Below are 57,671 nucleotides of genomic sequence, written 5' to 3'. Positions count from 1 at the left end.
TGGCGTGGGTCACCGGATCGAAGGCGATGAAGACTCCCTTCGGCAGGGTGAGCGACATCGACGCCCGTTCTCCGGGCCCGAGCTCCATCTGGTCGAGCGTCACCCGGCCGACGGCGCTCTCGATGTCCTCGGGGAGGTCGGCCCCGGAGCCCCAGAAGACCTGGCGCATGTATTCGGCCAGCGAGAGCGAGTCGGGCTCGTGAGCCGCGACCCGCCGGATGCGCGGATTGACCGTGAAGGTGACCTCGACCAGCTGGTCGAGCGTCGGCTCGTTCGCCGAGACGCAGAACGAGCAGAAGTACTCGTGACGGTTGATGCTCTTCAGCGCGCCGGCGGTCTCCAGCACGCCGCCGCAGCCGGGACAAAGCACGTTCCAGGCCATGTCGAACAGCCCGATCCGGGCGGCGCGGACGAACGCCCCGATCACGGCCTCCTCGTCGAGGCCGGCGGCGGCGGCGAAAACGAGCGGATTGACGCGGTTCAGCGCCCGGTCGGGCGCCGAAGCGACGGCTGATTTCAAGGCTTCGGCGGCGGAGGGTTCCGCCGTCTGTTGGAGCAGGTCCCAGAGCGCGGATGCGTCGGCCATGAGCGGTCTCCCTCGAGCGGATCGACTTGATGTAGGGCGCGGGCCCGGCGCGCGCCAGTGCGGACGACTCCCGAGCCCGGCGCGCAATGCGGGGTCGCCGCACTTCGGAGCCGCGAGGCTCGGACGCGAGCGTCTGGACGTCCACCCGAATCGTGCGCGGGTTTGATCGACCGCAAACCCCCGGCGCAGGCAACGGCGTAAGGTTTCCATTCGTTCGAGGGCGCCTCGGCTTCCGTCGAGCGCCGCTCCAGCCGGAGGGTCGTCATGCAAACTCCCGTCGAGATCGCCTATCGGCATTTCGAGCCGTCCGAGCGCGTGCGCGCGGAGATCGATGCGCAGACGCAGCGTCTGGAGAAATTCGGCCCGGACGTCGTCGGATGCCATGTGGTCGTCTCCGGTCCCGAGCACGGACGCCGCGACGGCGACGGGGTCGCGGTGCAGCTGCGCATCGCCCTCCCGAACCGCAAGGACGTGATCGTCGACCGGCGGCGCGGCCCGGCCGGGCCGGAGCATGCCCTTGTCGCGATCCGGCAGGCCTTCGACGCGGCCAGACGCCAGATCGAGGACGCGGAGCAGACGTTGCGCGGGGACGTCAAGGTCCACGCGCCGGCGCGATGGCCGCGGGGTTCCGTCCAAACGTGAACAATTCCAGCGCGCCAACGCGCCAACGCGCCAACGCGGCGCTTCGCAAGCGAGCAGCCAAATCATTTCAAACCCTTGGCGACAGCGGCGCGGGGGCGCTGGAGACGAAACGCCGAACCGCCCGACGGTCCGCGCGGGCCGGCGTCGCGTGGGCCGGCCGCCGGCGTGAGGAGACGACAATGCGCAAACCGATCCTTCCCCATGACGCGTTCATCCTCGTCGGCGACGGTCGCAAGGCGCTGTTCCTGCGCAACGACGGCGACGAGCAATACGCCCGCTTCGTCACCGAGCGGGCCTTCGTCGACGACAATCCGCCGACGCGCGATCAGGGCTCGGACAGGCCCGGGCGCGCCTTCGCTTGCGCCGGCTTCCCGCGCCGCAGCGCGGTCGAGACGACGGACTGGCGCGCCCTCGAGGAGCATCGCTTCGCCGAGCGGGTGGCGAGGGCGCTGGAGCGCGTGGCGCGGGAGCGCAAGGCGCCCGCGCTGGCGATCGCAGCGCCCCCGCGCACGCTCGCGGATCTGCGCGCGGCGCTGGCGCCCGACGTGAGGGCGAAGGTCGTGCTCGAGATCAACAAGGACCTGACCCGGGTTCCGGTCTGGGCGATCGAGAAACACGTCGCGGAGGCGCTGGCCGGCGCCCGGTAGGCGGCGCCCCGGGCGCAGGCGCCGGGGCGTCGGTTGCCGGCGCGGTCGTTGACCGCGCAGCCGCTCTCCCTGTATGCCCGTGCGGATCGCCGTCTCGCGCCGCTTTATGGAGCGCGGCCGCAAGAGCGCTCCGGACATCCGCCCCGGGCGGCGTCAACGCGTTGCGGGGCCGCGTTGATCTGGGTCAACCGGCCGACGCACTGGCGGCGTAACCTCGTGGCGCGGATGTGGCGGCCGCCCCTGCGCCGGTGAGGTGGAACGTGACGCGCGACAGGCATGCGCAGGATGAAGACCCGGCGGGTTCGGAGCGCGAGCTCAAATTCCTCGCCGACGCCGAAACGCTGAGGCGGGTCCTGGCGGCCCCGACGTTCGGCGGCGGCGAGCCGTCGCCCGCGTGGCGCAAGCTGAGGACGGTGTATTTCGACACCGACGCGGGCGACCTGTCGCGGGCCCGGGTGGCGTTGCGCGTGCGGCATTCGGACGACGGCCGGGTCATGGGCCTCAAGCGCGCGTCGGCCGACGGCGGCGCCTTCGAGCGCGAAGAGACCGAGGTCGCCGTCGCCTCGGCCGAGCCCGATCTGTCCCTGTTCCCCAAGGCGCTGGCGCGCGACATCGCGCGTCTGACGGGCGGCGCGCCGCTCGCGCCCCGCTTCGGCTCCGACATTGCGCGCGCGACCCGGACGGTGGCGAAAGACGGGGCCGAGGTCGAGATCGCCTTCGACGACGGTTTCCTGTTCGCAGGCGAGCGTCGCGCGCCGACCCAGGAGATCGAGCTCGAGCTCAAGTCCGGGCCGCCCTCCGTCCTGTTCGATCTCGGGCTCGATCTCGTCGAGGCCTTCCCGGTGCGCCTCGGCGTTCAGAGCAAGGCCGAGCGCGCGCACGCGCTTCTGGATCCGCGGCCCCCTCAGCCGGTCCACGCGAACGAACCCGCGCTGCGCGCAGGGATGAGCCTGGACCGGGCGGTCGCCGTCGTCCTGCACAACTGCCTCGGCCATATCCTCGGCAATCTGCCGGCGCTCGAAGGCGGCGACAGGGTCGAGGCGGTGCATCAGATGCGGGTCGGCGTGCGCCGCCTCCGATCCGCGATGGACCTGTTCGGCGAGGCTTTTCCCAGCGCCGGCCTCGACGCCTTGCGCGCCGAGGCGAGGCGGATCGGGACCGCGCTCGGCGGGGCGCGCGACTGGGACGTGTTCGTCGGGCGCCTGCGCACGGGCGCGCTCGCGCGATTCTCGTCCGAACCGGGCTTCGACTCCTTGATCGCCGCCGCCGAGGCGAAGGCCGCCGCCGGTCATTCGGCCGTCGTTCGCCTCGTCGACGACAAGACGATCGCCCGCTTCGCGCTCGCGGTCGAGCGCCTCGCCGCCGCCCGCGCCTGGCGGGACGGATGCGGCGCGGACGCGCTCGCCGCGCTCGACGGCCCGGTCGAGGCCTTCGCCGCCGGATCGCTGGACAGGCTCGACCGCAAGCTGCGCAAGCGCGGCCGTCGTTTCCAGTCGCTCGCGCCCGAGGCGCGCCACCGGCTGCGCATCGCCGTCAAGCACATGCGCTACGCGACCGAGTTTTTCGGCGCCCTGTTCGACGCCGACGAGGCCGAGCGCTTCGCCGGGAAGGCCTGCGCGCTTCAGGACGCGCTCGGCGACCTCAACGACGCGGCGATCGCGCTCCGCCTTGTCGAGGAGCTCGCGCCGCGCCGCGCCGCCGGCTTCGCGCGTGCGTCCGGCCTCGTCGCCGGATGGTGCGCGCGGGAGAGCGAAGGCGACGCGGACGCCCTCGGCAGGGACTGGCGGCGGCTGGTCAAAACGTCATCCTCGTGGCGCAAGGTCTACGAGAGACAGGCCGAATCCGTCTAACGGCTTGGGGGTGCGGATGGTGACGAAGGTTGGCATCGTCGAGCGGCTCGGCGAGAGCGGCGTGCTCCTGCCGGCCCTGATCGACGCCGGGCTCATGGCGAACGATCGCCTGAAGATCCGGCTGACCCTGCTGCAGGAAGCCTCGGCCCAGGCCGCCGCCCCGGGCCGGCCCGCTGCCGCGATGGAGCGCGAGATGCGCAGCGTCGGCCTCGCCGATCCCGCGCTCGCCGCCATCGTGTCGGGCGCGCGGCGCATCGACGAGGAGACGATTTTCGCCCCCGGCGCCGCGACGCTCGTCGCCGGCGTCGCCGAGGACCTCCAGGCGATGCTGCGACCGATCGAGGTCGCCGAAGCCTCCGACGCGGCGGCGCTGAAGGCGCGTGTCACGGCGACGCTCGCCGCCTTGCCGGCCTTCGCAGGCGATCGAATCGGGCGGCGCGAGGTCGCCGATCTCGCCTCGGCGCGGCGCGGCGACCGGGACACGCTGCATCTCCTGGTGATGGACCTGCACAAGGCCCTCAATGCGGTCGCCGCCGCGACGGCGGTCGAGACGATCGACGGGGCGCGCGTGCACGGCCTCGACGAGTCCGATCGGGCCCGCGTCCGCGCCTTCATGGCCGGCCTCAACCGGACTGCGGGGCTCGCCTTCGGCCACCCGGGCCTCGCCGCCACGGCCGGCCGCGTCGGCGCCCGGCTCACCATCCAGAACGACATCGGGACCACGGACGCGCACGTCATCGTCATCCACGTCGACGGCCTCGACGTCACGACGACCTACACCGACGTCCACCGCGTCCGGGCGAAGTTCTTCATGACGCTGTTCGCCGGGCAGGGAGTCGCCTTCAGTCCGCTGGCCGAGAACCAGGACAATGGCCTCGCCGGGGGCGACGTCTTCTATCTGCTTCAAGGCGTCTATCGCGCGCGCGACGAGGAGGACCTCGACCGGCATCTCGGCTTTCTCGGCTCGCGGCTCGTGTTCCTGATCGACTGGAACAAGGCGCGCAAGGCCTTGCAGGCGTTCGTGGCGAAGGACGACGCAATCGACCTGCTGGTCAATGCGGCCGAGCGCGAAGACGGGCATCGCGGCTTCCTCGAACTCGGCGGGGCCGACCTCGTGTTCGAGGCGGTGCGGCGCGCCGCCGCCGGACGCATTCCCTACGGCGTGCCGCTCGGGACGGCGCTCGGCGACGGCGAATGCATCGCCTTTCTTCGCACCGTCCTGCATCTCGCCAGCGAGGGCCTGCGGGACGGGCGCTCCACCCGCTTCATCCGCGACGAAATCCAGGCCGACCTCTCCCAGCGGCTCGACACGGCGGAGAGCGAGCTGCTCGTCGTCGTGCTCCGCCATCTCGGCCTGATCCGCACGCTCGCCGGCGCGATCGAGACCACATTCGAGCCGGGCGGGCTCGCGAGCCTCGGGGAGCGCCAGTCGCTCGCCCGGCGCGCCAAGCAGATCGAGGGCAAGGGAGACCGCCTCACCGTCGCGGCGCGGGAAATCTTCGCCCGCGTCCGCGACGCCGACGATCTTCTGTCGGTGATCGACCAGGTCGAAAACGCGACCGACTGTTTCGACGAGGCGGCGTTTCTGATCAGCCTCGCGCCGGAAGAGTCCGGCGCCGACGCCTTCGGCGCGCCGCTCGGCGAGCTTGCCGCGGTCGCGCGCCATTGCGCGGCGGAGCTGGCGCGCGCGGTCGAGGCGGCGCTGCAAATCCCCAAGGGCGCGCGCGCCGACGCCGCCTTCACGCTCCAGTGCGTCGACGCGGTGCTCGACGCCGAGCGCGACGCCGACGCCTCCGAGCGCGCCGCGATCGGCGCCCTGATGAGCCGGCCTTCGCCCGCCGGCGATGCGCGTACGCTCGTCCTCGGGATCGAGATCGCCCGGCGGCTCGAAGACGCGACCGACCGGCTCGCCCACGCGGCGATGTCGCTTCGCAATCGGGTGCTGCAGGGTCTGTCGACATGAGCGCCAGGGAATTCGAGCCGGTCTTCATCGGTCCCGGCGGAACGCCCGGCCCGATCCTGGCGGCGGACGTCGGCTCGAAGGCGGCGGAACTCGCCCGGCTCGCCGCGCTGCGCCTGCCGGTCCCGCCTGCCTTCGTCCTGCCGACCTCGCTGTGCGCGGGCGTCGTGGCCGGCGACGCGGCGGCGATCAAGGCCCTGCGCAAGGGGCTGGTGACCGGCGTCGGCTGGCTCGAACAGACGATGAAGCGACGGCTCGGCGACGCTCGCGCGCCGCTGTTCGTCTCGGTGCGCTCCGGCGCCGAACGGTCGATGCCGGGAATGCTCGACACGATCCTCGACGTCGGCATGAATGGGGTGAGCGTGCACGGCCTCATCCGCCTGACCGGCAACCCGCGCATGGCCTTCGACAGCTGGAGACGGTTCATCCAGGGCCACGCGGAGGTCGTCGGCCTCGCCGCGCCGGGGGGATTCGCCGCGCTCGTCGACGACATGGTCCGCGCGGAAGGCGTCGCGAACGACGCCGAGCTCGATTCCGAGGCGCTCGAGCGTCTGGTCGACCAGTTTCTCGCGCACGCCGCGCGCCTCGGCGTTGCGCCGCCCGAGGAGCCGATCGAGCAGATCGCCGAGGCCGCCGAGGCGGTCTACCGCTCCTGGGAAGGCGCCCGGGCGCGGGAATACCGGCGGCTGAACGGCCTCGAGTTCCTGAAGGGCACCGCCGTCACCGTGCAGGCCATGGCGTTCGGCAACTCGGGCGGGGATTCCGGCGCGGGCGTGGCGTTCTCGCGCGATCCGGCGACCGGAGCAAAGCGGCTCTACGTCGATTTCCTCGCCGACGCGCAGGGCGAGGACGTCGTGTCCGGCCGGCGCTCGCCCGCCGACTCGGCGCTGTTCGCCCGCCGCATGCCGGAGGTCGCACGGGCGCTCGAGGCCGGCGCGCGGACGCTCGAAGCCGCCTGCCGCGACGTGCAGGACATCGAGTTCACCGTCGAGCGCGGCAAGCTGTGGTTCCTTCAGACGCGGTCGGCCAAGCGGACGCCGCTGGCGGCGCTGAAGATCGCCGTCGATCTCGTGGAGGAAGGCGTGATCGAGCGCAGCGAGGCCGTCGCCCGGGTGTCCGGCATCGACCTCGCCGCGGCCAGGGTGTCGCGTTTTGCGGACGCCGCCGCCGCGCCTGCGGCGCGGGCGACGGTCGCCTCGCCCGGCGTCGCCTGCGGGCGGGCGGCCTTCACGAGCGACCGTGCGAAAGCGTTTTCCGCGCGCGGCGAGGCCGTGATCCTGGTGCGACGCGACACCTCGACCGAGGACGTGGCCGGATTCGCCGCCGCCGACGGCGTCCTCACCGCCGTCGGCGGCCGCACCGCCCACGCCGCCGTGGTCGCGCGCCAGATGGGCAAGGTGTGCCTGGTCGGCTGCCGGTCGCTCGCCATCGACGAAGGTCTCGGCTCCGCGCGCCTCGGCGCCGAGATCCTGCGCGAAGGCGACTTCATCGCGCTCGACGGCGCCACCGGCGACGTCTCGCTCGGCCTGCGGACGGTGATTTCGGAAGACGCGCCGGAGGCTGCGATTTTGAGACGCTGGCGCGAAGCGGCGAGCTGAGGGCGGCGGGACTACCCGGCCGGGGCGCGGGCCTCTTCGAGCTCCACGGCGTGCTGGGGCCGGGGGCGACGCGGCAGCGTGATGCGGTCGAGCACCTCGCCCACGAGAATGTGCGCCTGAACGGCGGTGAGGCCGCCCGCGACGACGTTGTCGTCGATGCAAAGCCGAAACATCGTTCGGGAGTCGCCCGGCGTCTCGAGCTCGACAAAGATGCGGCCGATCATTGGCAATCCAGCGCTTTTAATCCTCGACGACGATTGGGGGCGGCCCCCGCTCGCTTTCCCGGGGAGAGTGTCGCCCATGCTTTCAGCCGTCACAACTAGGGGTTACTACGTAGGCTGCGCCGGGACGGGAAACGCGCCGATTTTTTTCGCCACGATCTCGGTCAATTCCAGCCGGGGGCAGGTCGCCGGCGGCGCCGTCCCCGGAGCCGCGATCGCCGACCACCGCGCCGGAAACGGCGAGATTCCGCCCCGGGTCCAGGCGTTTCCTCACCGCCCTGGAGAAACGTGAAAAGGAAAGCAGGCGTTGCGTCGCGCCGTCGCATTGCGGGAACAGGCGTCTGCGAGCATCAAGAGTTGACGTCGATCAATGCGGGCGCCCGTCGACCGCATAGATTTCGATCGAGAAAGCAAAGCGGCCCATGCCTGTCACGTCCCCGTCACTAGCGCCCGCGTCGCCGATTTTTACGGTCGAGATCATCGATCCGGACGGATTCGCGTGGCTGTACGGGCCATTGTTCCTTCACGAAGCGCTCAAGATCAGCCGGTATTTCGAATGCGAGGCGCGGTCGGGGAAAGAGCCGCGCGTCAACATTCTGCCGGCGCCCGACGGCGCTGGCCAGCGACCGCGTCAGCCTTTCATCTGACCGGCGACGCTTTCGCCGCGCCGACATAGGCCAGCGCCGTCTTCTCGACCCCCTCCTCGAACGGCGTCGCATCGGCCCAGAACGCGTTGATGAACTTGCTCGCATCGACCCGGTAGGGACGGTCGAAAGTGAAACGCATCTCGCTCCGCTCGGCGAGGAAGGCGACTCCGATGCCGAGCGTGGCGATCAGGACTTCCGGCACGGCGATCAGCTTGAGCTTGTTCTGGCCGAGCGCGCCCGCCGCGATGCGCAGGATCTCGCGCGTGGTGCGGGTCGGGGCGCAGGGGACGTGCCAGGCCTGGCCGAAGGCCGAATCGGGCGCCGCGAGCAAGGTGGCCGCGGCGCGCCCGATGTCGGGAACATAGGCGTAATCGTGCGGCTGGTCGGGCGAGCCGAGCACGATCGCCCGCTTGCCCGTGGCCAGCCTGCCGATGCTCGGGTCGCCGAGGTAGCTGACGCCGGCGCCCGGTCCGTAAAAGTCCGGCGCGCGGAGCGCAGCGACGCGGGCGCGTCCCTCGGCGCAGGCGTCCATCCAGATCCGGGTCGTCGCCGCCCGCGCCTCCGGCTTGTGGCCGCCGACGCCGAGCGGCGTGGCGCCGCGAGGGGCCGCGAGCGGCATGGTCTCGACCAGCGGCGCGGTCTGCGGGCCGTACATGTAGAGGTTGTCGATGAAGACCATGCGGGCGCCGGTCGCTTCCGAGGCGGCGACGAAATTGCCGATCGCCCGCGGCCAGGCCTGCCGCCAGATCGCGCCGTTGTAGGCGAAGCCGATGGCCACGACGAACTGCCCGCCCAGGCGGGCCGCGGCGACGACCGCATCGCGATCGAGCGCGTCGCAGGCGACGAAGGCCGCCGCCTTCGGCAGCCCCGCCGGTTCGCGCCGCTGCGCCACGACCACCTCCCGGCCCTCCGCCGTGAGCCGCTCGGCGGTCGCCTTGCCCGCGGGGCCATAGCCGAAAATCACGACCCTGCCGTCCATCTCGAACCTCCGCAACCCCACGTCGACGCCGCCAATCTAGCGCGCCCCCTATCATACCAGAAATGCATAGTTTATATTACTGGGATGCGTGAAGTGAATTTGGCGGCGCTCGACCTCAATCTCCTGCCGGCGCTGGAGGCGCTGCTCAGGCGGCGCAACGTCACCCACGCCGCCGCCGAGGTGGGCCTCAGCCAGCCGGCGATGAGCCGGGCGTTGGCGCGCCTGCGGGACGTGTTCGACGATCCGCTGCTGGTTCGCGCCGGCGGCGGACTGGCGCCGACCCCCGCCGCGCTCGCGCTGGCGCCGAAGGTCGCGGCGGCGCTCGAGGGCTTGCGCGGCCTGTTTCGCGTTCCCGTGGTCGACCCGGCGCGGCTCGAACGCACGATCCGCCTCGCGGCGGCCGACGCGCAGACGATCCTGATCGTTCCGCGCGTCGCGTCGCGGCTCGAACGCGAGGCGCCGGGCGTCGATCTCGTCGTGTCGACCATCGGACGGGACATCATGGCGCGCATGGAGCAGGGCGAGGTCGACCTGTGCTTCGCCACCGCCGCCACACCGTTGCCGCCCGGCGCGGCGAGCGAGACGCTGGCCGATGACCGCCTGGCGCTGGTCATGCGGCGCGGCCATCCGGGGGCCGACCGCGACTGGGCGCTCGCCGACTATGCGCGCTATCGCCATGCGACCGTGTCGTTCTTCGGCGACGGCGTCTCCGAAATCGACGCCCGACTCGGGGCGGCCGGAGTCGAGCGGCGGGTGGCGCTCACCACGCCGCACTTCATGGCGACGGTGGCGGCGGTCGCCGGAAGCGACCTCGTCACCACCATTTCCGCCGCCTTCGCCCGCCGCTTCGCAAGCCCCCTCGGCCTCGTCCTGAAACCGCCGCCGTTCGACGACGCGCTCGTTTTGACGGTGGTCTCGACCCGCGCGGGCGCCGCCGATCCCGCCCTGCGCTGGTTCCGGACGCTGCTGCGCGAGGAGGCCGCCGTCGCCTACCGCGCGCCTCAATCGAGAAGTATCGTTTCGTCAAGACGTTGAACGACGTCGCGTCAACCGAGGAGACGGGTCATGCCAATCGAGACTTCGCGGCGCGGGGGAAGAAGCGTTCAAGACTGGATCATGCTGATCTGTGGGGTTCTGCTGTTCGTCGCCCCGTGGGCGATGGGTTTCTCGAGCGACGCGATGGCCGCGCGCGCCGCATGGGTCGGCGGGATCGTGATCGCCGCAATGGCGATGGCCGCGCTCGTCCAGTTCGCCGAGTGGGAGGACTGGGTGGCGCTGATCGCCGGCGTGCTGATGATTGTCGCGCCCTGGGCGCTGGGCTTCGCGGCGTTGCAGGAGGCGGTCTGGCCGTTCGTCGCGCTCGGCCTGATCACGGCGCTGGCGTCGCTGTCGGAGATCTGGATGCTCCATTCCCCGGAGCACGCTGCGCGATGACTTGGGGGCGCGAGGCGGCGGACGCGCCGCGTCGCGCCCGCCAGGCGTTGAACGCGACCCCGGCGATGGGCGCCGTGCGGGGCGGGGACGGCATCGGAAGGCGCGGTCGCCGATGTTCAGTCGATCGCCCGGCCCGGCAGCGCGAACCCGACCCTTGACGGGACGGGCAGGCTGGCGAGGGTAGCCCGGTCGGAAGAATCGAACCCGGGGGCCATTCCATGAATCGCATCGCCGTCGCCGCCGCATTCGCGGCGTTCGCGGTCGCCGGCTGCAACGCGCCCGCGCCGCAGGCCTCGGCCCCGCCGGCGCCGGGCTCCGTCGCCGTCACCCCGCAGGGCTTCCAGATGCCGGAGGGCGGCGATTGCCGGGCGGAGATCGCCCGCTATCGCGCCGTCCAGGACAACGACCTGGCGATGGGGCATGTGGCGCAATCGGTCTACGCCCAGATCAAGCGGGAGATCGCGGCGGCGGAGACCGCCTGCGCCGCCGGCCGCGACGGAGAGGCGAAGGCGATGATCGCCGCCTCCGAACAGCGCCACGGCTATCCGACCGGGATCTGAGGCGTCGAGCGGAGCGAGCGACAGGGGCGTTATGCCGCAGGGCGCGCCGCCCGGCCTCGCGCCTGCGGACACCAACGAGAGAACGATGTAATGTCGGGCTGAGTTTCGGCGGCAGGGAGGCGCCGAGCGGGGAATCGTGTTCACGTTCCACAGCGAACGGGAGAGGATCGCGATGTCGATCTCGATCGCCGGCAGCGCCGACGCCTGGATCAATAGTCTGACCGACCCGGGGGTGTCGTCCGACGTGTCGAGGCTGGCGGCGGACGGGGTGCTCAGTTACGCGGACCTTCTGCAGATCCTGACCGATGTCGCGACCCGAGGCGCGGTCACCCAGGCCGAGTTCGGCGATCTGCAGATCATCGCCGCCCATCTCAACGTCGGGGTCTCCACGCCCGCCCATGCGGCGGCTGCGTTCATCCAACTCGTCGACGGCAATCCAGCCAATGCGTTCTGGAACGGCGGCGCCACGGCGACGGCGCTCGGAAATCTCGCCGCGGGAACCTCCGCGGCCGATCTCGGGAAGCTGATCGGCAAGTGGTTCCTGGGCTCGGACATGCCCGATCCGGCGCTGCCGGCGGACGAGACTCCGGAAGCGACCTCCTACGCCGCTTTCACGGACACGCTTTATGGATCGAGCGGCGCCCCCCAGGTCGCAGACGTCGGCCAGGGCGACCTCGGCGATTGCGAACTCGGAGCGGCCCTGATCGCTTTGGCCGCCCAGAATCCCGGTCGCATCGAGTCGATGTTCGTCGACGACGGAAACGGCGTCTACAGCGTACGCTTCACGATCGGCGGCGACGAGGTGTGGGAGACGGTCAACGACCAGCTTCCGGTCTTCTCCGGTTACGGGCGACTCGCCTTCCAGAACGCCGACAGTGGCGACACGCAGGTGTTTTGGGCGGATCTGGCGGAGAAGGCCTACGCCCAGCTCGCGGAGACGGGAGAGATCGGCCTCCCGGCAGGGAAAACGCAGAACGCCTACGCGAGCATCGACGGGCTTGATACCGACGACGTCTTGAACAACCTGTCCGGTGGGTCGAGCGTGGTCAATTACGCCTATTCCGACACAAACTGGAACGCGGACAAGGAGATCTTCATCGCCGCGCTGGCGAGCGGCGAGGACCTGATCGTAAATAGCTATTCCGGCACGCGCGACAGCCAAGGCCACACCGAATTCGTCGCCCTGCACGCTTTCGCGATTGTCGGCTACGACGCCGCGACCGGCGACTTCATCCTGCGCAATCCATGGGGAACCGACGGGCAGGGACTGGGCTACGACGTTCAGTTCGAAGCGTCGATGAACGACATCGCGGGCGTCGACGGCGATGTCGCGGTCGACAACGCGAATCAGACGGCGCTGCGGGTGCTGACCATTCCACAGGGCTACCAGGACGCGGTCTGGGTCGGCGGGCAGGAGATCGTCGGCGCCGGTTCGAGCGCGCCCGTCGCGTCCTGGTTCACGACCGTCGACGGCTCCGGCGCGAGCGTAACGGAGTACAGGTTCGAGGTCGCGGGTCCGGGCTCGATCGACCTCGACGGAGCGACCGACCTCGCCACCTCCGCGCAGCACGCTGAGGGACAGACCGTCGTCTCGGCGGGCGACCTGTCCAAGGTTCTCTTTGCCGGCGCCGGCGCCGCCGTTCCGTCGACGTCCACGCTGATCGTCTGGGCCTATGACGGCGCGACGTGGAGCGCCGCCGCCGACATCGCCGTGTCGATCGCCGCCACCGCCCTGTCGGTGACGCCGAAGGTCGAAACATTGGTCGCGCCCTCCGGAACGATTGCGCTTTCGAGCCTGTTCCAGGCCGAGGGAATCGGCAGCTCGCCGGGCGTCTTCTACGACATCGAAGTCGCCAGCGGCGGAGGGACCGTCAATCTGAATGGAGCGTACAACTACCAGGGCGGCGGCTACGACGATGTGTCGGCGGCGAGTTTTCCGCTTCTGACGTTTACGGCGCCGGCGGCCGCGGGGATCACCCGCCTTCAGGTTGCAGTCGGCGTGAACTACGGTTGGATCTGGAGCGCATGGCAGTCCATCGACGTGATCACGGGCGCCAGCGCGGCTGACGCGATCCAGGATTTCGACGACGGCCGGCTTGCGGCGACCCAAGCCGTCGCCGACACCGCCGCCGCCATCGGCGCCAACCTCGACGGATTGCAGACGATGCTTGCGGCGGGCGCGCTCGACGGCATCCTGATTACGGACAACGGCGTCATCGCGATCAACGCCGGACAACTGAAGCGCGACGCCGGCGCGCTCGGTGCGATCGCCAATTCCCTGTTCGAGGTCGTCGCGTCCGGCGCCGCGACCTATATCGTCGGCGGGAACGGGCGGACGGGAACTCCGATCGCGGTGTCGGCCTCCGGCGGCGCCGTCGACTTGAAGGCCGATTCGAACATGGCCCTGACGGGGTCGGGCGACGGCGTCTTTTCCGGTGCCGGGTCGACCTTCACCGTGACGGGAGGAGCGGATCAGATCAATTTTCAGGGCTCCGGCGATGTCGCAAACCTGATCGACGCCGGAAGCGCGTGGGACCTCGTCACCGGCCTGAACGGCGCGACCGGGACGATTGATCTCACCAGCGCAGGCGCCAACATCACCGGCGGCGGCGACACGGTCGTCTTCTCTGGCGGCGGCAACAATTCCGCGAGCCTGATCAATACCGTGAGCGCGTGGGACCTCGTCACCGGCCTGAACGGCGCGACCGGGACGGTCTATCTCACCAACGCCGGCGCCAACATCTCCGGCGGCGGCGACGCGGTGGAGTTCTTTCAGGGGGCGAGTAATTCCGCCAGCCTGATCAATACGTTCAGCGCCTGGGACAATCTGAAGAGCGCAAACGGCGCGAGCGGAACGGTCTACCTCACCAGCGCCGGCGCCAACATCGCCGGCGGCGGCGACACGGTGGAGTTCTATGGCGGGGCGGGCAATTCTGCGAGCCTGACCAACACCGTGAGCGCGTGGGACAATGTGAAGAGCGCAAACGGCGCGACCGGGACGGTCTATCTCACCAACGCCGGCGCCAACATCGCCGGCGGCGGCGACACGGTGGAGTTTTATGCCGGGGCGAACAATTCCGCGAGCCTGATCAATACCGTGAGCGCGTGGGACAATGTGAAGAGCGTGAACGGCGCGACCGGGACGGTCTATCTCACCAACGCCGGCGCCAACATCACCGGCGGCGGCGACACGGTCGACTTCTATGCCGGGGCGAGCAATTCCGCCAGCCTGATCAATACCGGAACCGCTCCGGATACGGTCAAGAGCGCCAACGGCGCGACCGGGACGGTTGACCTGAGCAACGCGCAGGCTTCGATTTCCGGCGCCGGTGACATGGTCGACTTCTGGAGCGGCGCGAGCAACTCCGCGAGCCTCTCCGGAACGGACTCGGTCCTGTTCAACCAGAAGGCGTTCGGCCTGGACACGGTGAACGGCTACACCTCGGCGGACCCGCTGTCTTTCAACATCGCCGATCAGGGTCATCTCGCCATTTCCCAGTCCGGCGCCAGCACCCTGATTACGTTCGACGCCGCCGACGTCGTCACGCTGACCAACGTGTCCGTGTCCAGCCTGGGTTCGATCACCTATCACAGTTGAGGCGGGCGCCGGCGGCGCGTGCATCGGCGGCGCGTCATGCAGGCGGTGCGCCGGTTCGCAGAGCGAGGCTCGACCGCGCCGGGAGGCGCTGTCGGTTCGGCGGCAACGCGCGCTTGGCGACGTTGCGCGCCTGGCGTCTGCTCGTGCGCTACAGCCTCCAGATCGCCGCGGCTGTGGCGCCGATCGTCCACATGTGCTCGGTTCCATATCCTTGCAGAAGAAAGTCGACGCCGCTGAACCGGGCGATATTGGGAATGTCGAGGAGCGACGAGGTTCCGCGTGGCGGTCGCCATTCGCCGGTCAGCGAATACGTTTGAATGGTTCTGTGGACGTAGGTCTTCGTGGAGAGCTGGAGAAAGACGGACTGGACGGCCCCATAGGTGTATGTCCAATCCTTCATCCAGCCGTGGCCGGCATAGAGGGCATACGAGCCGCTGCCGGTTTCCCATCCCCAGACGGGAAGGGCAATGTCCGGTCCAAACGCGGTGATTGACGCGCTGGCGTAGCCTCGGGTCGGATCGGTCAGGATGCCGAACCCGGTTGGGGCGTTCCCGTTGACGGCGTTCATGTCGTACATAATCTCGACCGAGATGCGAGGCTTCAGTCCGGCCCACAGCCGCAGGACGTCGGGCTCGTACATGAGCGACGCATATCCGCCTGGAACGCCGGTAAAACCGAGTTGCAGATCGCGCGGCAATTTTCCGGACGGCAGAAGAATATGCCAGAAGTCCGGGCGCGGTTTCGACGGTCTTCCGGCCGACCCGCCGCCGGACCCGCCCGAGGATCCGCCTCCTGAAGGCGGGACTCCGCCGCCGTGTGATGGTGGGCCGCGCCAGAACACATTCCAGGCTCTCGCGACGGCCGGCTCGACGTAGGTCCCGTACTGCCCGAGGAAGGTCGTCTTCTCCGCCGCGACCGTCACCCGCCAGAGGCCAATGTCCGTCCCGACTTCGAGAGCGACCTGAGCCTGCGCGCGATAGGAAGCAAGGACCGAGAAAATGCAGGCGAAACACCAACTGGCGAACCTCGTGTCCATGATTCCCCGCGACAAACGGTCCATTGACGCTGTGTAAGTTCCACTGTTAACGTCGAGATTGATATTCTACAATAGTGGCAATGCAAATCTCGAGGCTCAGGTCATGACGGCGCTTGCGGGTCTGAACACGATCGAATCATACCTAAGTAGCGAGTGGAATTCAATCCTTTCCCTGGGCGCCCTGTCGCAGGTCCAGCAGTTTTTCGCTTCGCTCGACCCCAGCTCCCTCTATCCGACGGCTCTCGGCTCGACCCAAATTGTCCTGTCCGACACGAACGGCAACACGGTCACGATCAACGGCAGCGGCTTCTCGCTGACGTTGACCTCCATCACCCAGCTGGAAAGCATAAACAGCCTCCAGGGAGCGCTCCAGATTCTGAGCAGCTCGGCCGGCGGCGCGATCTCCTCGATCGTCATGACCAGCAACGGCGCCCAGGTCGCCCAGCTCTCGCTGTCGCCGTCGTTATGGGTGGCGACCGCCGGATCGGAGACGCTGACGATCAAGGGCGACCTGCCGGTGGACGTTGCGACGGTCGCAACCGGGCTTTCCCAACTGTTTACGTCGAGCGGACAGCTGAACCCGGGCTTCTATGCGCCGGCCTCGATCTTGAGCAATTACAGTGTTTCGGCCATCACGCTCGCGAACGCCGGCGCAACCCAGGCAAGCTTGAACTGGTCGGGCTCCACGCTCACCGCCACGACCGGGGACTACAGCATCGCGATCTCCGGCAACCTGCCGCAAACGATGGCCGATCTCGGCGCGATCGCGGTCAAGCAGAACGAGGGTGGCGGAACGACCGGTTTCACGCTCGGCTCCGGCGTCATCACACAAATCTCCACCGGCCAGACCATAGCCAGCCTCAATTTCAACGGAGCGGATTTCGGATCGAACGACATTCTGTCGGGCGCGACGGGCAGCATCTTCGACACCGCTGACAATATCTCCGCGAGTCTCGATGCGTTGAACGGGATCGGCGGCGCCATCGTCATTACCGACAACGGCACGGTCGGTGTTTCAGACACTCAGTTGTCTCAAGATAGTTCGGCGATCAGCCGGCTTCAGAACGCGAACGGGTCCGCATACACGCTTGCGCTTACCTACGATTCGCATTTGGTTACGGACTTTGACGCCGTCAACGCCAATTCTCATATTGCCTCGATCACCCTGACGGCGCCGTTAACCGGTGTTATTCCCGCACTTTTCGTGACGGGCGGGGCCAAAAAGGACACGGTCGCGCTGGGCAAGATCACGAATCCGGTCTTCAGTATCGTCAACATCGTCGGGGGGACGCAGGCGTTCTACCTCAACGGCGGCTCCGCCAACGTCGTCGGCGGCGGCGAAACGGTGGTCTTTTTCGGCGGCGCGAACAATTCCGCGAGCCTGAGCGGCACGTTCGGCTCCTGGGACACGGTCACCAACGCGAATGGCGCGACCGGGGCGGTCTATCTCGCCAACGCCGGCGCCAACATCGCAGGGGGCGGCGACACGGTCGTCTTCTCTGGCGGCGGCGCGAACAATTCCGCGAGCCTGAGCAACACCGTCAGCGCTTGGGACGCGGTGAAGAGCGCGAACAGCGGCACGACCGGGACGGTCTACCTCACCAACGCCGGCGCCAACATCGCCGGCGGCGGCGAAACGGTCGACTTTTATGCGGGGGCGAACAATTCCGCGAGCCTGATCAACACCGTCAGCGCATGGGACGCGGTGAAGAGCGCGAACGGCGCGACCGGGACGGTGTACCTGTCCAACGCCGGCGCCAACATCGCCGGCGGCGGCGACACGGTCGACTTCTTTCAGGGCGCGAACAATTCCGCGAGCCTGATCAACACCGGAAGCGAGTGGGACACGGTGAAGAGCGCGAACGGCGCGACCGGGGCGGTCTACCTCACCAGCGCGGGCGCCAACATCGCCGGCGGCGGCGACACGGTCGAGTTTTTTCAGAGCGCGAACAATTCCGCGAGCCTGATCAACACCGTCAGCGCCTGGGACACGGTGAAGAGCGCGAACGGCGCGACCGGGACGGTCTATCTCACCAACGCCGGCGCCAACATCGCCGGCGGCGGCGACACGGTCGACTTCTATGCCGGGGCGAACAATTCCGCGAGCCTGATCAACACCGTCAGCGCCTGGGACAATGTGAAGAGCGCGAACGGCGCGACCGGGACGGTCTATCTCACCAACGCCGGCGCCAACATCACCGGCGGCGGCGACACGATCGACTTCTATGCCGGGGCGAACAATTCCGCGAGCCTGATCAATACCGGAACCGCTCCGGATACGGTGAAGAGCGCCAACGGCGCGACCGGGACGGTCTATCTGACCAACGCGAAAGCCTCGATCTCGGGCGCCGGCGACACAGTCGACTTCACCGGCGGCTCGGAAAACGTCGCGACTCTCTCCGCGACCGACGCGCTCCTGTTCAACCAGACGGCGTTCGGCCTGGACACGGTGAACGGCTACACCTCGGCGGACACGCTGTCCTTCAACATCGCCGATCAGGGACATCTCGCCATTTCCCAGTCCGGCGCCAGCACCCTGATTACGTTCGACGCCGCCGACGTCGTCACGTTGACCAACGTGTCGGCGTCCAGCCTGGGTTCGATCACCTACCACAGTTGAGGCGGGCGCCGGCGGCGCGGTCCCGGTCGGCTCCGCCGCGGCGTCGCGAATCGGCCGCCGGCGCTTCCTAGGCGAACGCCGCCTCGAGGTAGGCCACGACGAAGTCGGGCGTCCGCGCCCGGTCCACGTCGCTCATCCGGCGCACGATGTGCATGCGGCTGAGTTCGGAGTGCGGGTCGCGGCTCAGGAAGGCGTCGATACGCGCCTTGACGTCTTCCGCCAGCATCGGCAGCGTCATCTCCTTCATGCAGGCGATGCGCCGGTCCGAAAACACCGCCGTCCACCGACGCCGGACCTCCGCAGCGCCGGCGGCGACGCCGGTCTCCTCCATCAATTCCCGTCGGGCGCTGGCTTCGAGGTCGACCCGGCCGTCGAATACGTCGCTCAGGTCCGGCGTTCCGGCGGGGAAATAGATCTTGCCCGCGTTCATGGTGTGCGGCGCCATCTCGCCGAGCAGGAAGGCGCCTTCCGCGGAACGCAGGGCGGCCATCGAGAAACAGTTCTCCACCAGCTCGCCCGGCCAGCCGAAGTCGCGCCAGGCGATGAAGTCGGCGTAATCGGCCTCGAAATAGGCGCCGGCGATCTTCACCAGTCCATCGGCCCGCGCGCGCAACTCGCGTCTGCCGAGCAGCAGGATGCGGCCGTTGAAGACGGCGGGCTTTTCCTTCTTCAGCTTCGCCCAGTGCGACGCGATCGCGACGCTGTGCGTTTCGGCGAAGCGCCAGCGCGACGGTTCGAGGACGAAGTCGAGTTCGGCGACCTCGAGGACATGCGGCGCCCCGCTCACAGCTCGAGCGCCCCCATGGAAACGATCACCGCGCCGCCCCCGATCGCGGCCGAGCGCAGCGCTCCGCCCTCGACGGCGAGGCGCAGGGCGATGCGGCTCGGGCGGCCCATCTCGAAGCCCTGTTCGATCGCCAGGCCATGGTCGCCGTCGGCCAGGCCGTCGCCGGCGAGGACGACGGCGGCGAAGGCCGCGGCGGCGCTGCCGGTCGCCGGGTCCTCCGGCACGCCCCAGCCGCCGCCGAACATGCGCGCGTGGAAGGCGGAGCCGGGCTCGACGACCTCGCGGGTGTAGAGGAAGGCCGCAGGCCCGCCGTCCTCCATCCACAGCGCCTCGCTCGGGCGCGCGCGGCCAATCGCGTCGAGCGAGCGGATCGGGACGAACAGGAACGGCGTCCCGGCGCTGAACAGGCCGGGCAGGTGGCGATCGAAGCCGATGTCCTCCGCCCCGAGGCCGAGCGCGTCGGCGATCCTGGCCGCCGGCGGCGGCGGCCGATCGAGGCGCTCGGGCAGGCGCGGCAGGTCGAACTCGGCCGCCAGCGCCCCGCCGTCGCGGCGAACACGGCAGACGACGTCGCCGACTCCCTCCTCGAGGACGATGGTCAGGTCCAGCGCGGCGAGCGGGTCGGGAGCGCGCTGATGCGCGAGCAGGCAGGCGGTCCCGACGGTGGGGTGGCCGGCGAACGGCAGTTCGCGGGTCGGAGTGAAGATGCGGACCCGCGCCGCGTGAGCCGGATCGCGCGGCGCGAGCGCGAACACGGTCTCGGAGAGATTGAACTCGCGCGCGATCGCCTGCATGCGCCGGTCGTCGAGGCCCTCCGCGTCGAGTACGACGGCAAGCGGATTGCCGGCGAGCGACGTCTCGGTGAAGACGTCGAGCGTGGCGAAGCGGCGCGCCATGGCGGGGCTCCCGGAGGCGAGGCGAACGAGTCTGCGCTTGCCCCTGTCAGGGCGCGCAGCACCCGGGCAAGGTCAGGTTGTTGGGCAGGCGCTCCAGGCCGCGGACGCCGACCGTCGTGTGGTCGATGAACGGCTGGAACGACGCGGTGCTCGAGATCGTGTCGAGCGCGTAGCCGTTGTAGGTCCCGACCGGGGCGGTCGGTCCCGCGGTCAGATAGGATTCGCGGGCGTGAACCACGATCTCATGGCCTGCGGCCGCCGGATGACGCGCGTGGCGATGAAGGGTTTGCGCGTCGGCCGCAACGCACCCGACGAGTAGACCCAGCGCGACGGCGCCGACCGTTGTGATTGTACGCGGCATGACCATTCCCTTTCGCGCCCCGAGTCTAGCATCGAACGCCTGACGTTTTGCGACGATGCGCAGAAAAAGTAAACGGGCGGGCGAAGGCGGTTCATGACGAAAAGGGCCGCGCAAGCCGCTTGCGAGCGCGGAGGCCGCCTTCGCCCCTGCGGCGCCGGTCGATCTTCGCCGCGGTTGCAGGCGAGGAGCCGGACAGGGCTCCCCCGGCAGGGGCGGCGCCCGAGCGCGCGAGACGCACGCCCTCCCGCTGAGCGCCGCTAGCGGACAGACGGTCCCAACGGTTCGGCCGAAAACGCCTGCGACGGGCGCAAAAACTCTTCCTGCGCGTCGATCAGCGCGAGTTCGCGCCGGTTCGCCGCCAGCGTCGCCGCGACGACGCAGAACGTCGACGAGACCGCCTTCGCCAGCGCCTCGGGGGTCGATCCGCGCTCCAGCCAATGATGAAAGAACAGCGCCGCGAACAGGTCGCCGGCGCCATTGACCGCGATCGGCAGCCGCGGCGTGCGCGCGCGCCAGACGCCGCCGTCGTCGCCCGCCAGGACGTCGATCGCGTCGGGCGGCGTGTCGTCGAGCGCGACCGAGGTGACGGCGACGACCTCGGGTCCGCGAGCGCGCAACGCGGCGATCGCTTCGCGGGCCTGCCCAAGCGTCCGCGCCGGCGCGCCGGTCAGCCATTCCAGCTCGAAGGCGTTCGGCGTGACGATGGTCGCGTGCGCCAGCGCGCGCTCGCGGAAGAAATCGGCGACGGCCGGCGCCACGTAACGGCCGCGGCCGACGTCGCCGATCACCGGATCGCAGCACCAGGCGGCCCCTGGGCTGGCGCTGCGCACGGCGGCGAGCGCCCTGAGCGCCGCCTCGCCGATCTCGGCCTTGCCGAGGTAGCCGGTGAGCAGCCCGGCGCATGGCCCGAGCGCGCCGATCGCCTGAAGGCCGGCGACGCAGTCGTCGATCATCTCGGCGTCGAAGGCGCGGCCGCGCCAGCCCGGATAGCCGGTGTGGCTGGAGAACTGAACGCTCATCAGCGACCACACCTCGCGGCCGAGGCGTTGCAGCGGAAAGGCGGCCGCGTCGGCGCCGACATGGCCGTAGACGACGTGGGACTGAATCGACAGGATCGGGCGCATCGGCGCCGACCTGACGCCGAATCGGCGCCGACGTCAAAGCGCGGCTTGAGCCGGGCCGCCGAGCCTGAGACAATGGCGCCCGTTAACCCCGAGGAGCCCGACCCCATGAGCGACGCCATCGCCTTTCTCGGCCGCGCCATTGCGATGGGGCAGGGCCGCGCCGAGGCCGACCTCGTGCTCAAGGGCGGGCGGATCCTCGACCTCGTCAGCGGGCAGCTGCTCGCGGGCGACGTCGCGATCTGCAACGACCGGATCGTCGGCACGCTGGGCGAGTACCGCGGCGCACGCGAGATCGACGTCCGCGGCCAGATCGTCGTTCCCGGCTTCATCGACACCCATTGCCACGTCGAATCGTCGCTGATCACGCCGCTCGAATTCGACCGCTGCGTGTTGCGCCACGGCGTGACCACGTCGATCTGCGATCCGCACGAGATCGGCAACGTGCTCGGCGAGGCCGGCGTCCGCTATTTCCTCGATGGCGCGATGGCGATGGCGATGGACCTGCGCGTACAGATGTCGAGCTGCGTGCCGGCCACCCATCTCGAAACCTCCGGCGCCCGCCTCGACGCCGCCGATCTCGTCGCGCTCGCCGACCATCCGAAAGTCATCGGGCTCGCCGAGTTCATGAACTACCAGGGCGTGCTCGCCGCCGATCCGGAGTGCCTCGCCAAGCTCGCGGCCTTCCAGACCCGGCACATCGACGGCCACAGCCCGCTGCTCGGCGGCCTCGCCCTCAACGGCTATCTCAGCGCCGGCGTGCGCACCGACCACGAAGTGACCAACCTGCCCGAGGCCTACGAGAAGCTGTCGAAGGGGATGGCGGTGCTGATCCGCGAAGGCTCGATCTGCAAGGATCTGGAGGCGCTCGCGTCGGTGATCACCGAGCGCAATTCGCCGTTCATCGCCTTCTGCACCGACGACCGCAATCCGCTCGACATCGCCGAGGAGGGGCACCTCGACTTCCTGATCCGCACGGCGATCCGGCTCGGGGCGCCGCCGCTCGCCGCCTACCGCGCCGCCACCATCTCGGCCGCGCGCATCTTCGGCTTACGCGATCGCGGCCTGGTCGCGCCGGGCTGGCGCGCCGACCTCGTGGTGCTGGACGACCTCGAGACCTGCGCCGTGTCGAGCGTGCTCGCCGCCGGCCGGATGGTGGACGACGCGCTGTTTTCCGCGCGCGGGCGCCTGGCGCCGGTCGGGCGGAACAGCGTCCACGCGCGCCGCGTCGAGGCCGGCGACTTCGCTGCGCGCGGGCAGGGGCCTTCGACGCAGGCGATCGGCATCGTCCCGCACAAGATCATCACCGAGCGCGTTGCGGTGACGCTGCCCTACCGCAACGGCGAGCGCGACGTCGATCTCGACCAGGACGTGGTCAAGGTGGCCGTCGTCGCCCGCCACGGGATCAACGACAACCGGGCGACCGGCTTCGTCAAGGGGTTCGGCATGAAGCGCGGCGCGATCGCTTCGTCGGTCGGCCACGACAGCCACAACCTCTGCGTTGTCGGGACCAATGGCGCCGACATGGCGGTCGCGGTCAACCGGCTGCGCGAGATCGAGGGCGGCTTCGCGGTTGTGAACGAGGGACGGGTGGTCGCCGAACTGGCGCTGCCGGTCGGCGGGCTGATGAGCCTCATGAGCTTCGAGGACGTGCGCGAGGCGCTGATCCCGCTGCGCGCCGCCGCGCGCGGGCTCGGCGTCACGTTGGCCGAGCCGTTCCTCCAGGTGGCCTTCCTGCCGCTGCCGGTGATCCCGCACCTGAAGATCACCGACATGGGCCTCGTCGACGTCGACCGGATGGAGTTCGTGCGGGACTGAGGGGGGCTTTGCGCTGCCTTCGCCCCCTACCGCCGCCGCCGGAAGTCGGCCGGGTCGACGCCGAATCGCGCCGTAAACAGCCGGGTGAACTCGCCGAGGCTGGAAAAGCCGCAGGCGAAGGCGAGTTCGGCGACCGTCATCGGGTCGAACTCCGGGTCGACCAGACGGGCGCGGGCGATGTCGAGCCGGCGCGCGTCGACGCGGTCCCAGAACCCCTCTCCCGTCTCGAGGAACAGCTCGTGGAGCTGCCCCTCGGTCACGCCGAGCGAGAGGGCGAGCGCCGCCGCGGAAAATCCCGGGGTCGTCGCCCCGGCCTCGATCGCCTGCGCGGCGGCGGTCCGTTGCGCCGCGCGCAGGCCGCGCGCTTCGGCCAGCGCCCGGTCGTCGCCCTCGGCGCCGAGCAGGATCGCGCACAAATCGACGAAATGCTCGGCGAGCGACCGGGCGGTCTCGGGGTCGAGCCCGTCCTCGGACAGCATGAGGCTCGAGACGTAGGCCCCGATCAGCCGCAGGGGCGGGCTGCCGGCGGCGATCGGCGTCATCAGGCGCGCCGCGAAGCGCGGCGCGCGCGTCGCGAGCGACGCCGCCGGAAGGAACACGCTGACGTAGCGCCCGGCGGGCGCGTAGGCGGCGAGCCCGGCGTCCGCGCTCGACGTGAACAGCGCGCCGCCTCGCCCGATCGTGCAGCGTCCTCGCGGCCCCTCGAAGCGGTGGCGGCCCTGGAGCACGAGTTTGAGTTGAACCTGCTCCAGGCCGGACGCGGGCCGCACGCGATAGGCCGCCGCCCGGCGTCCCGCGACCAGCGTCGCGCCGGGAAGGTCGAGAAGCAGGGCCGACGGCCGCCTGCGCGCGGCCGGCGCGCCGCTTTCCGGCTGGACGTCCCAGGCGGCCGCGATCGATGGCGGCGGCGGCTCGTCGGCCATGATGAGCCGCGGCCTGACCAGGCCGTCGTCGCGGACCGCCTGGTCGGGCCGCCTCGATCGGCGGCGGTCCGCCCGGGCCGCCGCGTGGAACGATTCCACCTCGGCGGGCGTCAGTCCGGCGATGAGCCACTCCATCTCCGTGTCGGTCGCGCCGGCGATCAGGATCAGCGCATCGCGATCGATGCGCTCCCCGGCCTCCCACGCCGCGACGAGCTCCGGCTCGACTCCGAGCAGCGCCGCGAAGCCGGGTTCGCTCCGGTCCAGGCGCATCCGCAGGCTGCGGATGCGCCCGCCTATGTCGGCCATCGCCTTCCGGGACATGCCGCGGAGCTTGCCCGCGCCGTCTGACGGCCTCTTCATCGGTTTCAGGACCCGCAAACGGCTTCGCATTCGGGGTAACATGCAACCCGAAGGTTGCAAATCTCTATCTACACGAAGCTGCGGCATCGAGATAGTCCTTTTTCCTGACCGCGCGCACAGGGAAGAGCTACGGGCCGTCCCGCGCGCCGGCGGAGGGTTCGTGGTCTTTTCAGTCCGGCAAGGCGCCTTCGAGCGCCGCGATCACGGATTGGGGCGCCGTGAGATGCGGCAGGTGGCCGCTCGCGTCGATGATCTCGAGCCTGGCCTGGGGCCATTGGCGCGCCAGATATTCGCCGACCGCGACCGGAACGACGGGGTCGGCGGTCGGCTGGACGAGCGTCGTCGGCGTCGCGTAGCCGGCGAGCCGGTCGCGCAGATCCATCTGGAACAGGGTCTGCGCCATGGACAGCGCGACGTCCGGGCGCATGGCGCATACGCTGCGGCGAAAGTCGTCGACCAGCGCGAGGTCGTGATCGGGGCCGACCACGACGCGAGAGAACGCCTCCGCCCAGGCGAGATAATCCTCGCCCATGCGCTCGAGCAGGGTATCGACCTCGGCGGCGGTGAACCCGCCGGGGTAATCGTCGTCGACGATATAGCGCGGCGCCGCCGCGATCATCACGACCCGCCGGAACGCCGTGGGTTCGCGCTCGGCGGCGAGCACGCCGATCATGGCGCTCATCGAATGCGCGATCAGCGTGCACGGCGTGGCGCGGATCGCTGCGGCGATGGCGAGCAGATCCTCGGCGAAGCTCTCGAGCCGGGCGTAGCGCGCCGCATCGAAATGAACGGGATCGACCGCCCAATCGAAGCGCACGGTGCGATAGCGTCGTTCGAGCCACGGCAAGAGGCTGGTCCAGACGCGCTGATCGGTGCCGAATCCATTGCCGAGCAGCACGGTCTCCGCGCCCGCGCCCGTTATCGTGACTTTCATCTTCGCGAGAAAGCCGGCGCTCCGGGACAGATATCTGTAGTCGAGCGGTTCGGGCATCGCTTTCGCTTGATCGGGGGACCGCGGACCTTGCGCGCGCGGAGCCTCCGCGCTTTCGAAAACCTCCGCGCTGGACCGGGGCGCATTCCTCCCGATGATCGACGGTCCAGCGCGGCTGGAAGACGGTCGCGGCGATGTCTGCGTTCCGTCTTCCCTTTCGTCCCGCCTGGTTGTTGTTGGCGTCGCGGCGACGAAAGGAATTCCATGCGGCGGTCTCGCTCCAGCGCGCCGCCCGGCGGCCGCATCGCCGGGCGGGCCTCCTTTCGACAGGTTCGCCCGGGAGCGTGTCGAATGGAGCAGTCGGCGCCGGCGACGGCGCCTGCCGCCCGCGGCGACCTCGCCGCTCGGGCGGCGCCCGAACCGCTCTAGGCGTCGCAGACGAGGTCCCGCGCCGCGGCGCGGCCGCTCTTGGCCGGCGCGAGCGCCTCGACGCCGCGTCGGCCGACCTGCGCCCGCACACGGCCGACGGCGAGAGGAAACGCCAGAAGCTCTCCGCCGGCGCCGGTCTGGCTCGGGTCGCCCTGCGTCGCCTCGATCTTGGCCGCCAGCCGCCGCGCCTCGGCGCGGTTCTCCGCCGGCGGATCCCAGATCGCGCAACCGAAATCGTCACTGTCGACCAGTCTCGAACTGAGCCGGTCGAGGCTCGCCGCGTCGCCGCACACTTCCAGAATGCGGCGGCCGACCTCCGACTTGACCGCGCTCCAATGCCGCGCGGCCGACAGGTCGTTGGCGTGCGCGCGCCGCCGGCGGGCCTCCTCGTAGGCGTTGGCGCCGTAGAGGAAAATCAAATCGTCGACCTCGGTGTTGACCGCGGACTGCTGAGATCGAAGCCGCCACGCTCGCAGGAAAAACAACATAGATATCGCCTCTATACGTGTTGGATTATAAAACTGGGACGCTGCTACGGTAGATCGTTTGCTATATCCGCCTCTCCTAGGACGGAAACCTGCGATAACTGGCACAATCATCCAATCCGTAGTTCTACGTACGTTTCACATGATCCCGACGTTTGTCGCCGGGTTCGCTGCCAGCGGCGGTCGGGCGGTGCGATCGAGCGCAAAGGAATATCGTTAGATTTCAAATTCTTACGCCGATCCAGGGGCAAGCCCGGCGGAGCCGTCGCTTGGGCCCCGGGCGGTCGTGTGGCAACAGCGTGGCACGATGCCGCAAGACGTGTATACATGGCGGGTTGAAGTTAAATCGCGAGGATTTATTTCAGCAGGACAGGGATCGACCGATGTCGGCGAGGCGAGGCTTTGCTTCAGGAAACGGGCGCCGACCTCGACGAAAGCGGCCATCCGGAATTCTCAGAGGCCATGGCCATGACGGAATTCGACGGCGTTATAGAGACTTGACGCGACACTATGCAGCAGCCTCGGGCGGCGATTGCCCGGCATACGGCCAACCGTTCGCACTTTCCATAATTGAGCACGGAACAATCATCATGGCTGACGCAAGTCGTTCAGGAGCTGAACAATTCGTGGTCTCGGCGGCGCTGGCGCAGTATTTATCCCAGTAAGGACGGCGCTCGATAACGCCGTCAACAAGCAAGTCCGAGTCCATCGTCGTCATTGCCAAGTGCGCCCGGATTCAGGCAGAGTCATTTTATGAAATCGGATACGATAGATCGAGTCTAGATGGACATCGACACGACGTTCGCGCCGCCGCGAAGAGGCCGGCGGGCGGTCCCGTCAGACGCCATCGACTTCAACCAGACGATCGTCATTTTCGCCGCGGCCTTCGCGTTCCTGGTCGCCGCGACCGCGCTGGCCGGCTGGCTTCTCGACGTCGAAAGTCTCAGGACGATCTGGCCGCACGGCCCGGCGTTCAAGCCGAACGCGGCCTTGGCTCTGGCCGCGAGCGCGGCCTCGCTGACGCTCGCCGTCTTCGTTCCCCGCGCCCGCGGGGTCGCGGCGTGCCTCGGCCTCGCGGTCGCGACGTTCGGCTGCGTGGTCTTGCTCGAATACGCGCTCGGCGCCGATTTCGGCTTCGACAATTTGGTCTTCCAGGATTCCGGCCGCGTCTTTCCGGGCCGCCCGCCGATCCCGGCCGCCGCGGCCTTCGTGGCGCTCGGGCTTGCGCTCGCGCTGCTGGCCGCCGAACGGGCGTGGCTCGTTCTGCTGCGCGGCGCGCTCGCCCTCGCCGTCGTCGTCGCCGGCTTCACGGCGGTTTCCTCCTTTTTCGTTTCGTCGGCCGATCCGGTCGACAATCCAACGCTGATTCACGTCCCGCTCGCCGGAAGCGCCGCCGTCGTCCTGCTCGGATTGGGCGTCCTGGCCTCGAGCCGCCCCAACCGCAAAGTCGGCGAACTCGTCAGCGTCGTCGCTCCGATCCTGGGCCTGGCGGCCATGGCGCTGCTCGTCGCGGCGACGCTGTTCACGGTCGATCATCAACGCCGCCTGCGCGAGGGGGCGGACGACGCGGAGACCGCCGCCGCGGCGCTCCAGGGGGTGCTGAACCTCCTGCTGGAGGCCGAGGCCGGCCAGCGCAGCTATCTCCTCACCGGGAACGAGGCCTCTCTCGGCCCCTACGCCTCGGCCGCTCCGAAGGTCGGGTCGGAAATCGCCCGCGTTGCGGCGCTCGCCGGGGCCTCGGCCAGTGTCGAAGTCCGTGACGAGACGGAGCGCATTCAGGCGCTGGCGCAAGGCGAACTCGCCGAACTGCGCCGGACGATCGACCTGAAGCGCGGCGGCGACGCGGCGGGGGCCCTGGCGATCGTCGAGTCCGACGTCGGCGAGCGCCCGATGCGGCAATTGCGGCGCGAGGTCGCCGCGTTGCAGGAGGCCCTGACGAAGAAGGCCGATTCGCTCGATGCGGGCGCCGACCGCATCCTGGCGCGGCTCCTCTACACGACCCTGACCGCGCTGTCGGTCGCCGCCGCGCTCGGCGGCTTTCAGGCGTTCGACACCCGCAGGCGGGTCGTCGGGATGCTCAGGACCAACCTGGGTCTGGCCGCCACCAACAAGGAGCTCGACCGGCGGGTGGCGGACAGGACGCGGGAGCTCGCCGCGGCTCTGGGGAGCGCGCGTTCCGAACTGCGCTTGCGCAAGCAGGCCGAAGGCGCGTTGCGAAAAAGCGAGAAGCAGCTTCGCCTGCTGACCGAGGCGACGTCCAGCGCGATCTACGCGATGGGCCCGGACTGGAAGGAGATGCGTCGACTGACCAGCGACGGCTTCCTCGCCGGCGTCGACAAATCCGACCGCGGCTGGGTCGACAGGTTCGTTCCCGACAGCGAGCGCGAGAGGGTTCTCTCGGCGGTGCGGACGGCCATCGAGACGAAAAGCGTCTTCCAGCTCGAGCATCGCGTCATTCGGGAGGACGGCGGCGTCGGTTGGGCGATTTCCAGCGCGGTGCCGATGCTGGACGACGACGGCGAAATCGTCGAGTGGTTCGGCGCGGCGACCGACGTCACGGCGCGCAAGCAGGCCGAGGAGGCGCTGCGCGCGAGCGAGCAGCGGTTGCGGCGCTTCTACGATTCCGGCCTCGTGGGCGTCATCGACTGGAACGTGAAGGGCGAGATCGCCGACGCCAACGACCGGTTCCTCGAGATCGTCGGCTACACCCGCGACGACATGCAATCGGGGCGGATCGACTGGCGGGCCATGACCCCGCCGGAGTTCCGCGGGCTCGACCAAACCGCCGTCCGGCAGCTCGTCGCCGGCGCCAAGGCGGCGCCGTTCGAGAAGGAATTCGTCCGCAAGGACGGCGAACGGGTGCCGATCCTCGTCGCCGCGGCGATGCTCGACGAGCGCGGTTTCGATGGCGTCGCCTTCGTGCTCGACATCGCCGAGCGCAAGCGCGCGCAAGCCGCGCTGGCGGAGAGCGAGGAGCGCCTGCGTTTCGCCCTCGCCGCGGCGCGCGCGGGCGTCTGGCAGTGGGATATCGCGAACGGCAGGCTGGTCAGAACGCCGGAGGCCGCAGCCTTGCTGGGCCTGGGGCCGGACGAGCTTCAGTCCTCGCGGGAGCGCTGGCTGGGGATTATCCATCCGGCCGACCGGGACGGCGCGGCCGCGAGCGTTCAGCGGGCCTTGCAGCGCCCGGAAGAGGGTTATCAGTGGGACTACCGCGTGGTCCTGCCCTCGGGCGAGATCCGCTGGATCGCGAGCATCGGCAAGGTCGAGGTTTCGGCCGACGGCGCGCCCGCGCGCATGGCGGGCATTCACCTCGACATCACCGGGAGAAAGACGGCCGAGCTGGCGCTGCGCGAGAGCCGGGAGGCCTTGCGCCAGAGCCAGGCGCATCTCCGCCATGCCGCGAACTCGGCCAAGCTCACCTTCGCCGACATCGACCTCGCCACCGGCGAAGCGGCGGTGGCGGAGAATTTCGCGCGGGTCATGGGCTACCAGCCGCCGCGCGGGCGAGACGGACGCTCGATCGCCAGGGCGATCGCGCGCCTGATGCGGTGCGGCGACAGGGCGGCCGCCCTCAGGGCTGTGGACGCGGTGCAGGCGCTGCTCGCCGGCGGGCCGGCCGCCACGCTCGAGAACGCGGTCCGCGGCGACGACGGCGCGACGCGCTGGATCGAAACCGTGCTGAACGTGGAAGACGGTCCCGACCGGAAGCCCGCGCGGCTGTTCATGACGCATCGCGACGTCACCGCGACCGTCGAGAACCGCGAGGCGCTCGCCCGCGCCAAGGCCGAGGCCGAACGCGCCAACCTCGCCAAGTCCAAGTTCCTGGCCTCCGCCAGCCACGACCTGCGCCAGCCGGTGCAGTCGCTCGTCCTGTTGATGGCTCTGGTCGAGAAGCAGGTCGGCGCGGACGAGAAGGCGACGTACACGGTCGCGATGATGAAGAATGCGCTCGGCGGGCTGAACGGCCTGCTGACCGCGATCCTGGACATTTCCCGGCTCGACGCCGGCGCGATCGAGCCGTCGATGGAGATCGTCTCGCTGGGCGCGATGCTCGCTCGGCTCGGGGCGGAATACGCGCCCAAGGCCGCCGCGCGCGCGCTCGGCCTCCGGGTCAGGACGCGCGAGATGTTCGTCTCGACGGACCGGGCGCTGTTCGAGCGCGCGCTGCGCAATCTGATCGAGAACGCGTTGCGCTACACGACGACGGGCGGCGTCCTGGTCGGCATGCGGCGCCGCGGCGGCGACGTCCGGGTCGACGTCGTCGACACCGGGCTCGGCGTCCCGCCGGGCAAGCAGGCGGAAATCTTCGAGGAGTTCCGCCAGCTGCACAATCCCGGCCGCGACCTCGGCAAGGGCCTCGGCCTCGGCCTCGCCATCGTCGCCCGCCTCGCCCCGCTGCTCGGCGCGAAGGTGGAGGTGTCGTCCCGCCCGGGACGGGGCTCGCGATTTTCGCTCACCCTGCCGCTCGCGCCCGATCCGGGGACGCCAGTCGTCGCGGCCGAAGCCCAGGCCGGAGACGCGCACGGCGCCGTGCTGATCATCGAGGACAATGAAATCCTGCGCCGCAGCCTCGAGGCGATGGTGAGCGCCTGGGGCTACGCGGCGGCGGCGGCGGGGAGCGGCGAGGAGGCGCTCGACCTCGGTTCGCGCGGCCTGCGTCTCGACGCGATCGTCACCGACTACCGGCTCGGCGAGGGGGTGAACGGAATCGAGGCGGCGCTGGAACTCGAGCGCGTCGCCGGCCGCGTCCTGCCGAAGCTGATCCTCACCGGCGACACCGCGCCGGAGAGTCTCGCGGCGATCCGGGCGAGCGGGTTCTGCTGCCTGCACAAGCCGGTCGCCGCCGACGCGCTCCGGCGCAAGCTCGCCGACATGCTGGCCTGAGGCGCGCGTCCTCAGCGCCGCGCGGCGAGGGCGAAGACGGCGGCGAGCGCCGCCCAGGCGAGAATCATCGTCGACCCGCCGATCGGCGCCGCGAAGGGAAAGAGCCGTTCGCCGGTGAAGCCGCTCGTCGCCAGATCGGCGGCGAACAGGGTCGCGCCGGCGGCGAGCGCGAAGCCGACCGCGACCAGCGCCGGCGATCGCGCGATTCGCGCATGGGCGGCGACGCCGAGACAGGCGGCGGCGTGCAGCAGCAGGAACAGCGCCGCCGTGCGCCCGAGCTCGCCGCCATTCCGGTGCGTGGCCAGCGCCGCGAGCGCCACGCCGCCCGCGCCCATGAGGGCGGCCGAGGCGGCGAGAAGGGCAGGGGCTCGATTCAGGACGGCCTCCGGGGCGCGCGGTAACTCTTTCGTCAACGATGCGCCGGCGGACTTGTCGACGCAACGAACCTCCCCCATGTTGCATGTTTGTGACGCCAAATCGATGGCCATGGGGCCGAGGCGCCGCTCTGGAAAGAAAAACCGCCGATGTCGAAGAGGCTCACGGGAACGTCGCTGGCGATCGCGAAGGCCAACATGCGCTCGGGCGTGGACGCGGCGCTCACCATCGCCGCGCGCACCCACAGCATGTTCTCGCCCGGGGGCGAACCGATCGACAAGGCGCGCGAGGCGCGGTTGATGGTGTCCGAGAAGGTCGACGCCGCGGTCGAGGGGGCGTTCGCGGCGCAGGCGGCCTGGGGCCAGTTCCTGATCAAGGCGGCGTTCGGCGGCCTGCGCAGCGCCGAGGACGTGTCCGTCGGCCTCGCCGGCATCGCCGAGGCCGCCGCCAAGCCGGCGCGGCGGAAGGTCAGGGCCAACGCGCGGCGGCTGACCGGCGCGTAAGGCGGCTCCGCCCCGCGAATGGATGTCTTCCATACCCTGCAGGCCTATCTGGCGAGCTACGGCTATCTGGCGGTCTTCGTGATCGTCGGGCTCGAGAGCGCGGGCGTTCCTATGCCCGGGGAGACGGTTCTGGTCGCGGCGGCGATTCTCGCCGGGCAGGGCAAGATGCAGATTGTCGGCGTCGTCGGCGCGGCCGCCGGGGGCGCGATCCTCGGCGACAATTGCGGCTACTGGATCGGCCGGGAGTTCGGCTTCCCCATCGCCTACCGCTGGGGCGGCTGGGTCCGCCTGGACGAGCGCCGGCTGAAGCTCGGCCAATACCTGTTCCTCAGGCACGGCGGCAAGATCGTGTTCTTCGGCCGGTTCGTCGCCTTCCTGCGCGCCTTCGCCGCCTTCCTCGCCGGCGTCAATCACTTCGACTGGGAGCGGTTCTTCCTCTGCAACGCCGCCGGCGGACTCGTCTGGGCGTCGATCTTCGGCGCCGGCGGCTTCTGGCTGGGACGCGCCTTCGAAGCTTATGCGAAACCGGTCGGGCTGGCGGCGCTGGCCGCCGCCGTCGTCGCCTTCGTCGTCGGCGGGCGATTCGTCCGCCATCACGAGCGCCAGCTCGAGGACGAGGCCGAGCGCGCCTTTCCTGGCCCGCTGGTCCGCCCGAAGCCGCCGCGTCGCTGATCCGCCGCGAAACCGCCGCTATGTTCGCGCCGATTCCGGCGAATGGGAACGGTGAGGAGCGGATCATGGATGTCGTTCGCGCAGGCTCGAATCCTTCCGTCAGAGGGCCGGACCCCTGGTTCAGCGGGACGGTCCGGATCGACCCGCTGATGAATGCGTACGACCCGGCGCGCGTCCAGGGCGCGAGCGTCAACTTCGAGCCGCGGGCGCGCACGGCGTGGCACACCCACCCGCTCGGGCAGACGCTGATCGTCACCGCGGGGCTCGGCCGGGTCCAGCTCTGGGGCCAGCCCGCGCAGGAGATCCGCCCCGGAGACGTCGTCTGGATCGCGCCGGGCGAGAAGCACTGGCACGGCGCCTCGCCCGCCGCCGCCATGACCCACATCGCCGTGCACGAAGTGGAGAACGGCAAGTCGGTCGAATGGCTCGAGCTCGTCAGCGACGAGCAGTACGGCGGCTGAGCCGCCGTCCCGCTCCGCCTTTCACGCCGGGCTGCGCTCGACCGGCCCGATCCACACCCGCTTCTGCTCCGAGCGGCGGACGAAGTCGACGCTGACGGTGCGGTTGATCTTTTCGGAGTCGAGCGCGCGCATCAGTTCGCCGACGCTCCTGACCGGCTTGCCGTCGAGCGCGACGAGGATGTCGCCGGTGAGGAGGCCCGCGTGCGCCGCCGGCCCCGACTGGTCGACGGAGATCAGCCGCGCCCCGGTCGCCTGGGCGAGGTCGAGGCGCAGTGCGACCCGCCGCGGAATTTCGGCCGAGGCCGCGCCGACCCCGATATAGGCGCGCCGCACCCGGCCATGGCGTGCGATCTCGCCGGCGACAAAATTGGCGGTGTTGGAGGCGACCGCGAAGCAGATCCCCTGCGCGCCGACGATGACGGCGGTGTTGATGCCGACGACCTCGCCGGCCGAGGACACCAGCGGTCCGCCGGAATTGCCCGGATTGAGCGCCGCGTCGGTCTGCACGACGTCCTCGATCATCCGGCCGGTGCGCGACTGAAGGGAGCGGCCGAGCGCGGAAATCACGCCCGCGGTGACGGTCGCGTCGAAGCCGAGCGGATTGCCGATCGCAACCGCGATCTGGCCGCGCCTCAGCTTCGCGCTGTCGCCGAGCTTGGCGGCGGGCAGGGACACGTCGGCCTCGACGCGCAGAAGCGCCAGGTCGGTGTCCGGGTCGTCGCCGAGCACGCGCGCCTGCAGCTCGCGGCCTTCGAGCGTGGTCAGCGACACGACCCGCGCGCCCTGGACGACGTGGGAGTTGGTGAGCGCGAGCCCGTCGGAGGACACGATCACGCCGGAGCCGGATCCGGCGTTGCGCCCGGCGCGCCGGACGTCGATGCGCACGACGCTCGGCCCGACCCGCTCGACCACGTCGGTGACCACGCGGGAATAGGCGTCGAGGGCGTCGGCGTCGGTTTCGGGACGGGCGCCGGGGCCCTGCGAGGGGCCGTCGGAGTCGAGGGTGAAGGCGGTTTCGAGAGGCTGGAGGGTGTCGAACATGGCGCGGATATGGGAACGCGCCGCCGCCGCCGCAAGACAAATCCCGTACGGGCCATGAAGTTACTCGGTCTCACTACGTAGTTTCCCTAATTGCGCCGGCAGGCGCCGTTTGGAATTCTCGGACAACGGAAGGGGGTCGAACGCCGGCCGGGCCTAGGGTTCGGGGGACGCTCGATTGGCCGTAAGGCGCGCGAGGCCATTGCAGTCGCGACGCCGTGCGTCTCCTCGGACGGTCGCCGGGCCCCGGACGCTAGCCGTTCGCGGGCCTCGCGCAGCCGCTTTCGCCGTTCCGTGTGCGATTGGGTTGACTGCGGCGTGATGGTCCTGACCGAGCTTCAAGCTCCGAGACGACCCTGTCAAATCCAACGCTTCGGCCGCCGGGCCGGACTCGCGGCCTCTGTCGAGGCCCCATAAGGATTTCGTCGCCCCGCGACGGAGTGGGAGGCCGGCCGTGACAGCGGCTGGCTTCTTTTGGAAACCCATCGGTGGAAGAGTTTGATGGCCATGAACAAGGGTAAGGACTTCTGGACGCCGCGCAGGCACGGTTTCGACGACGACGGCCCCCTTTCCTACGAACGCAGGGACGTCTCCCGGGGGCGGAGCAGCAGACCCGAAGGCGCAATCGAGGAGCCGTTCGCCGGCGGCGCGGCGAGTTCGGCGAACGTGCCGACCGTCGACGCCACCGTCAAGTGGTTCAAGGACGACAAGGGATTTGGGTTCGTCGAACTCGAGAACGGGCAGGGCGACGCGTTCCTGCACGCCACCGCCCTGCACTCCGCCGGGCACGACACCGTTCCGCCGGGCGCGAAGATGCGCGTCGTCGTGACGGCCGGCGCCAAGGGGCCGCAGGTGTCGAGGGTCCTGTCGGTCGACGTCTCGACCGCGGTCGAACGTCCGCGTCGCACGCTCGAAGGGCCGCGAGCCCCGCGGCGGGCGCCGCCGGATCCGACCGCCGGCGTGCCGATCGGCGGCAAGGTCAAGTGGTTCAACGAAACCAAGGGTTTCGGCTTCGTCGCGGTGGACGACGGCGGCAAGGACATCTTCGTCCACATCTCCGCGCTGAACGCGGCGGGCATCCCCCACCTGATGGAAGGGCAGTCGGTCAACATGCGGGTGATCGACACGCCGCGCGGCCGCGAGGCGATTTCGATTTCCCTGTAACCTCGCGAGGGGGAGGCCGCCAGAGTCGAGGGCCGCCTCCCCGGGCGGGCTCGGCCGAGCCCGCCCGTCGAGGCGGGCGGACAACCGAGGGCTACGAGCGCCGCCTCGCCAGCGCGGCGAGGATGGCGCGGGCGCGGCTTGCGGCGAAGACTGACGCCACGTCACGGTCCGTGCGGATGCGCCAGTTCGGCCGCTCGCGGTCGGTTCCCGGGAGGTTGGTCGCGATCGCCTCGCCGACGAGATCGTCGAGTTGGGCGCTGGCGAGCGCCGAGCCGGCGTCGCCGACGAAGGCGTGGATCGCCGCCGCGGTCGGGTCGTCGAGCGGATCGTCCTCGGCCGGGGGGGCCTCGAGCAGGCCGGCCGCGATCAGGGCGGCGATCAGGATGTGTTTCTCCTCACGCCGCGCCGCGATCGCCTCGCCCGCCGCGGTCAACGACCGCAGCCCGAGCGAAAGCAGTTCCGCGATGTCGGTGCCTCGCCACCAGCCTGCGAGCGTGGGAAGGTCGTGCGTCGAGACGCAGGCCGCCGACAGCGGCGGATAGGCGGACGGCGGCGCGAACCGGGCGCCCTCGCGCTCGAACCACAGGACGCGCATCCCCAGGATTCGCGCCTTCATCATGCGGTCGCGGAACCCCGCGGCGACCGTGCCGAGATCCTCTCCGACCACCATGCAGCGCGCGCGCCGGCTCTCCAGCGCGATGTGGCCGACGAGATCGTCGAGCGGATAGGAGAGATAGGCGCCCTCGGCCGGCTTCGCCCCGTCCGGGATCAGGAAGAGACGCTGCAGACCCATCGCGTGGTCGATTCGCAGCATTCCGGCGTGACGCATGTTGGCGGCGTAGAGAGCGCTCAGCTCGGCCCAGCCCTGTCGCGCGCCGGCCAGCGGATTGGGGGCCGGCAGGCTCCAGTTCTGGCCTTGCAGGGAGAACGGATCGGGCGGCGCGCCGACGGTCGCGCCCCGCGTCAGCCTGTCGCCCTGCGCCCAAGCTTCGGCGCCGTCGGGCGCGGACCCCACGGCGAGATCGCGATAGAAGCCGATCCCGAGCCCGCCGGCGCGCGCCGTTTCCGCCGCCCGGGCGAGTTGCCGGTCCGCGGCCCACTGGCAGAACAGCGCGAAATCGTACCGCTCCGCCCGTCTGTCGATAGCCTTCGCGATCGCGCCCGGGTCGCCGTCGCGCAGCGGCGCCGGCCACAAACGCCAGTGTTCCCCGTCCTCGCCGGCGGCAATCGCCTGGAAGGCCGCGAATTGCTTCAGCGTCTGGCCGCCGTGCGCGACGAAATCGCGATAGTCCGCAACCACGCTGTCTCCCGGCTGCGCCGCCGCGAGCCGCGCGAACGCGCCGTGAAGCGCCTCGAGCGCGGCGCGTTTGACCCGCCACGCCTCGGGGTAGTCGACGAGGCGCGCCGCCGCCGTCTTCGCCGCCGCCGGGGCGAGCGCGGCGAGCGCAGTTTGCGCGAAGGCGTCGCGCGGCAGATCGGGGTCGAAGACATCGATCAGGATCGGATCGAGAAACCGCCGGTCGGAGGGATAGTAGGGGCTCGCCCGCTCGCGGTCGCCCGGGAACAGCATGTGCATCGGGCTCACGCCGAAATAGGCGGCCCCCGCCCCGCCCGCCGCCGCCGCCGCCTGCGCGAGCGCGGTGAAATCCCCGATTCCCTGATCGCGCTCATGCCTGAGGGCGTAGAGCTGGGCGGTCACGCCGAAGCGTTTGCCGGATGCGAACTCGGCGCCGTGGCACTGGGGCGGCGCGACCGTCAGCGCGCAGTCGACGCCGTCGACGATCAGCCGGTGGCGCCCGAGCGGCAGGTCCGGCAGGGGAACCTTGCGCTCGACGACCGCGACGCCGTCCGCGAGCGGGCGCCCGACGCCGTCGCCGGCTGGCGTCCGCCATTCGAAGACCTCGCCGTCCTCGCACTCGATGCGCGCGTCCGCCGCGCCGGCGGCGTCGCGAAGCGGCAGGGAGGCCGCCTCGCCTTCGCGCACCAGCAGGGAAGGGGGCACGCGCCGCCGCCGCGTCTCGTCCAGCGCCGTCCTCAGGCTTTCGCGCGCTTGCGCCTCGCTGGCGGTGGCGAGGCCGAGCGCGCCGAGAAGCGCGATCTTGCTCTCGGCGGAGACGACGGTCCGCCTGCCGCCGAGGTCCCACCAATCGCCGGCGAGCCCGACGGCGCCGCATAGCGCGTCGATCGTTTCGGCCGAGGGTGGCCTGCCCGCCCCCGTGGCCGTCGGGCGCTCCGCGAGAACGAGGGTCGCGCGCGCCGCCACCCGGCAGCGATCGGCGAGCGCCGTCATGCGCTCGGGCGCGTCGGGCGCGTCGGTGTCGACGACGATGCGCCACGCCATGCCGGCGCGCGGCGCGGGAAGCCGCACGTCCGCAACCGAGGCGGCGCGGTTGAGCGCCAGCGCCACGCGATCGACGCCGCCGTCGGCGGGCGCGGCGAAGACCGCGACCAGCACGGGCCCGGCGGGATCGTTCCACGCCGACTGCGACATCGGCCCGTTGTCGTCGCGCCATTCGACGTCGGGCAGACCGGTCGCGTCGAACGGCTTTCCGGTGAGAAAGGCGTCGCGCGACAAGGCGGGATGGGCCCGGCGGGCGCGCACGAGCCGGCCGACGAAGCGGGCGAGGCTCTCGTCCGCGCTGTCCCAGTGAATCGCCGTGGTCGCGTTGTCCTGGGCGTAGGCGTTGTTGTTGCCGGACTGGGTGAAGCCGAGTTCGGAGCCCATCGCCAGCATCGGCGTTCCGCGCGAGGCGAGGAGCAGCGCCAAGAGGTTGCGCTGATCGCGCGTGCGCGCAGCGACGATCGCCGGATCGGCGCTCGGCCCCTCGACGCCGTGGTTCCAGGAGTAATTGGCGTCGGTCCCGTCGCGGTTGTGTTCGCCGTTGCCGTCGTTGTGCTTGCCGTCGTAGGCGACCAGGTCGGCGAGGGTGAAGCCGTCGTGGGCGACGATGAAATTGACGCTCCGCGAGGGCGCGGGCCCCTGGCCGAACACGTCCCTCGATCCGGAAATCCGCGTCGCGAGATCGCCGCGAACGCCGGCGTCGCCACGCCAGAAGCGGCGCGCGCAATCGCGATAGCGGTCGTTCCACTCGGCCCATTCGCGGCCGAACCGGCCGAGCTGGTAGCCGCCGGGGCCGATGTCCCAGGGTTCGGCGATCAGCCGCGCCTTCGAGACGATCGCGTCGGCGGCGAGCGCGCGGAAGAAGGGCGCGGCGGGATCGAACCCGTCGGCCGTGCGCCCGAGCGCGACGGCGAGATCGAAGCGGAAGCCGTCGATTCCGCCGTACTCCATCCAGCGGCGCAGCGCGCCGACCGCCATCGCGACGACGATCGGCCGATCGAGCGCGACGCAATTGCCGGTGCCGGCGTCATTGACGTAACGCGCCGGGTCGGAGGGATCGAGGCGAAAGAAGGTGGCGTTGTCGAGCCCCCGGAACGACAGGGTCGGGCCGAACGCGTCGCTCTCGCCGTTGTGGTTGAAGACGACGTCGAGGATCGCCTCCATGCCGGCCGCGTGCAGCGCGTCGGTGGCGGCGCGCACCTCCGCCCAGCCGCCGGGCGCGAGCCGCGGGTCGGGCGCGCCGAACACGACCGGGTTGTAGCCCCAGGCGTTGGCGAGGCCCAGCGGGCCCAGATGGCGTTCGTCGACGAAGGCGTCCGCCGGCATGATCTCGACCGCGGTGACGCCGAGGGCGGAGAGATGGTCGATCAACGCCGGATGGGCGAGGCCGGCGAACGTGCCGCGCGCCGGCTCGGGGACGCCCGGGTGGAGGCGGGTGAACCCGCGCAGATTGAGCTCGTAGACGACGAGCGCTTCCGGCGCCACGCGCCGGCGGCCCGGCTCGCCCGCGCGCGCGGCCCCGGCGATCGCCTTGGGCGCGTGCGCGCCGCTGTCCTCGCCGAAGGCGAACATTGACCGGTCGAGACGGAAGGGACCGTCGAAGGCGACGGCATAAGGATCGGCGAGCAGTTTCGAGACGTCGAAGCGGTGGCCCCGATTCGGCTCGAACGGGCCGCTGACGCGAAAGCCGTAGCGCGCGCCGGCCCCGACGCCGGGGGCGAGGCCGCGAAACATCCCGTCGCCGCCGCGCGCGAGCGGAATTCGCGCCGTCTCGCGATCGCCGTCGAACAGGCAGAGCAGGACGCCTTCGGCGTTCGGCAGGTCGAGCGCCGCCGACAGACCCTCGGCGGTGACGGCGACGCCGGGGTTGATCGGGTCGGCGCTCATCCGTCGATTTTCGCCACGGACCGGTAGAGATCGGCGTAGCGCCTGGCCGGACCCCTCCAGGAGACGTCGGCGCGCATGCCGTTGAGGCGCATGCGGCGCATCGCCGCCGGGTCGTGGTAGGTCGCGAACGCCAGGTCGATGGCGCGGGCGAGCGCGTCGACGGTGGGAGGCGCGAACTGGAATCCGGTGGCGACGCCGGCCGCCAGAGCCGCCTCGTTGCCGTCGATCACCGTATCGGCGAGTCCGCCGACCCGCGACACGATGGGCGCCGCACCGTAGCGCAACGCGCAGAGCTGGGTGAGCCCGCAGGGCTCGAAGCGCGAGGGCACCAAGATGAAGTCGGCGCCGGCCTGGAACAGGTGCGCGAGCTTCTCGTCGTAGTCGAAGACGCAACTCACCGAATCGGGGCGGCTGGCGGCGGCGTCGCCGAAGCCCGATTCGAGCAGGCGCTCGCCGGCCCCGAGCAGGCCGAACTGGCCGCCCCGGTCGACGATGCGCGGCAGCGCGTGCAGCAGCAGATCGAGGCCCTTCTGATGCGACAGGCGGGAGACGACGGCGAACAGCGGCCGATCGACGCTGCGCGTCAGGCCGAGACGGTTCTGCAACGCCGTCTTGTTGCGGCCGCGCATGTCGATCCGCAGCGCGTTGTAGGGCTGGGCGAGGGCCGAATCCGTGTTCGGATTCCACACCGTGTCGTCGACGCCGTTGACGATGCCGTGCACCGCGCCGCCGCGCGAGCGCAGCAGGCCGTCGAGCCCCATGCCGAATTCGGCCGTCTGGATTTCGCGCGCATAGGTCGGCGACACCGTGGTGACGACGTCGGAGAACAACAGGCCGGCCTTGAGAAAGCCCACGCCGCCGTAGTACTCGACGCCATCGAGGCCGAGCGCCTCGTCGGGCAGCCCGAGCTCCCAGAACACGGACACCGGGAAGTGGCCCTGGAAGGCGAGGTTGTGGATCGTGATCAGCGATCCCGGGCCGCGCTCCGCGGCGTAGCGCAGATAGGCGGCCGTCAGGCCCGCCTGCCAGTCGTGCGCATGCACCACTTGCGGCTGAAACGCCGCGATCGCGCCGAGCCCGATGTCCGCCCCGACCCGCGCCAGCGCCGCGAACCGGCGCGCGTTGTCCGGCCAGTCCGTGTTGTCGGGCCCGAGGTAGGGGTTGCCCGGACGGTCGAAGAGATGGGGCGCGTCGAGGGCGAAGAGATCGAGCCCGGCCGAGCGGCCGGCGATGATCCGCGCCGGGGCGCCGAACAGGTCCGCGTATTCGTGCGCGACCTCGCCGCCGGCGAGCTTGGCCTTCACCGCCGGATAGGCCGGCAGCAGCGTCCGCATCTCCACGTCCTCGCGCACGAGCGCGCCCGGCAGCGCGCCCGCGACATCGGCGAGGCCGCCCGTCTTGACCAGCGGAAAGACCTCCGAGGCGACCGACAGGACCTTCAGACCACTCATGATTTGAGCTTTTCGATCATCGGCCCGGTGATCAGCGTGACGCCGTTCTCGGTGCGCCGGAAGCGCTTGGCGTCGAGCGCCGGGTCCTCGCCCACGACCAGCCCGTCGGGAATCGCGACCTCGCTGTCGATCACCACCTTGTTGAGCCGAACGTGCCGTCCGATCGAGGCGTAGGGCAGGATGACCGCCTCGTGGATGGTCGAATAGGAATGGACGTGGACGCCGGTGAAGACCAGGGAGCGGCTGATCGCCGCCCCCGAGACGATGCACCCGCCCGAGAGCAGCGACTGGATCGCGAGGCCGCGCCGCCCGTCGACGTCGTGCACGAACTTGGCCGGCGGGGTGATCTCGCCATAGGTCCAGATCGGCCAGCCGCGGTCGTAGAGGTCGAGGTCGGGAACGACGTCGGTCAGGTCGATGTTGGCCTCCCAGTAGGCGTCGACGGTGCCGACGTCGCGCCAGTAGTGCTTGGCCTCCTCGGTCGAGCGGACGCACGACTGGGAGAAGTGATGCGCGACCGCTTTGCCGTTCTTGACGATGTAGGGGATGATGTCCTTGCCGAAGTCGTGGGCGGAGGCGGGATCGGCGGCGTCCTGTTTCAGCAGGTCGATCAGGAACGACGTCTCGAACACATAGATGCCCATGCTGGCGAGCGCGACGTCGGGACGGCCCGGCATGTGCGGCGGGTTCTTCGGCTTTTCGAGGAATTCGATGATCGTGTTGTCGTCGTCGACGTGCATGACGCCGAAGCCCTTGGCCTCCTCGAGCGTGGCTTCGAGGCAGCCCACCGTCACGTCGGCTTCCGAGTCGACGTGCTGCTGCAACATCTTCTCGTAGTCCATCTTGTAGACGTGGTCGCCGGCGAGCACGACCATGAAGTGGGGATTGTAGCTCTCGATGATGTCGATGTTCTGGTAGACCGCGTCGGCGGTGCCCAGATACCACATCGTTTCCGAGACGCGCTGCGAGGCCGGCAGGATGTCGAAGCTCTCGTTGCGTTCCGGCCTGAGGAAGTTCCAGCCGCGCTGCAGGTGGCGGATCAGGCTGTGGGCCTTGTACTGGGTCGCCACCGCGATGCGGCGGATGCCGGAATTGAGCGCGTTCGACAGCGCGAAGTCGATGATGCGCGACTTGCCGGCGAAGTAGACGGCGGGCTTCGCCCGCCGGTCGGTCAGTTCCAGCAGGCGGCTGCCGCGTCCCCCGGCGAGGACGTAGGCCATCGCATGGCGGGCGTAGGGGGGGCTGAGCCCCATCTCCCTGGCGGTTCGTGTCCTTGGCATCCCGGTGTCCTCCTCAGGCGGGCGCCTGCCCGGCGACAGGCGGGGCGAAGACGAGATAGAGCGTGGCGAGCGGCGGCAGGTTCAGCGCCGCCGAACAGGGAAAGCCGTGCGACGACCGCGGCTCGGCGACGACGTCGCCGAGGTTGCCGATGTTCGAGCCGCCGTAGAGGCCGGCGTCGGTGTTGATCGCCTCGCGCCAGTGGCCCTCGAAGGGAAGGCCGATGCGGTAGTTCATCCGCGGCTCGGGGGTGAAGTTGCACACGACCGCGACCGGCGGATCGCTTTGCGCGCCCCGGCGCAGGAAGGCGAGGACCGACTGCTGGTCGTCGTTGACGACGATCCAGCGAAAGCCCTCGGGCTCGCAATCGCGCGCGTAGAGCGCGGGCGTGTCGCGATAGACCCGGTTGAGGTCGCGGATGAGCGCTTGCACGCCCTGGTGCGGCCAGTGATCGAGCAGCCACCAGGGCAGCGACTCGGCCGCGTTCCACTCCATCGTCTGGCCGAACTCCTGCCCCATGAACAAGAGCTTCTTGCCGGGATGGCCCCACATGAAGCCGTAGAAGGCGCGCGCATTGGCGAACCGCTGCCACTCGTCGCCGGGCATCCTGCCGATGACCGAGCCCTTGCCGTGGACGACTTCGTCATGGGAGATCGGCAGGACGAAATTCTCGCTGAACGCATAAAGGAGACCGAAGGTCATCTTGTCGTGACCCCAGCGGCGGTAGATCGGATCGCGCGACATGTAGTCGAGCGTGTCGTGCATCCACCCCATGTTCCACTTGAAGCCGAAGCCGAGGCCGCCGTGGTCGGTCGGCGCCGAGACGCCGGCGAAGGCGGTCGACTCCTCGGCGATGGTGATCGCGCCCGGGAATCCTCCGTAGACCAGCTCGTTGGCGCGGCGCAGGAAGGCGATCGCCTCGCGGTTCTCCTTGCTGCCGTCGGCGTTGGGCAGCCACTCGCCCTCGCGTCGGGAATAGTCGAGGTACAGCATCGAGGCGACGGCGTCGACGCGCAGGCCGTCGACGTGGAAGCGGTCGACCCAGTAGAGCGCGTTGCAATAGAGGAAGTTCGCGACCTCGAACCGGCCGAAATTGTAGATCGCCGTGTTCCAGTCCGGGTGGAAGCCCTTGCGCGGGTCGGCGTGTTCGTAGAGCGCGGTGCCGTCGAAATGGGCGAGGCCGTGCTCGTCGGTCGGGAAATGCGCCGGGACCCAGTCGATGATCACGCCGAGGCCGGCGGTGTGGGCCTTGTCGACGAAGCGGGCGAAGCCGGCGGGCGTTCCGAAGCGGCTGGTGGGCGCGAACAGGCCGATCGGCTGGTAGCCCCAGGACTCGTCGAGCGGGTGCTCGCTGATCGGCAGCAGTTCGATGTGGGTGTAGCCCATGCCTGCGGCATAGGGGATCAGGTCGTCGGCCAGCTCGTCATAGGACAGGAACGAGCCGTCGGGACGCCGTTTCCACGACCCGAGGTGGACCTCGTAGATCGTCATCGGCTTGCGCCGCGGCGCGCCGTCGCCCCGGCTCTTCATGTAGTCGTGGTCGGTCCATTCGAAGTCGGCGCTGTCGGCGACCACCGAGGCGGTCGATGGGCGGAGTTCGGCCTCGAAGCCGAACGGATCGGCCTTCAGCGGCAGGAGATTGCCGGCCGGTCCGGTCAGCTCGTACTTGTAGACGGCCCCCGGGCCGATATGCGGAACGAAAATCTCCCACAGGCCGCTGTCGAAGCGCTTGCGCATCTGGCAGCGCCGCCCGTCCCAGTGATTGAAGTCGCCCACCACCGACACGCGCGCGGCGTTGGGCGCCCAGAGCGCGAACAGGACGCCGTCGACGCCTTCGTGCATGGCGATCTGGGCGCCGAGCCGCCGGTACAGCTGCCGGTGCGACCCCTCGCGCAGCAGGTAGTCGTCGATCGGTCCGAGCGCGGGTCCGAAGGCGTAGGAGTCGATGTAGGACGACGTTCCGTTCGCCGTCTCGACCTCCACCCGGTAAAGCGGCCGCTCGGTCGCCGAGGGAATCAGCGCTTCGAAGAAATCGCCCTTGCGCCGCTCGAGGCCGGCGAGGAGGGCGCCGTCACGGGTCAGCGCCCGAACTCCGATCGCGTCGGGGGCAAACACCCGGATCGCCCAACCGACGCTGGTCAGGTGCGGGCCGAGCACTGCGAACGGATTGTCGCACCGCGCCGCGTGGATCGCCTCGATGTCGGCGTCCCGCGCTCTCCAGACCTCCATATCGCCCTCCGCTCGCCGTTCTCAGCTCAGGGGCCTGAACGGCGCGTTCCATATTTCTTTGGCGTATTCCGCGATCGTGCGGTCGGATGAGAACCACCCGACGTTCGCAGTGTTGATGATGCTCGACCGCATCCAACGGACGCGGTCGCGCCAGACCTCGTCGGCGCGCAGCTGGGCTTTCCAGTAGGCGTCGAAATCGGCGCACAGCATGAAATAGTCGTAGTGGGTGAGCGTGTCGACAAGACCTCGGTAGCGTGCGGCGTCGTCGATGGAGAACACGCCCGAACCGATCTCGTCGAGCGCCTCGCGCAGCGCTGGCGAGGCCGCGATCCGCTGGGTCGCGTCGATGCCCTGGGCGCGCGCGGCTTCCACCTCCGACGCCGTCAGGCCGAAGATGAAGATGTTGTCGTCGCCGACGAGGTCGCGCAGCTCGACGTTGGCGCCGTCGAGCGTCCCGATCGTCAGCGCGCCGTTGAGCGCCATCTTCATGTTGCCGGTGCCGGAGGCTTCCATGCCCGCGGTCGAGATCTGCTCGGACAGGTCGACCGCCGGAATGATCGTTTCCGCGAGCGACACGTTGTAGTTGGGCAGGAAGATCACCTTCAAAAGTCCGCGCACGGTCGGATCGGCGTTGACCACGCGGGCGACGTCGATGGCGAGCTTGATGATCAGCTTGGCCTGCGTGTAGCTGGCGGCCGCCTTGCCGGCGAAGATCTTGACCCTCGGCGCGAAGTCGATGGTCGGGTTGGCGCGGATGGCGTTGTAGCGCGCGACCGTTTCCAGAATGTTGAGAAGCTGGCGCTTGTACTCGTGGATGCGCTTGATCTGGACGTCGAACATCGAGTCGGGATCGATACGCTGACCGAGCTGGACGGCGATGTGGCGTGCGAGCGCCACTTTCGCGGCGCGCCGGGCCGCCGCGACCGCGTCGCGAACGCCGGCGTCGTCGGCGAAGGCGGCGAAAGCCTTCAGCGCCTCGGCGTTCTCGAGCGCGTGCTCACCGACCGTCGAGCGGATGATCTGGGACAGGCCCGGGTTGCATTCGATCAGCCAGCGGCGGAACGTGATCCCGTTGGTCTTGTTGACGATGCGGTTCGGATAGACGGTGTTCAGGTTGTGGAACACGGTCTTGCGCATCAGGTCGGTGTGCAGTCCCGAGACGCCGTTGATCTTGTGCGAGCCGATGAAGGCGAGGTTGCCCATGCGCACGCGCCGGCCGGCGTGCTCGTCGATCAGCGAGATCGACGCCAGAATCCCGGGGTCCATGAACCCGCGCCGGCGGGCGCCGTCGAGGTGGGCCGCGTTGATCAGATAGATGATCTGCATGTGACGCGGCAGCAGCCGCTCCATCAGCGGAACCGGCCAGCTTTCCAGCGCCTCCGGCAGCAGCGTGTGGTTGGTGTAGGAGAAGGTCGCCTGCGTGACCGTCCAGGCCTCGTCCCACTCGAGCCCGTTGAGGTCGACCAGAATGCGCATCAGTTCGGCGACCGCGATCGCGGGATGGGTGTCGTTGAGCTGGATCGCGGCGTGGTCGCCGAGCGTTCGCACGTCGCCATGCTGGCGGATGTGGCGGCGGACGAGGTCGAGCAGCGAAGCGGAGGCGAAGAAATACTCCTGCCGGAGGCGCAGCTCCTGTCCGGCCGGCGTCGCGTCGCTCGGGTAGAGGACCTTGGAGATGGCTTCCGCCCGCATGGCGTCCGACTGGGCGCCGACGAAATCGCCGGCGTTGAAGGCGTCGAGCTTGAACGGGTCGGGCGCGCGCGCCGACCACAGCCGAAGCGTGTTGACGTGCCGGCCGCGCCAGCCGACGATCGGCGTGTCGAAGCCGACCGCCTCGACCGTCTCGCCCGGGTGCCAGATGTGGCGGGTGCGTTCGTCCTCGCCGTGGAGCATTTCCACCCATCCGCCGAAGCCGATCGCGTAGGTGTATTCCAGGCGCTCGAATTCCCACGGATTGCCGTTGGTCAGCCAGTCCTCCGGGACCTCCTGCTGCCAGCCGCCGCGAATGACCTGGCGGAACAGGCCGTTGTCGTAGCGGATGCCGTAGCCGTGCGCGGCGATCTGGAGCGTCGCCATGCTGTCCATGAAGCAGGCGGCGAGGCGGCCGAGGCCGCCGTTGCCGAGCGCCGCGTCCGGCTCGACCCTTCTCAGCTCCATCAGGTTGACGCCGAGGTCCTGCAGCGCCTCCGACATGGTCTCGGCGACGCCGAGATTGGTCATGGCGTCGAACAGGAGCCGGCCGATCAGGAACTCGAGGGAGAGGTAATAGACGCGTTTGCGCCCGTCCGCGTAGGCTTCCGCGGTCGAATGCAGCCAGCGGTCGACGATGAGGTCGCGGGTCGCGAAAGCGACCGCGAGGAACCAGTCGCGCGGGCTCGCGACCTCGGGCACCTTGCCGACCGAATAGGTCAGCTTGGCCAGAACCGAGGCCTTGAGTTCGGCGGCGGAAACGGGCGGCTCGACGTCCGACTTCGACGAACCGGCGGTGTCTATCTTGAGATCGCCCATCTTCCCTCGCTCGTGAGCGCAAAGTCCGACGACCGGCTTCGTGTGCGCTCCCCGAGGCAGGTTGTAACATGCTCGCCGCCTTCGGCAACGCGCGAGGGCGGCCCGATCGCCCCGTTTCCCCGAGCGCGCATGGCCGTCTCCCTCAATGGCCGGAACCGGCCGCGCTCCTGGCGCTGCGCATCTGCTGCTGATAGGCGTCGAGCTCGGCGGTCGCCGCGGCGATCTGCATCTGCAGCGTCTCCAGCTGTTTCTGGGCGGCGGCCGACTGATTCTGAGCGTCGGTCAAGGCCCCGTGCGAGGCGTCGAGCTGGCCCTGCAGGCGCGTCTGCTCGTTGGTAAGCGCCTGATTCTGGTTTTGCAACGCCGCGAGCCGGTCGGTTTCCTCTTTCAGCCGCGCGTCGACCGACTGAAGGTCGCGCGATTTCGCGCTCGCTTCCTCCTGCGCGCCGGAAATGGCGAGCTTGGCGTCGTTGAACTGCCGGGTCAGCTCCGCCAGTTCGTTCTGCGCCGACGCGCGCGCGGCCGACGCCTCCGACAGCGCCTTCTCCGCTTCCATCGCCTGAATCTTGAGATCGGCCGCCGTTCCGGCCGCCTTCTGCAGATTCTGAAGGTCGGCCGCCAGGGACTCGCGGGCCTTTCCGGCGGCGCGGAGCGAGGCCGCCATCTCCCCTTGCGTTCGCGACGCCTCATACCAAAGATATGCCGACAACAGCCAGCCGATGAGGGCGAGACCGGAGAGCGCGAGCAGGACAGGCCGATAATAGGTTTCGCCCGCACCCAACGCCATGACGCACTCCTGCGGTTCGCCCGCACAGCAACAACGTTCGCGGCTCGACGGTCGTTCCCGGTTATAGAGCCCGGCGGGGGCGCCTCGCCAAGCTGAAAAATCGACGCACCGGTCCGACTTGCCATTCCCGCAAGGCTGCCATGCCGCGCTTCGCCGCGGCGGAGCGACGGTCGCGCGCGGCCGCTCGCGCGCCCGCGAACACCAGGGACCGGGAACGGCCCGGCGCGCGCGACCTCCGGGAACCGCCGCCCGGCGCCAGGAAGGAGGTTGTCAATCGCGGACGGTGCGGTGTAACGTCGCGGCAAGAAAAGAAGTGGCTGGCGGGCATTCGGGCGGCGAACGGCGCGACAGGCGTCGACGCGGCGGGCTGACGGGAGATCGATAGTGAGGGAACGCGTATCGATTCCGTTGCGGACGGCCGTTGCGGTCGGGCTCGCGGCGGCCGCAACCCAACCGTCGCGGGCGGCGCTGCTCGGCGCCCCGGAGTCGGGGCAGATCGGCTTCCTGCCGGCCAACACGCCGATCGCCGGCGACATCCAGTGGCTGCACAACGCGATCCTTCTGCCGGCGACCGTCGGCATCTCGCTTCTGGTGCTGGCCCTGCTCGCCTACGTCGTGTTCCGCTTCAACGACAAGGCGCATCCGATTCCCTCGCGCACGACGCACAACGGCCCGCTCGAGATCGCCTGGACCATCCTGCCGGCGCTCGTGCTGGTGGTCATTGCGGTGCCTTCCTTCCGGCTGCTGACGCAGCAGCTCGTCATCCCCGAGCCGGACATGACGATCAAGGCGACCGCCTCGCAGTGGCATTGGAACTACGGCTATCCGAAGTCGGACGGCGGGTTCTCGTTCGATTCGCTGATCAAGGACGACAAGGACCTCAAGCCCGGCGACATCCGCCTGCTGTCGGTCGACAACGCCGCCTATGTCCCGGTCGGCAAGGTGGTCGAACTCGACGTCGTGTCGCAGGACGTCATCCACTCGTTCTCGATCCCGTCTTTCGGCGTGAAGATCGACGCGGTTCCGGGACGGCTGAACAAGTCGTGGTTCAAGGCCGAGCAGGAAGGCGTGTTCTACGGCCAGTGCTCCAACATCTGCGGCATCGACCATGCGTTCATGCCGATCGAGTTCCACGTCGTGAGCCAGAAGGCCTACGACGCCTGGCTCGAGCAGGCGAAGAAGACCTACGCGTCCGCGGACGGCGCGACCCTCGCCGCGACCGCGCTCGCCCCGCATCCGTGACCGCGAAACCGCATCTGAACAGGACGAGAGAAGCATGACGTCTTACGTCTCCGCCGACACCGAGGCCGACGTCCATCACGGACACGAACACGAAATTCCGCACGGCTGGCGGCGCTACCTGTTCTCGACCAACCACAAGGACATCGGCACGATGTACCTCGTGTTCGCGGTCTGCGGCGGCGTTTTCGGAACGCTGCTGTCGATTGCGATCCGCGCCGAGCTGATGACGCCGGGGATTCAGGTGTTCCCGTGGATCTCCGCGATCATGACCGGCGACGGATCGCTGGACGCGGCGAAGAACCTGTACAACGTGTTCTTCACCAGCCACGCCGTCATCATGATCTTCTTCATGGTGATGCCGGCGATGATGGGCGGGTTCGGCAACTGGTTCGTGCCGCTGATGATCGGCGCGCCCGACATGGCGTTCCCGCGCCTCAACAACATGTCGTTCTGGATGCTGGTGGCGTCGTTCTGCCTCCTGTTCACCTCGCTGTGGGTCGAGGGGTCGCCGGGCATGCACGGCTTCGGCGGCGGCTGGGTGCTCTATCCGCCGATGTCGTCGAACGTCGGCGCGCCCGGCCCGGCGATGGATTTCGTCATCCTGGCGATGCACCTGGCGGGCGTGTCGTCGATCCTCGGGTCGATCAACTTCATCGCCACCATCTTCAACATGCGCGCGCCCGGCATGACGATGATGCGCATGCCGCTGTTTCCGTGGTCGGTGCTGGTGACGGCGTTCCTGCTGCTGCTGTCGCTGCCGGTGCTCGCCGGCGCGCTGACCATGCTGCTCACCGACCGCAACTTCCACACCACGTTCTTCGATCCGGCCGGCGGCGGCGACCCGATTCTCTACCAGCACCTGTTCTGGTTCTTCGGTCACCCCGAAGTGTACATCCTGATCATCCCCGGCTTCGGCATCATCAGCCAGGTGGTTTCGACCTTCGCCCGCAAGCCGGTGTTCGGCTACGCCGGCATGGTCTACGCGATGGCCGCGATCGGCCTGCTCGGGTTCATCGTGTGGGCCCATCACATGTTCACCACCGGGCTGTCGCTCGGCGCCCAGCGCTATTTCGTGTTCGCCACCATGGTGATCGCGGTGCCGACGGGCGTGAAGATCTTCTCGTGGATCGCGACCATGTGGGGCGGCTCGCTGTCGCTCAGGACGCCGATGCTGTGGGCGATCGGATTCATCTTCGTCTTCACCGTCGGCGGCGTCACCGGCGTGGTGCTGGCCAACGCCTCCGTCGACCGCTACCTGCACGACACCTATTACGTCGTCGCCCACTTCCACTACACGATGTCGCTCGGCGCGGTGTTCTCGATCTTTGCCGGATTCTATTACTGGTTCCCGAAGATGACCGGCTACATGTACGACGAGCGGCTGGCGAAATGGCATTTCTGGCTGATGTTCGCCGGCATCAACCTCACCTTCTTCCCGCAGCACTTCCTCGGCTTCGCCGGCATGCCGCGCCGCCTGGTCGACTACACCGACGCCTACGCCACCTGGAATTTCGTGTCGTCGCTCGGCGCGTACCTGTCCGGCGGCGCGACCATCGTGTTCCTCTACGTCGTCTACGAGGCGTTCAAGGCCAAGCGGCTGGCCGGCGCCAACCCGTGGGGGGTCGGCGCCACGACGCTGGAATGGACGCTGCCCTCGCCGCCGCCGTTCCACACGTTCGAGACGCCGCCGCGCATTCCCGGCTACGAGGCGCACGCGGAGCCTGCCGCGGTCGGCCGGGGCGGCCATTGAGCGACGCCCCCGCGCCCGCGACGCAAGCTCAGGCGCGCGCCCGCGCGGCGCGGCTGAACAGGCGCTACGCGATCGGCGCGCTTTCGCTCGCCGTCGCCATGCTCGCGCTCTCCTACGCGGCGGTGCCTTTCTATACGTTGTTCTGCCGCGCCACCGGTTACGAGGGCACGCCGCAGCGGGTGGCGGCCGACGACGGGACCGTGGGACGGCGGACGCTGCGGGTCGCCTTCGACGCCAACGTGGCGCCGGGCCTGCCGTGGCGATTCGAGCCCGAGACCGAGTCCGTCCACCTGCGCGTCGGCAAGGCCGCCACCGTGTTCTTTCGCGCGGAGAACCTGTCCGACCGGGAGATCGCGGCGACCGCGGTGTTCAACGTGACGCCCGAAGTCTCGGGCGCATGGTTCGACAAGGTCCAATGCTTCTGCTTCAGCGAGCAGCGGCTCGGGCCGCACGAGACGGCGGAGTGGCCGGTCGTGTTCTTCCTCGATTCGAAGCTCGAGACGGACCCGTCGATGGCCGAGATCCAATCGATCACGCTATCCTACACTTTGTACGCCGCCCCGGCGGCGCGAAACGCCGCCGACGCGCCGCGCCGCGCCGGCCCCGCCGGATGACCTCGAGGAGAAGCCTATGACGGACGCGCCCATCGCCACGCACGCCGCGCTGATCGACGAGGAGACGCCGGCCGCGGAACGGCCCGGTTTCCATCTGGTCGATCCGAGCCCGTGGCCGATCGTGGGGTCGATCTTCGCGCTCCTCACCGCGGTCGGGCTGATCCTGACGATGAAGGACCTGGCGCGGGCCGGTCCCCTCGTCCTGGCGGTCGGCGGCGCCGGGATCTTGTTCACGATGGCCGGCTGGTGGCGCGACGTTATCGTCGAGGCCCAGTCCGGCCACCACAACGCGATCGTGCGCAATGGACTGACGATCGGAATGGTCCTGTTCATCGCCTCGGAGGTGATGTTCTTCGTCGCCTGGTTCTGGGCGTTCTTCGCCTCGTCGCTCGGCGCGCACGATCCGCAGGTCTACGGCCGGCTCGACTTCACCGGCGGGCTCTGGCCGCCCAAGGGGACCGAGGTCATCGATCCGCTGAGGCTGCCGCTGATGAACACGTTCGTGCTGGTGGCGTCGAGCTTCGCCGTCAACGTCGCCCACGACGAACTGCGCGAGCGCAACCGGGAAGGCTTCAAAGGCTTCCTGCTGGTGGCGATCCTGCTCGGCTTCCTGTTCGTCGGCGGGCAGGCCTGGGAGTACATCCACGCGCCGTTCTCGTTCCGCAATTCGATCTACGGCGCGACCTTCTTCATGGCCACCGGCTTCCACGGAGCCCACGTTATCATCGGCGTGATTTTCCTGACCGTCTGTCTGTTCCGCGCCTTCGCCGGGCAGTTCACCCCGCGCCACCATCTCGGCTTCCAGTTCGCCGCCTGGTACTGGCACTTCGTCGACGTCGTCTGGCTGTTCCTGTTCAGCTGCATCTACATTTGGGGCTCGTGGGGCGCGGCCATCGAGGGCGCGGCGGGCTAGGCGGCGCGAGTTCCAATCGGATCGCCGCCGAATTGCGAGGGTGGACGGCCCCGGAACGGCGTCGGTGACGCCAGTTTGAGGCCGTCGAAGTCTCGGGCGCGAGGAGCGAAGGGACCAGGCAAGGGATGCAGCCGCCGAGCCCGCGGCGGCTGCCGTGCAGGAGCGTAGGGCTTTATATTGTTCTGATTCGAATTACCCTGCCAAAAAAGGAGCAGAGCATGATTCGGATTGTTCTCACCCTTTTAAGCTTTTTCATCAGTCTTCCAGGCCACGCGGAAAGCGCAGATTTCATCGACGGGACCTGGTTTGGCAAAGGCGTTTTTCAGATGGGTAATTCGTTTGTGAATTGCTCCGATGTTATGATGAAGTTCAGCGGAAATAGCCAAGTCTTCGTCGTTCGGGAAGCCTCGATGACTTGCGATGGATTGGGCCCACAAAAGTTCACCGAGGTCGACACATTCTCTCTCGCAGCGAACGGTGATCTAATCTTTCAAAATGGCGTTGCAACTGTAATCAAAACTGGAACCAAAGTGGGACGGGTGGTCGGCGCAAGGCTGACGATGCTGAATCCGATTGATGAAAAGAAGGTCGATGATATCGACATTCGCCTTGCGGGCGATACCTTGGTCTATGTACAGATCGCAGGGGTCCCCGGCGCCCAGCCCGATTACGCTCTTGTCGCCTTCCTGAAGAAAAAGGGAAAAGACAACCCGTAACGACGCCAAAGTCAGGATCCCTTCGATATCAAACGGAAGGGCGCCGCGGCCAAATTGACCAAAGGGACAAGGACGCGCGCCGGCCCGACCGCCGGCGTGCGGCGGAATCCCGTCGCTAGGAAGCCCCGTTCGGACCTGCTATCGAGTCCCCCGACTTCGCGATGGGGAGAGAGCATGCTGGAACGGATTCAGGACGCGCCGGCTGACGCGCTCGCGCTCGCGGCGAGCGGCACAGTCATGGCGCGCGACGTCGAACAGGCGGTCGACGCGGCGCTCGGCGCGATCAGCGCCCCGACCGGGCTGGTCGTGGTGATCGGCGACGACTTCGACGGCTACATGGCCGAACTGGAGCGCGGACTGGCGAACGTCGCCGCGGCGCACAGGACCATCGTCCGGATCGCCCTGGTGACCGGTCCCGGCCAGTCGGCCGAGGCGACGCTCGGCGTCGCCCAGTCCGCCGTGCCGATCCGCCTGTTCGCGGCGGGCGACCGGCTTGCGGCGTTCGACTGGGCGGAATCCGCCCGCCCCGGCCAATAGGCGAAGCCGCCCGGGCGCCTCAGGGTCGGGCCGCGCCGCGCCCGACCAGGTCCTCGATGCGCGGTTCGAGGTCGACCAGGTCGCGGCATAGCTGTTCGAGGCCGAAGCCGAGCGCGAACACCCGCTCGACGTCGGCGGTCTGCAAGGCGATCGACAGGCCTTCGCGGCGAACGGCGGCGACCTGGGCGGCGTAAGCGGCGTGGGCGGCCTCGATCGGCGCAATCGAGGGCGCGGGGGTCCGGCTCGCGAGCGCGGCGGCGCAATTGCGCAGATAGGCCGTCGCTTCGTCCGCGAACCGGGTCAACGGCGGCGCCAGCCGACTGGCGATCGGCTCGGGAAAGCGCGCGCCGGTCGCGCGGGCGATCATGACGAAGTCGTGCCGGGTCCTGAGCAGCGCGCGCGCCAGCGCCGCCGGGTCGGGGTGGGGTCCCAGCGACACCATGCGTTCACGCCTGGCGTCCTCGGCGAGCCCGCGAAAGACCGACACCGCATCGCCGAGGCGGTTCTGCGCGAGCGCGATCTGCACGGCGTCGCCGTCTCGCGACACCCGCACGAGAAGCTTCGGCAGCAGATCCGCCATCTGGTTCAGGATGCCGCTCGCGGCCTTCAGCCCCTGGCGGCGGGCGCGCTCCGGGAACACGGCCAGCGAGACGGCGACCGCGACGGCGCCGCCGATCGCCACTTCGAGGATGCGCGTGACGGCGGAGACGAGCGGCGTTTCGCCGAGCTGGCCGCCGATCAGCAACACGAGCACCGCCGAGAACGGCGCGACGCGAAAGCTCGGGCTGACGGCTGCGGCCATCGCCATCGGCGCGACCGACACGACGAGCACGATCGCCTGCGCCACTGGCGTGACGTGAGGGAAGGCGAGCCCGACCGCCGCCGCCCAGACCGCGCCGCCGAGGGTGCCGATGTTGTATTCGATCGAGGCGCGCAACGAGCCGCCGACGCTGACCTGGCTGACCACGATCGCGGTCAGCACCGCCCACAGCCCATGGAACGGCAGGTCGAGGCTGCGGGCGATGGCGAACGCGACGACCCCGGCGACGCTGACGCGAAGGCTGTAGCGCAACTGCGGCGCGAGGGCCGCGAGCTTGCGGGCGAGCGAGGCGAAGGCGCCCATGCCGGCGCGTTATCGTCCGCCGGACACGGTCACGACGGTGCCGGTGACGAAGGCCGCGGCCGGCGACATCAGCCAGGCGACGGCCTCGGCGATATCGTCCGGGGCGCCGAGCCGGCCGAGCGGCGTCCCGGCGACGACCCGCTCGCGGGCGCCTGGCTGCGACAGGAATCCGTCGGTCATGTCGGTCTCGATCATGCCGGGGGCGACGGCGTTCACGCGCACGCCCTCCGGTCCGACCTCGGTCGCCAGTCCCCGGGTGAAGCTTTCGACCGCGCCCTTGCTCGCCGCGTAGGGCGCGAGGCCGGAAAGACCGCCGAGCCGGGCCGCGATCGACGACAGGTTGACGATCGCGCCGCCCTTGCCGCCGCGCCGCGTCGACAGCCTGAGGACCGCTTCGCGGCAGCAGAGAATCGTGCCGGTCACGTTGACGGCGAAGAGCCGCGCCAGGTCCGCCGGGTCCTGCTCGGCGACCGGCGCGAAGCGGCCCGTGCTTCCGGCGTTGTTGACGAGGCCGGCCAGCGGCCCGAGCGCTTCGGTCGCCGCGTCGAACATCTGCGCCAGCGCGCCCGCGTCGGCGACATCGGCCTTGAACGCCCGCGCCGCGCCGCCGGCCGCCTCGACGGCGGCGACTGTCGCCGCGGCCGCGGCGGAGTCGGAAGCGTAATTGACCGCCACGGCATAGCCCTCGGCCGCGAGCCGGCGACAGACCGCGGCGCCGATGCCGCGCGAGCCCCCCGTGACGACGACTGTTCCCATACCCATAGCCCGCTCCCGTCGTTCGAATCGGCCGACCATGGCGGCCGCCCCCTCCGGCGTCAATGCGCGCTCCCGAGGCGCGCGCCCGCGCGGGCTACGGCTTCAGCCGCCAGCCGGTGCGGAAGATCCAGACCAGGATCGCAAGGCAAGCGACGATGAAGAGCGCGGTGAAGCCGAGGCTGGTCGCGACGCCGACATCGCCGCGGCCCACGAAGCTCCAGCGGAAGCCGCTGACCAGATACACGACGGGATTGAACAGGCTCGCCGTGCGCCAGAACGGCGGCAGCATGTCGATCGAATAGAAGGCGCCGCCGAGGAAGGTCAGCGGGGTCACGATCAGCGAGGGGATGATCGCGAGCTGCTCGAAATTCTTCGCCCAGACGCCGATGATGAAGCCGAACAGGCTGAAGGCGATCGAGGTGAGGATGAGGAAGGCGATCATCGAGAGCGGATGGTCGATCCGCACCTCGACGAACAGGGTCGCGGTCGCCAGGATGATCAGGCCAATGACCACCGACTTGGTCGCCGCGGCGCCGACGTAGGCGGTCACCGCCTCGAGCGCCGACAGCGGCGCCGACAGGATCTCGAAGATCGTGCCGGAGAATTTGGGAAAGAAAATGCCGATCGAGGCGTTGGAGACGCTCTGGGTCAAGAGCGACAGCATGATCAGGCCGGGGACGATGAAGGCGCCGTAGCTGACCCCGTCGACCTCGTGGATGCGTGAGCCGATCGCGCCGCCGAACACGATGAAATAGAGCGCCGTGGTGATGACCGGCGTCGCCACGCTCTGCCAGATCGTGCGCACCGTTCGCGACAGCTCGTAGCGGTAGAGCGCCCATACGCCGCGGGGATTGAGTCTCATGCCGCGCCTCCGACGAGGTCGACGAAGATGTCCTCGAGGCTCGACGCCGTCGTCTCGAGGTCGGCGAAATCGACGCCGGCCTCGGCGAGTCGGCGCAGCAGGGTCGACAGCCCGGTGTCGTCGGCGGAGGCGTCGAAGCTGTAGACCAGCCGCCGGCCGCCGTCCTCGAGGGCGATCGGCCAGCCGGCGAGCGAGGCCGGCAGAGCGCGCAGGGGACGATGCAGCACGAGGGCGAGCCTGCGCTTGCCGAGCTTGCGCATCAGCTGCGCCTTGTCCTCGATCAAGAGGATCCGGCCGTTGTCGATCACGCCGACGCGGTCGGCCATTTCCTCGGCCTCCTCGATATAGTGCGTCGTCAGGATCACGGTCACGCCGCCCTCGCGCAGCCGCCGCACCAGCGCCCACATGTCGCGGCGCAGATTGACGTCGACGCCCGCGGTCGGTTCGTCGAGAAACAGCACCTCGGGCTCGTGCGCGAGCGCCTTGGCGATCATCACCCGCCGCTTCATGCCGCCGGACAATTCGATGATCCGGCTGTCCCGCTTCTCCCACAGGCTCAGGTCGCGCAGCAGGCGTTCGAGGAAGGCCGGATCGGGCGGGCGGCCGAACAGCCGGCGGCTGAACGACACCGTGCCCCTGACGGTCGCGAAAATGTCGAGCGCGATCTCCTGCGGCACGAGGCCGATCCGGTAGCGCGCGGCGCGGAAGTCGCGCTGGATGTCGGCGCCGGCGACCCGGACCGCGCCCGAGGTCATCGACACCGTGCCGCAGATGACGCCGATCAGCGTCGTCTTGCCGGCGCCGTTGGGGCCGAGCAGCGCGAAAATCTCGCCCTTGTCGATAGCGAGATCGACGGCGTCGAGGGCGAGTTGGCCATTGGCGTAACGCTTGGTGACGGCGACGCAGTCGATGATCGGCATGCGGGACCCAGTCTCCCCGACGGCGGCGCGAATCGCCCCTGCGGAGTCCCCGCGACGCCGCCGCGATGGTTCTTAACCCGGATTTCTCACACAGGATGGGTGCATCGGGCGTCCGAATCAGGCAAAAGTTGTTTTGCGAGAACGACTTGACCCTATTCAGAGAGGTCGCCC

General features: G+C 69.4%; 45 protein-coding genes (1 of these 45 running past the window's edge). 22 read left to right on the top strand and 23 right to left on the bottom strand.

Going from position 1 to position 57,671, the window contains the following annotated elements:
* A protein-coding gene (locus tag DFR50_RS14560; RefSeq protein WP_113890003.1) for an adenylate/guanylate cyclase domain-containing protein crosses the window boundary here: on the bottom strand, positions 1-586 show its 5' portion. The gene continues 836 nt to the left of window position 1, outside the view; the window shows 586 of its 1,422 coding nt (coding positions 1-586); the start codon lies at positions 584-586; the stop codon falls past the left edge of the window.
* Between the two features lie 264 nt (positions 587-850).
* On the opposite strand from DFR50_RS14560, the gene DFR50_RS14555 reads away from it, so the two are divergent.
* The 5 genes from DFR50_RS14555 (at position 851) to DFR50_RS14535 (ending at position 7,283) form a co-directional block, all read left to right on the top strand.
* Positions 851-1,228, top strand: coding sequence for an HPF/RaiA family ribosome-associated protein (locus tag DFR50_RS14555; RefSeq protein WP_113890002.1), 378 nt, complete (start codon positions 851-853; stop codon positions 1,226-1,228).
* Between the two features lie 179 nt (positions 1,229-1,407).
* Positions 1,408-1,875, top strand: a complete 468-nt coding sequence (locus DFR50_RS14550) for a baeRF12 domain-containing protein (RefSeq protein WP_113890001.1) — start codon at positions 1,408-1,410, stop codon at positions 1,873-1,875.
* Between the two features lie 260 nt (positions 1,876-2,135).
* On the top strand, positions 2,136-3,725 hold the full coding sequence (locus DFR50_RS14545; protein ID WP_170153217.1) for a CYTH and CHAD domain-containing protein: 1,590 nt from the start codon (positions 2,136-2,138) through the stop codon (positions 3,723-3,725).
* 16 nt (positions 3,726-3,741) lie between these two features.
* Complete coding sequence (locus tag DFR50_RS14540; RefSeq protein WP_113890082.1) at positions 3,742-5,688, top strand: hypothetical protein; 1,947 nt, start codon at positions 3,742-3,744, stop codon at positions 5,686-5,688.
* A complete protein-coding gene (locus DFR50_RS14535; protein ID WP_113889999.1) occupies positions 5,685-7,283 on the top strand; it encodes a PEP/pyruvate-binding domain-containing protein in 1,599 nt (532 codons plus the stop codon). The genes DFR50_RS14540 and DFR50_RS14535 overlap by 4 nt, the downstream gene beginning before the upstream one ends.
* 11 nt (positions 7,284-7,294) lie before the next feature.
* Here DFR50_RS14535 and DFR50_RS14530 read toward each other — a convergent pair whose 3' ends face one another.
* Together DFR50_RS14530 and DFR50_RS14520 are read right to left on the bottom strand one after the other, a co-directional pair.
* On the bottom strand, positions 7,295-7,507 hold the full coding sequence (locus DFR50_RS14530) for a hypothetical protein (RefSeq protein ID WP_113889998.1): 213 nt from the start codon (positions 7,505-7,507) through the stop codon (positions 7,295-7,297).
* Between the two features lie 636 nt (positions 7,508-8,143).
* Complete coding sequence (locus DFR50_RS14520) at positions 8,144-9,130, bottom strand: NAD-dependent epimerase/dehydratase family protein (RefSeq protein WP_113889996.1); 987 nt, start codon at positions 9,128-9,130, stop codon at positions 8,144-8,146.
* 84 nt (positions 9,131-9,214) lie between these two features.
* Here DFR50_RS14520 and DFR50_RS14515 point away from each other — a divergent pair, with 84 nt between their 5' ends.
* The 4 genes from DFR50_RS14515 (at position 9,215) to DFR50_RS14500 (ending at position 14,722) form a co-directional block, all read left to right on the top strand.
* Positions 9,215-10,165: a LysR family transcriptional regulator gene (locus DFR50_RS14515; protein ID WP_113889995.1), complete on the top strand. Its 951-nt coding sequence runs from the start codon at positions 9,215-9,217 to the stop codon at positions 10,163-10,165.
* Between the two features lie 30 nt (positions 10,166-10,195).
* Positions 10,196-10,564, top strand: a complete 369-nt coding sequence (locus tag DFR50_RS14510) for an SPW repeat protein (protein WP_113889994.1) — start codon at positions 10,196-10,198, stop codon at positions 10,562-10,564.
* Between the two features lie 218 nt (positions 10,565-10,782).
* On the top strand, positions 10,783-11,124 hold the full coding sequence (locus DFR50_RS14505) for a hypothetical protein (protein WP_113889993.1): 342 nt from the start codon (positions 10,783-10,785) through the stop codon (positions 11,122-11,124).
* A gap of 172 nt (positions 11,125-11,296) precedes the next feature.
* The gene (locus DFR50_RS14500; RefSeq protein ID WP_147262772.1) at positions 11,297-14,722 is read left to right on the top strand and encodes a C2 family cysteine protease; all 3,426 of its coding nucleotides are present in this window, start codon (positions 11,297-11,299) and stop codon (positions 14,720-14,722) included.
* A 148-nt stretch (positions 14,723-14,870) separates the two neighbouring features.
* Here DFR50_RS14500 and DFR50_RS14495 read toward each other — a convergent pair whose 3' ends face one another.
* Positions 14,871-15,758 carry a hypothetical protein gene (locus DFR50_RS14495; RefSeq protein ID WP_113889991.1) on the bottom strand — a complete coding sequence of 296 codons (888 nt, stop codon included), beginning with the start codon at positions 15,756-15,758 and terminating at the stop codon, positions 14,871-14,873.
* A gap of 103 nt (positions 15,759-15,861) precedes the next feature.
* On the opposite strand from DFR50_RS14495, the gene DFR50_RS14490 reads away from it, so the two are divergent.
* Complete coding sequence (locus DFR50_RS14490; protein WP_113889990.1) at positions 15,862-18,378, top strand: beta strand repeat-containing protein; 2,517 nt, start codon at positions 15,862-15,864, stop codon at positions 18,376-18,378.
* A 67-nt stretch (positions 18,379-18,445) separates the two neighbouring features.
* Here DFR50_RS14490 and DFR50_RS14485 read toward each other — a convergent pair whose 3' ends face one another.
* From DFR50_RS14485 to pdxY, 4 genes are all read right to left on the bottom strand, one after another.
* On the bottom strand, positions 18,446-19,165 hold the full coding sequence (locus DFR50_RS14485; protein WP_113889989.1) for an NUDIX hydrolase: 720 nt from the start codon (positions 19,163-19,165) through the stop codon (positions 18,446-18,448).
* A complete protein-coding gene (locus tag DFR50_RS14480) occupies positions 19,162-20,061 on the bottom strand; it encodes a PhzF family phenazine biosynthesis protein (RefSeq protein ID WP_113889988.1) in 900 nt (299 codons plus the stop codon). Before DFR50_RS14480 ends, DFR50_RS14485 begins: the two co-directional genes overlap by 4 nt.
* A 46-nt stretch (positions 20,062-20,107) precedes the next feature.
* Positions 20,108-20,422 carry a hypothetical protein gene (locus DFR50_RS14475; protein WP_147262771.1) on the bottom strand — a complete coding sequence of 105 codons (315 nt, stop codon included), beginning with the start codon at positions 20,420-20,422 and terminating at the stop codon, positions 20,108-20,110.
* 257 nt (positions 20,423-20,679) lie between these two features.
* A complete protein-coding gene (gene pdxY / locus DFR50_RS14470; RefSeq protein ID WP_113889986.1) occupies positions 20,680-21,546 on the bottom strand; it encodes a pyridoxal kinase PdxY in 867 nt (288 codons plus the stop codon).
* 72 nt (positions 21,547-21,618) lie between these two features.
* Here pdxY and ade point away from each other — a divergent pair, with 72 nt between their 5' ends.
* Positions 21,619-23,361, top strand: a complete 1,743-nt coding sequence (gene ade / locus DFR50_RS14465) for an adenine deaminase (RefSeq protein WP_113889985.1) — start codon at positions 21,619-21,621, stop codon at positions 23,359-23,361.
* A 26-nt stretch (positions 23,362-23,387) separates the two neighbouring features.
* Here ade and DFR50_RS14460 read toward each other — a convergent pair whose 3' ends face one another.
* The 3 genes from DFR50_RS14460 to DFR50_RS14450 form a co-directional block, all read right to left on the bottom strand.
* Positions 23,388-24,590, bottom strand: coding sequence for a helix-turn-helix domain-containing protein (locus tag DFR50_RS14460; protein WP_170153216.1), 1,203 nt, complete (start codon positions 24,588-24,590; stop codon positions 23,388-23,390).
* 223 nt (positions 24,591-24,813) lie between these two features.
* On the bottom strand, positions 24,814-25,635 hold the full coding sequence (locus DFR50_RS14455) for an alpha/beta fold hydrolase (protein WP_113889983.1): 822 nt from the start codon (positions 25,633-25,635) through the stop codon (positions 24,814-24,816).
* Between the two features lie 365 nt (positions 25,636-26,000).
* Positions 26,001-26,492 carry a hypothetical protein gene (locus tag DFR50_RS14450; RefSeq protein WP_113889982.1) on the bottom strand — a complete coding sequence of 164 codons (492 nt, stop codon included), beginning with the start codon at positions 26,490-26,492 and terminating at the stop codon, positions 26,001-26,003.
* A gap of 780 nt (positions 26,493-27,272) precedes the next feature.
* Here DFR50_RS14450 and DFR50_RS14445 point away from each other — a divergent pair.
* The gene (locus DFR50_RS14445; RefSeq protein ID WP_113889981.1) at positions 27,273-31,373 is read left to right on the top strand and encodes a PAS domain-containing protein; all 4,101 of its coding nucleotides are present in this window, start codon (positions 27,273-27,275) and stop codon (positions 31,371-31,373) included.
* An 11-nt stretch (positions 31,374-31,384) separates the two neighbouring features.
* Here the strand turns inward: DFR50_RS14445 and DFR50_RS14440 are convergent, their stop codons facing one another.
* A complete protein-coding gene (locus tag DFR50_RS14440) occupies positions 31,385-31,786 on the bottom strand; it encodes a DUF423 domain-containing protein (RefSeq protein ID WP_245427784.1) in 402 nt (133 codons plus the stop codon).
* 111 nt (positions 31,787-31,897) lie between these two features.
* On the opposite strand from DFR50_RS14440, the gene DFR50_RS14435 reads away from it, so the two are divergent.
* From DFR50_RS14435 to DFR50_RS14425, 3 genes are all read left to right on the top strand, one after another.
* A complete protein-coding gene (locus DFR50_RS14435) occupies positions 31,898-32,251 on the top strand; it encodes a hypothetical protein (RefSeq protein ID WP_113889979.1) in 354 nt (117 codons plus the stop codon).
* 18 nt (positions 32,252-32,269) lie between these two features.
* On the top strand, positions 32,270-32,923 hold the full coding sequence (locus DFR50_RS14430; RefSeq protein ID WP_113889978.1) for a DedA family protein: 654 nt from the start codon (positions 32,270-32,272) through the stop codon (positions 32,921-32,923).
* 65 nt (positions 32,924-32,988) lie between these two features.
* Positions 32,989-33,384, top strand: coding sequence for a (R)-mandelonitrile lyase (locus DFR50_RS14425; RefSeq protein WP_113890081.1), 396 nt, complete (start codon positions 32,989-32,991; stop codon positions 33,382-33,384).
* 21 nt (positions 33,385-33,405) lie between these two features.
* Here DFR50_RS14425 and DFR50_RS14420 read toward each other — a convergent pair whose 3' ends face one another.
* Positions 33,406-34,425 carry a S1C family serine protease gene (locus DFR50_RS14420; RefSeq protein WP_113889977.1) on the bottom strand — a complete coding sequence of 340 codons (1,020 nt, stop codon included), beginning with the start codon at positions 34,423-34,425 and terminating at the stop codon, positions 33,406-33,408.
* 498 nt (positions 34,426-34,923) lie between these two features.
* Here DFR50_RS14420 and DFR50_RS14415 point away from each other — a divergent pair, with 498 nt between their 5' ends.
* On the top strand, positions 34,924-35,586 hold the full coding sequence (locus tag DFR50_RS14415) for a cold-shock protein (RefSeq protein WP_342634566.1): 663 nt from the start codon (positions 34,924-34,926) through the stop codon (positions 35,584-35,586).
* A 91-nt stretch (positions 35,587-35,677) separates the two neighbouring features.
* Here the strand turns inward: DFR50_RS14415 and glgX are convergent, their stop codons facing one another.
* From glgX to DFR50_RS14385, 6 genes are all read right to left on the bottom strand, one after another.
* Positions 35,678-39,814, bottom strand: coding sequence for a glycogen debranching protein GlgX (gene glgX, locus DFR50_RS14410; protein ID WP_113889976.1), 4,137 nt, complete (start codon positions 39,812-39,814; stop codon positions 35,678-35,680).
* Positions 39,811-41,265: a glycogen synthase GlgA gene (gene glgA / locus DFR50_RS14405; RefSeq protein WP_113889975.1), complete on the bottom strand. Its 1,455-nt coding sequence runs from the start codon at positions 41,263-41,265 to the stop codon at positions 39,811-39,813. Before glgA ends, glgX begins: the two co-directional genes overlap by 4 nt.
* Positions 41,262-42,518 carry a glucose-1-phosphate adenylyltransferase gene (glgC, locus tag DFR50_RS14400; RefSeq protein ID WP_113889974.1) on the bottom strand — a complete coding sequence of 419 codons (1,257 nt, stop codon included), beginning with the start codon at positions 42,516-42,518 and terminating at the stop codon, positions 41,262-41,264. Before glgC ends, glgA begins: the two co-directional genes overlap by 4 nt.
* Positions 42,519-42,558: 40 nt before the next feature.
* On the bottom strand, positions 42,559-44,772 hold the full coding sequence (gene glgB / locus DFR50_RS14395; RefSeq protein WP_113889973.1) for a 1,4-alpha-glucan branching protein GlgB: 2,214 nt from the start codon (positions 44,770-44,772) through the stop codon (positions 42,559-42,561).
* Between the two features lie 21 nt (positions 44,773-44,793).
* Positions 44,794-47,280 carry a glycogen/starch/alpha-glucan phosphorylase gene (locus DFR50_RS14390; protein ID WP_113889972.1) on the bottom strand — a complete coding sequence of 829 codons (2,487 nt, stop codon included), beginning with the start codon at positions 47,278-47,280 and terminating at the stop codon, positions 44,794-44,796.
* A gap of 142 nt (positions 47,281-47,422) precedes the next feature.
* Positions 47,423-48,067: a hypothetical protein gene (locus DFR50_RS14385; RefSeq protein ID WP_113889971.1), complete on the bottom strand. Its 645-nt coding sequence runs from the start codon at positions 48,065-48,067 to the stop codon at positions 47,423-47,425.
* Between the two features lie 384 nt (positions 48,068-48,451).
* Here DFR50_RS14385 and coxB point away from each other — a divergent pair, with 384 nt between their 5' ends.
* The 6 genes from coxB (at position 48,452) to DFR50_RS14350 (ending at position 53,839) form a co-directional block, all read left to right on the top strand.
* A complete protein-coding gene (gene coxB, locus DFR50_RS14375) occupies positions 48,452-49,309 on the top strand; it encodes a cytochrome c oxidase subunit II (protein ID WP_245427782.1) in 858 nt (285 codons plus the stop codon).
* 34 nt (positions 49,310-49,343) lie between these two features.
* Complete coding sequence (ctaD, locus tag DFR50_RS14370) at positions 49,344-51,059, top strand: cytochrome c oxidase subunit I (protein WP_113889969.1); 1,716 nt, start codon at positions 49,344-49,346, stop codon at positions 51,057-51,059.
* Positions 51,056-51,673 (top strand): cytochrome c oxidase assembly protein, encoded by a 618-nt coding sequence (locus DFR50_RS14365; protein ID WP_245427780.1) that lies wholly within the window; start codon positions 51,056-51,058, stop codon positions 51,671-51,673. The genes ctaD and DFR50_RS14365 overlap by 4 nt, the downstream gene beginning before the upstream one ends.
* Positions 51,674-51,689: 16 nt before the next feature.
* Complete coding sequence (locus DFR50_RS14360) at positions 51,690-52,586, top strand: cytochrome c oxidase subunit 3 (protein WP_113889967.1); 897 nt, start codon at positions 51,690-51,692, stop codon at positions 52,584-52,586.
* Between the two features lie 218 nt (positions 52,587-52,804).
* Positions 52,805-53,302, top strand: coding sequence for a hypothetical protein (locus DFR50_RS14355; protein WP_113889966.1), 498 nt, complete (start codon positions 52,805-52,807; stop codon positions 53,300-53,302).
* A gap of 174 nt (positions 53,303-53,476) precedes the next feature.
* Positions 53,477-53,839, top strand: coding sequence for an STAS/SEC14 domain-containing protein (locus DFR50_RS14350; RefSeq protein ID WP_113889965.1), 363 nt, complete (start codon positions 53,477-53,479; stop codon positions 53,837-53,839).
* Positions 53,840-53,858: 19 nt separating this feature from the next.
* Here the strand turns inward: DFR50_RS14350 and DFR50_RS14345 are convergent, their stop codons facing one another.
* The 4 genes from DFR50_RS14345 to DFR50_RS14330 all read right to left on the bottom strand — a co-directional run bounded on the left by DFR50_RS14345 (position 53,859) and on the right by DFR50_RS14330 (position 57,500).
* Complete coding sequence (locus DFR50_RS14345) at positions 53,859-54,962, bottom strand: FUSC family protein (RefSeq protein ID WP_113889964.1); 1,104 nt, start codon at positions 54,960-54,962, stop codon at positions 53,859-53,861.
* A gap of 9 nt (positions 54,963-54,971) precedes the next feature.
* Entirely contained in the window at positions 54,972-55,724 is a 753-nt protein-coding gene (locus DFR50_RS14340) for an SDR family NAD(P)-dependent oxidoreductase (protein ID WP_113889963.1), read from the bottom strand.
* Between the two features lie 88 nt (positions 55,725-55,812).
* Positions 55,813-56,580 (bottom strand): ABC transporter permease, encoded by a 768-nt coding sequence (locus DFR50_RS14335; protein WP_113889962.1) that lies wholly within the window; start codon positions 56,578-56,580, stop codon positions 55,813-55,815.
* Complete coding sequence (locus DFR50_RS14330; protein WP_113889961.1) at positions 56,577-57,500, bottom strand: ABC transporter ATP-binding protein; 924 nt, start codon at positions 57,498-57,500, stop codon at positions 56,577-56,579. Before DFR50_RS14330 ends, DFR50_RS14335 begins: the two co-directional genes overlap by 4 nt.
* Positions 57,501-57,671: the final 171 nt, after the last annotated feature.

Source organism: Roseiarcus fermentans (genome assembly GCF_003315135.1).
Taxonomy (GTDB): Bacteria; Pseudomonadota; Alphaproteobacteria; order Rhizobiales; family Beijerinckiaceae; genus Roseiarcus; species Roseiarcus fermentans.
The sequence above is the reverse complement of the archived record's forward strand: the minus strand, read 5'-3'. Positions and strand labels throughout refer to the sequence as shown.

Coding starts and splice junctions, on each gene's coding strand:
- DFR50_RS14350 (WP_113889965.1), top strand. CDS start 53,477: ATGCTGGAACGGATTCAGGACGCGCCGGCTGACGCGCTCGCGCTCGCG.
- ade (WP_113889985.1), top strand. CDS start 21,619: ATGGCGCCCGTTAACCCCGAGGAGCCCGACCCCATGAGCGACGCCATC.
- DFR50_RS14445 (WP_113889981.1), top strand. CDS start 27,273: ATGGACATCGACACGACGTTCGCGCCGCCGCGAAGAGGCCGGCGGGCG.
- DFR50_RS14345 (WP_113889964.1), bottom strand. CDS start 54,962: ATGGGCGCCTTCGCCTCGCTCGCCCGCAAGCTCGCGGCCCTCGCGCCG.
- DFR50_RS14540 (WP_113890082.1), top strand. CDS start 3,742: ATGGTGACGAAGGTTGGCATCGTCGAGCGGCTCGGCGAGAGCGGCGTG.
- ctaD (WP_113889969.1), top strand. CDS start 49,344: ATGACGTCTTACGTCTCCGCCGACACCGAGGCCGACGTCCATCACGGA.
- DFR50_RS14415 (WP_342634566.1), top strand. CDS start 34,924: ATGGCCATGAACAAGGGTAAGGACTTCTGGACGCCGCGCAGGCACGGT.
- DFR50_RS14330 (WP_113889961.1), bottom strand. CDS start 57,500: ATGCCGATCATCGACTGCGTCGCCGTCACCAAGCGTTACGCCAATGGC.
- glgB (WP_113889973.1), bottom strand. CDS start 44,772: ATGGAGGTCTGGAGAGCGCGGGACGCCGACATCGAGGCGATCCACGCG.
- DFR50_RS14455 (WP_113889983.1), bottom strand. CDS start 25,635: ATGCCCGAACCGCTCGACTACAGATATCTGTCCCGGAGCGCCGGCTTT.
- DFR50_RS14425 (WP_113890081.1), top strand. CDS start 32,989: ATGGATGTCGTTCGCGCAGGCTCGAATCCTTCCGTCAGAGGGCCGGAC.
- DFR50_RS14530 (WP_113889998.1), bottom strand. CDS start 7,507: ATGATCGGCCGCATCTTTGTCGAGCTCGAGACGCCGGGCGACTCCCGA.
- DFR50_RS14510 (WP_113889994.1), top strand. CDS start 10,196: ATGCCAATCGAGACTTCGCGGCGCGGGGGAAGAAGCGTTCAAGACTGG.
- DFR50_RS14480 (WP_113889988.1), bottom strand. CDS start 20,061: ATGGCGCGCCGCTTCGCCACGCTCGACGTCTTCACCGAGACGTCGCTC.
- DFR50_RS14360 (WP_113889967.1), top strand. CDS start 51,690: ATGACGGACGCGCCCATCGCCACGCACGCCGCGCTGATCGACGAGGAG.
- DFR50_RS14355 (WP_113889966.1), top strand. CDS start 52,805: ATGATTCGGATTGTTCTCACCCTTTTAAGCTTTTTCATCAGTCTTCCA.
- DFR50_RS14495 (WP_113889991.1), bottom strand. CDS start 15,758: ATGGACACGAGGTTCGCCAGTTGGTGTTTCGCCTGCATTTTCTCGGTC.
- DFR50_RS14500 (WP_147262772.1), top strand. CDS start 11,297: ATGTCGATCTCGATCGCCGGCAGCGCCGACGCCTGGATCAATAGTCTG.
- DFR50_RS14555 (WP_113890002.1), top strand. CDS start 851: ATGCAAACTCCCGTCGAGATCGCCTATCGGCATTTCGAGCCGTCCGAG.
- DFR50_RS14550 (WP_113890001.1), top strand. CDS start 1,408: ATGCGCAAACCGATCCTTCCCCATGACGCGTTCATCCTCGTCGGCGAC.
- DFR50_RS14490 (WP_113889990.1), top strand. CDS start 15,862: ATGACGGCGCTTGCGGGTCTGAACACGATCGAATCATACCTAAGTAGC.
- DFR50_RS14335 (WP_113889962.1), bottom strand. CDS start 56,580: ATGAGACTCAATCCCCGCGGCGTATGGGCGCTCTACCGCTACGAGCTG.
- DFR50_RS14450 (WP_113889982.1), bottom strand. CDS start 26,492: ATGTTGTTTTTCCTGCGAGCGTGGCGGCTTCGATCTCAGCAGTCCGCG.
- pdxY (WP_113889986.1), bottom strand. CDS start 21,546: ATGCGCCCGATCCTGTCGATTCAGTCCCACGTCGTCTACGGCCATGTC.
- DFR50_RS14535 (WP_113889999.1), top strand. CDS start 5,685: ATGAGCGCCAGGGAATTCGAGCCGGTCTTCATCGGTCCCGGCGGAACG.
- DFR50_RS14390 (WP_113889972.1), bottom strand. CDS start 47,280: ATGGGCGATCTCAAGATAGACACCGCCGGTTCGTCGAAGTCGGACGTC.
- DFR50_RS14460 (WP_170153216.1), bottom strand. CDS start 24,590: ATGGCCGACATAGGCGGGCGCATCCGCAGCCTGCGGATGCGCCTGGAC.
- DFR50_RS14340 (WP_113889963.1), bottom strand. CDS start 55,724: ATGGGTATGGGAACAGTCGTCGTCACGGGGGGCTCGCGCGGCATCGGC.
- DFR50_RS14505 (WP_113889993.1), top strand. CDS start 10,783: ATGAATCGCATCGCCGTCGCCGCCGCATTCGCGGCGTTCGCGGTCGCC.
- DFR50_RS14385 (WP_113889971.1), bottom strand. CDS start 48,067: ATGGCGTTGGGTGCGGGCGAAACCTATTATCGGCCTGTCCTGCTCGCG.
- DFR50_RS14515 (WP_113889995.1), top strand. CDS start 9,215: ATGCGTGAAGTGAATTTGGCGGCGCTCGACCTCAATCTCCTGCCGGCG.
- glgA (WP_113889975.1), bottom strand. CDS start 41,265: ATGAGTGGTCTGAAGGTCCTGTCGGTCGCCTCGGAGGTCTTTCCGCTG.
- DFR50_RS14435 (WP_113889979.1), top strand. CDS start 31,898: ATGTCGAAGAGGCTCACGGGAACGTCGCTGGCGATCGCGAAGGCCAAC.
- DFR50_RS14475 (WP_147262771.1), bottom strand. CDS start 20,422: ATGCCGCGTACAATCACAACGGTCGGCGCCGTCGCGCTGGGTCTACTC.
- glgC (WP_113889974.1), bottom strand. CDS start 42,518: ATGGGGCTCAGCCCCCCCTACGCCCGCCATGCGATGGCCTACGTCCTC.
- DFR50_RS14420 (WP_113889977.1), bottom strand. CDS start 34,425: ATGTTCGACACCCTCCAGCCTCTCGAAACCGCCTTCACCCTCGACTCC.
- DFR50_RS14520 (WP_113889996.1), bottom strand. CDS start 9,130: ATGGACGGCAGGGTCGTGATTTTCGGCTATGGCCCCGCGGGCAAGGCG.
- DFR50_RS14430 (WP_113889978.1), top strand. CDS start 32,270: ATGGATGTCTTCCATACCCTGCAGGCCTATCTGGCGAGCTACGGCTAT.
- glgX (WP_113889976.1), bottom strand. CDS start 39,814: ATGAGCGCCGACCCGATCAACCCCGGCGTCGCCGTCACCGCCGAGGGT.